General features: G+C 34.4%; 53 protein-coding genes and 1 other annotated feature (1 of these 54 running past the window's edge). Of the genes, 39 read left to right on the top strand and 14 right to left on the bottom strand.

Features of this window, described 5'->3' with window-relative positions:
* The 6 genes from T335_RS0118520 to clpX form a co-directional block, all read left to right on the top strand.
* Nucleotides 1-706, top strand: the 3' portion of a protein-coding gene (locus T335_RS0118520; protein ID WP_026478856.1) for a LacI family DNA-binding transcriptional regulator. 284 nt of this gene lie to the left of the window's left edge; 706 of the gene's 990 nt are visible here — the last part of the coding sequence; its start codon lies off the left edge, out of view; it ends in the stop codon at nt 704-706.
* 56 nt (nt 707-762) lie between these two features.
* On the top strand, nt 763-1,137 hold the full coding sequence (locus tag T335_RS21825; protein ID WP_051569415.1) for a BsuPI-related putative proteinase inhibitor: 375 nt from the start codon (nt 763-765) through the stop codon (nt 1,135-1,137).
* Between the two features lie 156 nt (nt 1,138-1,293).
* Nucleotides 1,294-1,491, top strand: a complete 198-nt coding sequence (locus T335_RS0118510; RefSeq protein ID WP_026478855.1) for a hypothetical protein — start codon at nt 1,294-1,296, stop codon at nt 1,489-1,491.
* A gap of 484 nt (nt 1,492-1,975) precedes the next feature.
* On the top strand, nt 1,976-3,262 hold the full coding sequence (tig, locus tag T335_RS0118505) for a trigger factor (protein WP_026478854.1): 1,287 nt from the start codon (nt 1,976-1,978) through the stop codon (nt 3,260-3,262).
* Between the two features lie 30 nt (nt 3,263-3,292).
* The gene (gene clpP, locus T335_RS0118500) at nt 3,293-3,877 is read left to right on the top strand and encodes an ATP-dependent Clp endopeptidase proteolytic subunit ClpP (RefSeq protein WP_026478853.1); all 585 of its coding nucleotides are present in this window, start codon (nt 3,293-3,295) and stop codon (nt 3,875-3,877) included.
* 21 nt (nt 3,878-3,898) lie between these two features.
* Nucleotides 3,899-5,161 carry an ATP-dependent Clp protease ATP-binding subunit ClpX gene (gene clpX / locus T335_RS0118495; RefSeq protein WP_026478852.1) on the top strand — a complete coding sequence of 421 codons (1,263 nt, stop codon included), beginning with the start codon at nt 3,899-3,901 and terminating at the stop codon, nt 5,159-5,161.
* 135 nt (nt 5,162-5,296) lie between these two features.
* Here the strand turns inward: clpX and T335_RS0118490 are convergent, their stop codons facing one another.
* Both T335_RS0118490 and T335_RS0118485 read right to left on the bottom strand, forming a co-directional pair.
* Nucleotides 5,297-5,821 carry a chromate transporter gene (locus T335_RS0118490; protein ID WP_026478851.1) on the bottom strand — a complete coding sequence of 175 codons (525 nt, stop codon included), beginning with the start codon at nt 5,819-5,821 and terminating at the stop codon, nt 5,297-5,299.
* Nucleotides 5,808-6,359 carry a chromate transporter gene (locus T335_RS0118485; RefSeq protein WP_034328919.1) on the bottom strand — a complete coding sequence of 184 codons (552 nt, stop codon included), beginning with the start codon at nt 6,357-6,359 and terminating at the stop codon, nt 5,808-5,810. Before T335_RS0118485 ends, T335_RS0118490 begins: the two co-directional genes overlap by 14 nt.
* Nucleotides 6,360-6,565: 206 nt before the next feature.
* Between T335_RS0118485 and lonB the strand changes: the two genes are divergently transcribed.
* The 4 genes from lonB to T335_RS0118465 all read left to right on the top strand — a co-directional run bounded on the left by lonB (nt 6,566) and on the right by T335_RS0118465 (nt 12,916).
* On the top strand, nt 6,566-8,254 hold the full coding sequence (gene lonB, locus T335_RS0118480) for an ATP-dependent protease LonB (protein ID WP_026478849.1): 1,689 nt from the start codon (nt 6,566-6,568) through the stop codon (nt 8,252-8,254).
* A gap of 344 nt (nt 8,255-8,598) precedes the next feature.
* Nucleotides 8,599-10,953, top strand: coding sequence for an endopeptidase La (gene lon / locus T335_RS0118475; RefSeq protein ID WP_026478848.1), 2,355 nt, complete (start codon nt 8,599-8,601; stop codon nt 10,951-10,953).
* Nucleotides 10,943-11,566 carry a ribosome biogenesis GTP-binding protein YihA/YsxC gene (gene yihA / locus T335_RS0118470; RefSeq protein ID WP_026478847.1) on the top strand — a complete coding sequence of 208 codons (624 nt, stop codon included), beginning with the start codon at nt 10,943-10,945 and terminating at the stop codon, nt 11,564-11,566. The genes lon and yihA overlap by 11 nt, the downstream gene beginning before the upstream one ends.
* 288 nt (nt 11,567-11,854) lie before the next feature.
* Nucleotides 11,855-12,916 (top strand): alpha/beta fold hydrolase, encoded by a 1,062-nt coding sequence (locus tag T335_RS0118465; protein WP_084281500.1) that lies wholly within the window; start codon nt 11,855-11,857, stop codon nt 12,914-12,916.
* Nucleotides 12,917-13,098: 182 nt separating this feature from the next.
* On the opposite strand, the gene rd is transcribed toward T335_RS0118465, so the two are convergent.
* A complete protein-coding gene (gene rd / locus T335_RS22115) occupies nt 13,099-13,257 on the bottom strand; it encodes a rubredoxin (protein ID WP_084281498.1) in 159 nt (52 codons plus the stop codon).
* A 168-nt stretch (nt 13,258-13,425) separates the two neighbouring features.
* Here rd and T335_RS0118455 point away from each other — a divergent pair, with 168 nt between their 5' ends.
* From T335_RS0118455 to T335_RS21330, 5 genes are all read left to right on the top strand, one after another.
* Complete coding sequence (locus tag T335_RS0118455) at nt 13,426-13,740, top strand: hypothetical protein (RefSeq protein ID WP_026478845.1); 315 nt, start codon at nt 13,426-13,428, stop codon at nt 13,738-13,740.
* A 177-nt stretch (nt 13,741-13,917) separates the two neighbouring features.
* Entirely contained in the window at nt 13,918-15,033 is a 1,116-nt protein-coding gene (locus tag T335_RS0118450; RefSeq protein WP_026478844.1) for an aminopeptidase, read from the top strand.
* Between the two features lie 168 nt (nt 15,034-15,201).
* The gene (locus tag T335_RS0118445; RefSeq protein ID WP_242837330.1) at nt 15,202-15,828 is read left to right on the top strand and encodes a DNA-3-methyladenine glycosylase family protein; all 627 of its coding nucleotides are present in this window, start codon (nt 15,202-15,204) and stop codon (nt 15,826-15,828) included.
* 149 nt (nt 15,829-15,977) lie between these two features.
* Entirely contained in the window at nt 15,978-16,676 is a 699-nt protein-coding gene (locus T335_RS0118440) for a YczE/YyaS/YitT family protein (RefSeq protein ID WP_242837329.1), read from the top strand.
* A 122-nt stretch (nt 16,677-16,798) separates the two neighbouring features.
* On the top strand, nt 16,799-18,490 hold the full coding sequence (locus T335_RS21330; RefSeq protein WP_051569413.1) for a glycosyl hydrolase family 18 protein: 1,692 nt from the start codon (nt 16,799-16,801) through the stop codon (nt 18,488-18,490).
* Between the two features lie 263 nt (nt 18,491-18,753).
* Here T335_RS21330 and T335_RS0118430 read toward each other — a convergent pair whose 3' ends face one another.
* On the bottom strand, nt 18,754-19,182 hold the full coding sequence (locus T335_RS0118430) for an aspartate carbamoyltransferase regulatory subunit (protein ID WP_026478841.1): 429 nt from the start codon (nt 19,180-19,182) through the stop codon (nt 18,754-18,756).
* 1 nt (nt 19,183) lies between these two features.
* On the bottom strand, nt 19,184-20,110 hold the full coding sequence (pyrB, locus tag T335_RS0118425; protein ID WP_026478840.1) for an aspartate carbamoyltransferase: 927 nt from the start codon (nt 20,108-20,110) through the stop codon (nt 19,184-19,186).
* 376 nt (nt 20,111-20,486) lie between these two features.
* On the opposite strand from pyrB, the gene T335_RS0118420 reads away from it, so the two are divergent.
* Nucleotides 20,487-22,007, top strand: a complete 1,521-nt coding sequence (locus tag T335_RS0118420; protein WP_026478839.1) for an ADP-ribosylglycohydrolase family protein — start codon at nt 20,487-20,489, stop codon at nt 22,005-22,007.
* Nucleotides 22,008-22,188: 181 nt separating this feature from the next.
* On the opposite strand, the gene T335_RS21325 is transcribed toward T335_RS0118420, so the two are convergent.
* Nucleotides 22,189-23,385, bottom strand: a complete 1,197-nt coding sequence (locus T335_RS21325) for an MFS transporter (RefSeq protein ID WP_051569412.1) — start codon at nt 23,383-23,385, stop codon at nt 22,189-22,191.
* Between the two features lie 241 nt (nt 23,386-23,626).
* On the opposite strand from T335_RS21325, the gene T335_RS21320 reads away from it, so the two are divergent.
* The 7 genes from T335_RS21320 (at nt 23,627) to T335_RS0118380 (ending at nt 32,576) form a co-directional block, all read left to right on the top strand.
* On the top strand, nt 23,627-24,517 hold the full coding sequence (locus tag T335_RS21320) for a GGDEF domain-containing protein (protein WP_034328917.1): 891 nt from the start codon (nt 23,627-23,629) through the stop codon (nt 24,515-24,517).
* A gap of 389 nt (nt 24,518-24,906) precedes the next feature.
* Nucleotides 24,907-26,283, top strand: coding sequence for a TraB/GumN family protein (locus tag T335_RS0118405; protein ID WP_026478838.1), 1,377 nt, complete (start codon nt 24,907-24,909; stop codon nt 26,281-26,283).
* A gap of 410 nt (nt 26,284-26,693) precedes the next feature.
* On the top strand, nt 26,694-27,836 hold the full coding sequence (locus tag T335_RS21820) for a copper amine oxidase N-terminal domain-containing protein (RefSeq protein WP_051569411.1): 1,143 nt from the start codon (nt 26,694-26,696) through the stop codon (nt 27,834-27,836).
* 143 nt (nt 27,837-27,979) lie between these two features.
* Nucleotides 27,980-29,482: a cardiolipin synthase gene (cls, locus tag T335_RS21305; protein ID WP_051569410.1), complete on the top strand. Its 1,503-nt coding sequence runs from the start codon at nt 27,980-27,982 to the stop codon at nt 29,480-29,482.
* 62 nt (nt 29,483-29,544) lie between these two features.
* Nucleotides 29,545-30,537 (top strand): acyl-CoA dehydratase activase-related protein, encoded by a 993-nt coding sequence (locus T335_RS0118390; protein WP_026478837.1) that lies wholly within the window; start codon nt 29,545-29,547, stop codon nt 30,535-30,537.
* Nucleotides 30,509-31,618 (top strand): CoA protein activase, encoded by a 1,110-nt coding sequence (locus T335_RS0118385; protein WP_026478836.1) that lies wholly within the window; start codon nt 30,509-30,511, stop codon nt 31,616-31,618. Before T335_RS0118390 ends, T335_RS0118385 begins: the two co-directional genes overlap by 29 nt.
* A complete protein-coding gene (locus tag T335_RS0118380; RefSeq protein ID WP_026478835.1) occupies nt 31,593-32,576 on the top strand; it encodes an acyl-CoA dehydratase activase in 984 nt (327 codons plus the stop codon). The genes T335_RS0118385 and T335_RS0118380 overlap by 26 nt, the downstream gene beginning before the upstream one ends.
* Nucleotides 32,577-32,790: 214 nt before the next feature.
* On the opposite strand, the gene T335_RS0118375 is transcribed toward T335_RS0118380, so the two are convergent.
* From T335_RS0118375 to cooS, 4 genes are all read right to left on the bottom strand, one after another.
* Nucleotides 32,791-33,555 carry a MerR family transcriptional regulator gene (locus T335_RS0118375; RefSeq protein ID WP_026478834.1) on the bottom strand — a complete coding sequence of 255 codons (765 nt, stop codon included), beginning with the start codon at nt 33,553-33,555 and terminating at the stop codon, nt 32,791-32,793.
* Nucleotides 33,556-33,764: 209 nt separating this feature from the next.
* Nucleotides 33,765-34,775 (bottom strand): YeiH family protein, encoded by a 1,011-nt coding sequence (locus tag T335_RS0118370; protein WP_026478833.1) that lies wholly within the window; start codon nt 34,773-34,775, stop codon nt 33,765-33,767.
* Between the two features lie 159 nt (nt 34,776-34,934).
* Nucleotides 34,935-35,120, bottom strand: coding sequence for a DUF1858 domain-containing protein (locus T335_RS0118365; RefSeq protein WP_026478832.1), 186 nt, complete (start codon nt 35,118-35,120; stop codon nt 34,935-34,937).
* A 361-nt stretch (nt 35,121-35,481) separates the two neighbouring features.
* A complete protein-coding gene (gene cooS, locus T335_RS0118360) occupies nt 35,482-37,608 on the bottom strand; it encodes an anaerobic carbon-monoxide dehydrogenase catalytic subunit (RefSeq protein WP_026478831.1) in 2,127 nt (708 codons plus the stop codon).
* A 242-nt stretch (nt 37,609-37,850) separates the two neighbouring features.
* Here cooS and T335_RS0118355 point away from each other — a divergent pair, with 242 nt between their 5' ends.
* From T335_RS0118355 to T335_RS21290, 14 genes are all read left to right on the top strand, one after another.
* The gene (locus T335_RS0118355) at nt 37,851-38,573 is read left to right on the top strand and encodes a class I SAM-dependent methyltransferase (RefSeq protein WP_026478830.1); all 723 of its coding nucleotides are present in this window, start codon (nt 37,851-37,853) and stop codon (nt 38,571-38,573) included.
* Nucleotides 38,574-38,597: 24 nt separating this feature from the next.
* Nucleotides 38,598-39,284 carry a Crp/Fnr family transcriptional regulator gene (locus T335_RS0118350; protein WP_207640699.1) on the top strand — a complete coding sequence of 229 codons (687 nt, stop codon included), beginning with the start codon at nt 38,598-38,600 and terminating at the stop codon, nt 39,282-39,284.
* Between the two features lie 203 nt (nt 39,285-39,487).
* On the top strand, nt 39,488-39,967 hold the full coding sequence (locus T335_RS0118345) for a 4Fe-4S binding protein (RefSeq protein WP_026478828.1): 480 nt from the start codon (nt 39,488-39,490) through the stop codon (nt 39,965-39,967).
* A 117-nt stretch (nt 39,968-40,084) separates the two neighbouring features.
* Entirely contained in the window at nt 40,085-40,345 is a 261-nt protein-coding gene (locus T335_RS0118340) for a metal-sensitive transcriptional regulator (RefSeq protein WP_026478827.1), read from the top strand.
* Between the two features lie 497 nt (nt 40,346-40,842).
* On the top strand, nt 40,843-41,406 hold the full coding sequence (locus T335_RS0118335; protein WP_026478826.1) for a glycerol-3-phosphate responsive antiterminator: 564 nt from the start codon (nt 40,843-40,845) through the stop codon (nt 41,404-41,406).
* Between the two features lie 195 nt (nt 41,407-41,601).
* Nucleotides 41,602-42,426 (top strand): MIP/aquaporin family protein, encoded by an 825-nt coding sequence (locus T335_RS0118330; protein WP_051569409.1) that lies wholly within the window; start codon nt 41,602-41,604, stop codon nt 42,424-42,426.
* Nucleotides 42,427-42,457: 31 nt separating this feature from the next.
* A complete protein-coding gene (glpK, locus tag T335_RS0118325) occupies nt 42,458-43,957 on the top strand; it encodes a glycerol kinase GlpK (protein ID WP_026478824.1) in 1,500 nt (499 codons plus the stop codon).
* A gap of 188 nt (nt 43,958-44,145) precedes the next feature.
* Nucleotides 44,146-45,636: an NAD(P)/FAD-dependent oxidoreductase gene (locus tag T335_RS21300; RefSeq protein WP_330371292.1), complete on the top strand. Its 1,491-nt coding sequence runs from the start codon at nt 44,146-44,148 to the stop codon at nt 45,634-45,636.
* Between the two features lie 15 nt (nt 45,637-45,651).
* The gene (locus T335_RS0118315; protein ID WP_026478823.1) at nt 45,652-46,917 is read left to right on the top strand and encodes an NAD(P)/FAD-dependent oxidoreductase; all 1,266 of its coding nucleotides are present in this window, start codon (nt 45,652-45,654) and stop codon (nt 46,915-46,917) included.
* 1 nt (nt 46,918) lies between these two features.
* On the top strand, nt 46,919-47,281 hold the full coding sequence (locus T335_RS0118310; RefSeq protein WP_330371291.1) for a DUF1667 domain-containing protein: 363 nt from the start codon (nt 46,919-46,921) through the stop codon (nt 47,279-47,281).
* Between the two features lie 16 nt (nt 47,282-47,297).
* Nucleotides 47,298-48,683, top strand: coding sequence for a sigma-54 interaction domain-containing protein (locus tag T335_RS21295; RefSeq protein WP_051569407.1), 1,386 nt, complete (start codon nt 47,298-47,300; stop codon nt 48,681-48,683).
* A gap of 88 nt (nt 48,684-48,771) precedes the next feature.
* Nucleotides 48,772-48,987, top strand: coding sequence for a hypothetical protein (locus T335_RS0118300; protein WP_242837328.1), 216 nt, complete (start codon nt 48,772-48,774; stop codon nt 48,985-48,987).
* 18 nt (nt 48,988-49,005) lie between these two features.
* Entirely contained in the window at nt 49,006-49,551 is a 546-nt protein-coding gene (locus T335_RS0118295) for a D-glycero-alpha-D-manno-heptose-1,7-bisphosphate 7-phosphatase (RefSeq protein WP_026478820.1), read from the top strand.
* Nucleotides 49,552-49,661: 110 nt separating this feature from the next.
* Nucleotides 49,662-49,892: a glutaredoxin family protein gene (locus tag T335_RS21290; protein ID WP_084281492.1), complete on the top strand. Its 231-nt coding sequence runs from the start codon at nt 49,662-49,664 to the stop codon at nt 49,890-49,892.
* A 37-nt stretch (nt 49,893-49,929) separates the two neighbouring features.
* On the opposite strand, the gene T335_RS21285 is transcribed toward T335_RS21290, so the two are convergent.
* Nucleotides 49,930-50,676, bottom strand: coding sequence for a CAP domain-containing protein (locus tag T335_RS21285; RefSeq protein ID WP_084281490.1), 747 nt, complete (start codon nt 50,674-50,676; stop codon nt 49,930-49,932).
* Nucleotides 50,677-50,861: 185 nt separating this feature from the next.
* Nucleotides 50,862-52,676, bottom strand: coding sequence for a heme NO-binding domain-containing protein (locus tag T335_RS0118280; RefSeq protein ID WP_026478819.1), 1,815 nt, complete (start codon nt 52,674-52,676; stop codon nt 50,862-50,864).
* 274 nt (nt 52,677-52,950) lie between these two features.
* Between T335_RS0118280 and T335_RS0118275 the strand changes: the two genes are divergently transcribed.
* Nucleotides 52,951-53,166, top strand: a complete 216-nt coding sequence (locus tag T335_RS0118275; RefSeq protein WP_026478818.1) for a hypothetical protein — start codon at nt 52,951-52,953, stop codon at nt 53,164-53,166.
* Here the strand turns inward: T335_RS0118275 and T335_RS0118270 are convergent.
* Both T335_RS0118270 and T335_RS0118265 read right to left on the bottom strand, forming a co-directional pair.
* Nucleotides 53,153-54,013 carry a 2-oxoacid:ferredoxin oxidoreductase subunit beta gene (locus T335_RS0118270; RefSeq protein WP_026478817.1) on the bottom strand — a complete coding sequence of 287 codons (861 nt, stop codon included), beginning with the start codon at nt 54,011-54,013 and terminating at the stop codon, nt 53,153-53,155. The genes T335_RS0118275 and T335_RS0118270 overlap by 14 nt on opposite strands.
* Nucleotides 54,013-55,734: a 2-oxoacid:acceptor oxidoreductase subunit alpha gene (locus T335_RS0118265; protein ID WP_026478816.1), complete on the bottom strand. Its 1,722-nt coding sequence runs from the start codon at nt 55,732-55,734 to the stop codon at nt 54,013-54,015. Before T335_RS0118265 ends, T335_RS0118270 begins: the two co-directional genes overlap by 1 nt.
* Before the next feature lie 558 nt (nt 55,735-56,292).
* Nucleotides 56,293-56,519 (top strand) — a binding site (T-box leader).
* 82 nt (nt 56,520-56,601) lie between these two features.
* On the opposite strand from T335_RS0118265, the gene trpS reads away from it, so the two are divergent.
* Nucleotides 56,602-57,603: a tryptophan--tRNA ligase gene (trpS, locus tag T335_RS0118260; RefSeq protein WP_026478815.1), complete on the top strand. Its 1,002-nt coding sequence runs from the start codon at nt 56,602-56,604 to the stop codon at nt 57,601-57,603.
* Nucleotides 57,604-57,671: the final 68 nt, after the last annotated feature.

The raw sequence follows: 57,671 nt of genomic DNA, 5'->3' as shown, positions 1-57,671 counted from the left end.
ATGTAATACAGACTTAGACCCAGAAAAAGAAACTAAGTACTTTGACATACTAGCAGAGAAACAAGTAGATGGAATCATTTTTATTAGTAACATTGTATCTGAAGCCCTTTATAAAAAGTTTAAAGTCTATGATATTCCTGTAGTGCTTATTGGAGCCGATTATGAAGATGTTCCTTCGGTAAGTATTGATAATGTGGGAGCTAGTAAATCTATTGTAAATTACCTTATTAAAAAAGGGCATAAACGAATTGCCACCATTGTTGGTAAAAACTCAGACCCAGTAATGGGGGTCGCCCGTTTAGAAGGGTATAAAACGGCCCTAAGGGAAGCTAATATCTCAATTGATAATGAACTGATCATAGAAGGTGGACATCGTTACAAGAGTGGATACGAGGGGGCAAAACGATTATTAGAGCTAGAAGAACCGCCAACAGCAATATTTGCCACTAATGACGAAATGGCCATTGGCACATTGCGGGCTGCTTTAGAACAGGGGTTAGATATTCCAGAGGACCTAGCTATTGTAGGTTTCGACAATATTGATATGGCAGGAAAGGTGTATCCTGCATTAACAACAGTTGCTCAACCGATGTATGAAATGGGGGCTATCGCAACTAGGGTACTTACAAAGATCTTAAACGAAGAAGAGTTAGAAACTCGTAAAATTGTATTAAACTATAGCTTATTAGAAAGAGAAAGTAGTTAGAAATTAGAGACTGGGGATTAAGACTAGGATGTTAAAAATAGGGAGGGGATAAGGTTATGAAGCTTGTGGGGGGATATGAAAAAGAAAGTAATGGAATTGAAATTAACTTTCAGCTAGAAAACATGCTAAATAACAGTGTATCGTTGACTTTTCCATCGGGTCAACAGTATGAAATCTATATCGTAAATGATGGTGGTGAAGAAGTATATCGGTATTCAGAGGATCGCTTTTTTACAATGGCTATGATGATGAAGCAACTGGAACCAGGTGAAAGACTAAGCTGGAAGGAAGTTTGGAACTATACGAATAAAGCGGGTCAAAAACTTACAAATGGACAATATAAAGTATATGTAGAATTAAAGGCTATGGCAGATGACCCCGGTATAGTATCTCGAAGTAATTTACAACTAACATTAGAATTAAATATTTAATTCGATAGAGCCTGATTAACTTCAGGCTCTATTCATGTCTGTGGGCTTGCCATTTGAATAAATTAAGAAAGTTATGTATAATTAAATATGTGAAATAGCAATTATTCAATTTAAGTAGAGTAGGGTTGTTGACTTAAGATAATAGGAGGTATTGACTTGAAGAATAATAAGGGTGATGACCTAAGCCAATATCTTGTTACTGGAATGATTATAGGTTTATTTGTGGGTAGTGCTTTTTCTATAATTATGAGAAATAACACTTTATTGGCAATAAATGGAACAGGTTTTGGTCTATCTTTTGGATTATTAATTGCAGTGATTGTTTATGGATTAAAGAAGTCAGGAAGTGAATAAGCTTATTTTGTCTATGTTTATCTTAATTTAGAATAGGGCTGATAATAATGAAAAAGTAAAGAAGAGGGTAGCCTTAAAGAATACAGGGGAAATTGATTAAAATATAAAGATTGTGCCCATAATTGAAAAATAGTTAATTAATAAACTCCTATATGTTGACAATAATAGTGAAATTAGATAGTATTAATATGATAAGCATTCATTATGTATGTTAGACATCCAGTAGATCATATGGATGTTTTTTGTAATACATAGGAAATTATAGAATTCAGGGTTAATTTTGATATGATTTCATGTATTTCAAGGAAAGTCTGCCAATTAATCTTCTTAGGAAGGCTTTATTTTATAGATAACTGGGTATATTTAGTAAGAAATATATTACGTTAGAAGACAAATGAGCTTATTAAATATTTTAATATTGTATGCAATTTAATAGTTAAATAAAAAACTAATAAATGGTAAACTAAATAGAGGAGGAACATAAATGAATTCAGAAATCATTAAGCAAGAAGATAATAAAATCACACTAAAGTTGGTTGTTGGGCCAGAAAAGTTTGAAGAAGCCATCAATAAAGCCTACAATAAACTAAAGGTGAGATTTAATATTCCAGGCTTTAGAAAAGGTAAAGCACCAAGAAAGATTATCGAAGCTCAATATGGTAAAGAGGTTTTCTATGAGGAAGCAATTAATATCTGTTTACCAGAGGTTTATGAGGCAGCATTAGAGCTACATAATATTGATCCTGTAGACCGTCCAGAAATCGACGTTGAAGAGATTAAGAAGGGTGAAGATATTGTATTTACTGCAATTGTTGAAGTAATGCCTGATTTTGAGATCGACAACTATAAAGGTATAGAAGTAGAGAAAAAAGAGTATAATGTACAAGAAGAGGATCTACAAAAAGAACTAGATAACATGTTAGAAAAGAATTCAAGAATGATTGCTATTGAAGATCGTCCAATTAAGGATCAAGATATGGTAATTATTGATTACAAAGGATTTGCTGATGGGGTAGCTTTTGAAGGTGGAACAGCTGAAAAACAATCCCTTCTAATTGGTTCTGGTCGTTTTATTCCAGGATTCGAAGAGCAATTAATTGGTGCTAATATCGGTGATGAAGTAAAGGTACAAGTAACCTTCCCAGATGAATATCATTCAGAAGATTTAGCAGGTAAAGAGGCTACATTTGAAGTTAAAATCCATGAGATAAAAGAAAAAGAAATGCCTGCTTTAGATGATGAGTTTGCTAAAGATATATCTGAATTTGATACTCTTGATGAATTAAAGGCAGATATTAGAACTAAGTTAGAAGACCAAGCTAAGAATAGAGCTGAAGAAGAAGTAAAAAATGATGTGATAGAATCAATTGTTGATACAGTAAATATCGATATTCCAAACCCTGTTATAGAGAGACAAATTGATAGTATGTTAAGAGACTTCTCTTATCAATTAAGCTATCAAGGGCTAAACTTAGACTATTACTATCAAATGACTGGAACTGATGAAAGTGCATTAAGAGACCAAATGAGATCTGATGCTGAAGCAAGAGTTAAAACACAACTTGTTCTAGAGAAGATTAGTAAATTAGAGGCAATTGAAGCAACTGAAGAAGAACTTCAAGCAGAAATGGAAAAATTAGCAGCTCAATATAAGCAAGACTTAGAGCAGTTTAAATCTAATTTAAGAGATTCAGATTTAGCTTTCTTTAAAGAGAATATCGTAGTTAGAAAAACAATTGATTTCTTAGTAGATCATGCCAAGATATCTTAATAAATAATTGTATTTGGGAGGGAGATAATTATGGCATTGGTACCAGTAGTCGTAGAACAAACAAATAGAGGTGAAAGATCCTACGACATTTATTCAAGATTATTAAAGGAAAGAATCATCTTTCTAAGTGACGAAGTTAATGACGTTACAGCTAGCTTAGTTGTAGCCCAATTAATCTTTCTTGAAGCAGAGGACCCAGACAAAGATATTCAAATTTATATTAATAGTCCTGGTGGTTCTATTACAGCAGGTATGGCTATATACGATACAATGAATTACATTAAGCCAGATGTATCTACTTTATGTATTGGTATGGCAGCAAGTATGGGAGCATTTTTACTGGCTGCTGGAGCCAAGGGTAAGCGTTTTGCTTTACCGAATGCTGAAATTATGATCCATCAACCATTAGGTGGAACAAGAGGGCAAGCAGAAGATATTCGTATTCATGCTGAAAGAATCTTGAAGATGAGAGATACCATTAATAAGATTTTAGCTGAAAGAACAGGTCAACCGTTAGAAAGAATTCAAAAGGATACTGACCGAGATTTCTTTATGGAGGCACAAGACGCAAAGGAATATGGTATCATAGACGAAGTGATTACCTTCAGAAAATAAGCCAGTGAAAGAGGTGTGGAAATGTCTAGATTCGAGGATAAAAAGCAGCTAAAATGCTCCTTCTGCGGTAAATCCCAAGATCAAGTAAGACGATTGATTGCCGGACCAAATGTATATATCTGTGACGAGTGTATTGAGCTTTGTCAAGAAATTATACAGGAAGAATTTGACGAGAATATTGATATTGACTTAACGAATTTACCGAAACCCAAGGAAATAAGAGACATTCTAGACCAGTATGTCATTGGGCAAGAAGAGGCCAAAAAAGCTCTTGCTGTGGCAGTATATAACCACTACAAGAGAATAAATATGGATGTTAAAAGTGATGATGTAGAACTTCAAAAGAGTAACATCATTATGATGGGACCAACTGGTTCTGGTAAAACATTATTAGCACAAACGTTAGCTAAAATTCTAAACGTTCCCTTTGCCATTGCAGATGCAACTTCTTTAACAGAAGCTGGGTATGTTGGTGAGGATGTTGAAAATATTTTATTAAAGTTAATTCAAGCTGCAGATTATGATATAGAAAAGGCTGAAAAAGGAATTATCTATATTGATGAAGTAGATAAAATTGCTAGAAAGTCAGAAAATCCATCCATCACTAGAGATGTTAGTGGAGAAGGGGTACAGCAGGCGTTACTTAAAATTTTAGAAGGAACAGTAGCCAGTGTACCACCGCAAGGAGGAAGAAAACATCCCCATCAAGAATTCATTCAAATTGATACAACAAATGTATTATTTATTTGCGGTGGAGCCTTTGATGGAGTAGAGAAGATTATCCAAAAGAGAATTGGAAAAACCTCTATGGGCTTTGGAGCGGATGTTAAAAGCAAAGAAATTAAAGACTTAGGTCAATTATTAAAAAATATCCAACCAGAAGATTTACTGAAATTTGGTTTGATACCAGAATTTGTTGGTCGTTTACCAGTAATGGTAACCTTAGATCAGCTGGATGAAGCTGCTTTAGTTCAAATTCTATCAGAACCCAAAAATGCTTTAGTGAAACAGTATAATAAGCTATTTGAAATAGACGGTGTAGCCTTAGAATTTGAAGAGGGTGCATTAGAGTTAATTGCTAGAAAAGCAATTGAAAGAAAAACTGGTGCTAGAGGATTAAGAGGAATTACAGAAGGAATCATGTTAGATATCATGTATGACATACCTTCAGATGATAGTATAGAAAAAGTAGTTATCACCAAGGATACAGTAACCAACAGAACAAGACCAACTGTAATCTATAAAGAGACAAAAGATAAAGAACAGAACGAAACTGCATCATAAAATGTGTTTATGATCATCATAAAGGGTAGATATTCGGTGGAATATCTACCCTTTAGTTTTTTGAGGAAATTTAAAAAATATCATAACGATGAATTGTAAACAGGAAAGTTTTCGTTTTCCATTAATGAAGTTTAGCTAAATGGAATAAACAACAATTCCCATGATCCCCGACAATAGAATCACTCCAATAGGATGGAGCTTAGTTTTATATAAAATACCTAAAATAGCTAAACCAATTAACAAACTCTTTACATCAGTTATTGAGGTCTTAAAAAGCGAGACACAAGCGGCAGCAATTAAACCAATTACAGCTGGGCGAATCCCTGCAAATATCCCCTTAACTATGTAAGAATCATAATATTTAATAATAATGCGGGCTAAACCTGTAACCAAAACAAAGGAAGTAAATACAACACCTATGGTAGCAACAATTGAACCCATTACTCCTAGATATCTAAAACCTACAAAGGTGGCAGCATTAATGGCGATGGGACCAGGAGACATTTCAGAGATTGCAATGATATCAATAAACTCGCTATGGGTTAGCCATTGATTAATGTAGACAATTTCTTCTTCTATAAGGGGTAACATTGCATAGCCCCCACCAAAGCTAAAGGCTCCTATTTTTAAAAATGCGATAAATAATCTAAGAAACGCCATTTTCCTTCTCCTTTCTTTTGGTATAAACTAAACCTGCTGTTGCACAAGCTATAATGGTAAAAATGGGATGTACATTAAAGACTGCTATTGCAATAAAAGCAGTAACGGCAATAATCAAATTAAAGGTTTTTCTTTCGATTGCTTTACCTAATTTAAGGGCAGCCATAAAAATAAGGGCTACAATTGCTGGGCGAACGCCATGAAAGAACATTTGAATGCTGGGTATATCTTTAATGAAATTATAAAAAGTTGCTAAAACTAAAATAATTAAAAAAGAAGGTAGAACTGTACCTAGTAAGGCCATTAAGGCTCCTAGGATACCGTATAATTTAAAACCAACAAAAATCGTTGTATTGACAGCAATGGCCCCTGGAAGGCTTTGAGAAACGGCAATAATATCTAGAAACTCCTCGTTTTCAATAAGCTCTGCATTTTCCACAATCTCTTTTTGGATAATTGGAACCATTGCATAGCCGCCTCCAAAGGTAAAGGCGCCAACTTTGAAAAAAATCCAAAAGAGACTTAAATATTTTTTCAAAATAACTCCTCCTAACATTAAGATGAATGAGGAAAAACTGAGAATAGCAGTTTCCTCATATTAAATGATCATATCTATTATATCATAAAAAAAATAAAAAACTTAATCTTCCTATTATTGTAACCATAGATCAGTTTTTTCTAAAGGATAAAAAGAAAACCACCGTACATACTATTTATATAAAGTTATGGAAGGAGGTTTTCTTTTTGCCTAGCGTATTTTTTTTAGTCCAATTCTTTTTTGCTGTTATTATTGGACTGTATTTTTTGAGTCTTCTTAAAAGTCAACAGGGTAGCAAAAGTGCAATTGAAAAGGAATCAAAAAAAGAAATGGATAAGTTAAGGAAGTTGAGGGATCGTTCCCTAACAGTACCTTTATCTGAATTTACCAGACCTTCTACCCTTGAAGATATTATTGGTCAAGAAGAGGGAGTAAAAGCCCTGAGGGCTGCCTTATGTAGTCCTAACCCTCAACATGTTATTATATATGGGACACCTGGTGTTGGTAAAACAGCTGCCGCCAGAGTAATCTTAGAAGAAGCAAAAAAGAGTGCCATATCACCCTTTAATGAAGAATCTAAATTTATAGAAATGGATGCAACAACATTAAGGTTTGACGATAGAGGAATTGCCGATCCCCTTATGGGTTCAGTACATGATCCCATTTATCAAGGAGCTGGGCCCCTAGGGCAAGCAGGCATACCCCAACCAAAGCCTGGTGCAGTGACAAAAGCCCATGGCGGTATTCTCTTTTTAGATGAAATAGGAGAATTACACCCCGTTCAAATGAATAAGCTCTTAAAAGTATTAGAAGATCGTAAGGTATACTTAGAAAGTGCTTATTATAATTCGGAAGATTCTAATGTACCAAGTCATATACATGAGATATTTCAAAATGGTTTACCAGCAGATTTTCGCCTTGTGGCAGCGACTACAAGAACAGCAGCAGAGCTACCATCGGCCCTAAGATCCCGTTGTATAGAAATCTATTTTAGACCCTTGTCCCAAGAAGAGATTGGTATAATAGCAAGAAATGCATGTAAAAAAAGTAAATTTGAAATAGAAGATGGCGCAATTGAAGAAATCAAAAAGTACGCAACTAATGGAAGGGAAGCCGTAAATATCATCCAAATTTCCAGCGGATTAGTGCAAACTCAAAATAGGTTTCAAATAACATTAGCTGATGTACAATGGGTTATTGAAAGTGGTCATTATCAACCAAGACCAGAGAAAAAGATAGAAAATCAACCCTATGCTGGTTTTGTTAATGGATTAGGTGTATTCGGTCCCAACCTAGGTATGATGATAGAAATAGAAGCTTCTGCTATTAGGATACCTGAAAAGGGTAAGGGAAGAATTATTGTAACAGGCATCGTTGAAAGGGAAGAAACAAATGCTTCTGGAAAAACATTAAAAAGAAGAAGTACAGCTTCTGATTCAGTCGACAATGTATTAACTGTAATTAGAAAGTTTCTTAATGTAGATCCTAGAGATTATGATATCCATCTAAATTTTCCAGGTGGTATTCCTATCGATGGACCTTCGGCAGGTATTACGATGGTTACAGCTATTTATTCAGCAATTACCAATCAGCCTATCGACAATCGAGTTGCCATGACCGGAGAAATATCCATTAGAGGTAAGGTAAAGCCAATAGGTGGTGTAGTGGCTAAGATTGAGGCTGCTAAGAAAGCAGGTTGTAGGAGGGTAATTATTCCAAAGGATAATTATCAAGAAAGATTTAAGGAAATGGGTTTAGAAGTTATTCCTGTAGACCACATTGAAGAAGTAATAAAACAAGCCATTTATCAAGAGAATATTAACACAGATAATCCTATATCTGAAACGATTCCTTTAGTGGCTGCATTAGGCAATGATCAGCAAAATATTAAATAAAAATTGAAGCCCTAACAAACGATCCTAATCTTTTAGGTTTTGTTGGGGTTTTTATATTATTTCTTTCATCAATTTTAATCTAGGCAAAGTTCTTGGAATCAAGACAAATTAGTAAAGTTTGTTAAAATGATGGATTATATGATATTATATAATAATAAAAATGAGTATTTTTATCTAGTTACTTTATCTTCTGCTGATATAACCATTAAAAAAAGGGTACAATATTGAAAAAAGAAGGATTAATGATTATAATAAAAGCTGATTGCTAAATAAGCTATTACAGCTATTAGTTGGAAATAACTAAAGCTTAAATGATACAAATTATGAAATAAGGAGTGAGTTGTTTGGAGGAAAATAAAATTCTTCATGAAAATGGTCGAAAGCTTCCTATGATTCCCTTAAGGGGGTTAACGGTTTTTCCATATATGGTGCTTCATTTTGATGTTGGACGGCAGAGGTCAATTAATGCTCTAGAAGAAGCTATGGTAAATGATCAATTGATTTTTCTAGCCACCCAAAAGGAAGCAGAAGTCAATATGCCTACCCCAGATGATTTTTACCAAGTTGGAACCATCTCGAAAATTAAGCAAATGCTTAAATTGCCTGGCGACACCATTCGTGTCCTAATTGAAGGAATTAATAGAGCCAGAATTAAAACCATTACTCAAGAAGAGCCATATATTCTAGTTGAAGTTGAGGAAGAGATTCATCCAACCGAGTTAGAAGGGGATCGAGACATTGAGGCCTTAATGCGAAGTGTACTAGATGCATTTGAACAATACATAGAAGTAAGTAACAAAATCTCACCAGAAATACTTTTGACTGTATCAGAAATTGATATGCCTGGCAGATTAGCCGACACCATAGGGGCGAATATTACCTTAAAACAGTCTCAAAAACAAGAAATTTTAGAGGCTTTTGAACCAAGGGAAAGACTAGAAACCCTTTATAGAATTCTTTTAGAGGAAATTGAAATTCTAGAAATAGAACAAAAGATAAATAGTCGAGTAAAAAAACAAATTAATAAGGTGCAAAAAGAGTACTATTTAAGGGAGCAAATGAAGGCGATTCAAAAGGAATTAGGTGAAGACGAGGGCGTTGTAGAAGAGGTAGATGAGTTCCGACAAAAGTTAGCAAAATTAAAGCTACCAAAGGAAATAAACGAAAAAATTGATCGTGAAATAGAGCGATTATTGAGATTATCTCCTTCTTCGGCAGAAACTGGTGTCATAAGAAATTACGTTGATTGGGTACTTAATCTACCTTGGAATAAGGAGACAAAGGACAAGCTTGATATTAAAGAGTCGGCAGCTATTCTTGATGAAGACCACTATGGATTAGAAAAGGTTAAAGATAGAATATTAGAATACTTAGCAATACGTCAACTTGCAAAAACAATGAAAGGCCCCATTTTATGTTTAGTAGGGCCTCCAGGGGTGGGTAAAACCTCTATAGCAAAGTCTATTGCAAGGGCATTAAATCGTAAATTTGTAAGGATGTCTCTTGGTGGTGTAAGGGATGAGGCAGAGATTAGGGGCCATAGAAGAACCTATGTTGGAGCAATCCCTGGTAGAATTATATCGGCCATTAGACAAGTTGGCTCAAAAAATCCTGTATTATTATTAGATGAAATTGACAAGTTAGCCAGCGATTTTAGGGGAGATCCAGCTTCGGCTTTACTAGAGGTACTAGATCCCGAGCAAAACTCGGATTTTACAGATCATTTCTTAGAAATTCCCTTTAATCTTTCTAAGGTGATGTTTGTAACGACTGCCAATTCTTTAGATACGATCCCAAGGCCTTTACTTGATCGTATGGAGGTAATCCGTATTGCGGGCTATACCGATGAAGAGAAGCTGAACATTGCCACTAAATATCTCCTTCCTAAACAAATTAAAGAACATGGATTAAAACCAGAAAACCTTAAGGTTTCAGAAAATGCCCTGAGGGATATTATCAATAACTATACAAAGGAGTCTGGAGTAAGAAATCTTGAAAGACAAATTGCAAATGTTTGCCGTAAAGCTGCAAAGAAAATGGTTGAAGATAAAGTAAAACTTGTTAGAATAAATCCAACTAATCTTGTTAAGTACCTTGGTCGACCTATTTTCCGATACGACTTAATCAATAAAAAAGATGAAGTAGGGATCGTAAGAGGGCTAGCTTGGACTCCCGTTGGTGGAGATACCTTATCTATTGAAGTAACCCCTATGAAGGGTCAAGGAAAGTTAGTTTTAACTGGACAATTAGGGGATGTAATGAAGGAATCAGCAAGGGCTGGGATTAGTTATATTCGGTCTAGGGTAGATGAATTAAACATTGATCCAGATTTCCATACAAATAAGGATATTCATATTCATATCCCTGAAGGAGCTATTCCAAAGGATGGACCTTCAGCTGGGACAGCAATGGCTACTGCTGTTATTTCGGCATTAACCAATATTCCTGTTTCTAAAGATGTGGCAATGACAGGAGAAATTACATTGCGGGGTAGGGTATTAGCTATTGGTGGTGTAAAGGAAAAAGTATTGGCCGCAAGACGGGCTGGGATCCAAAAAGTTCTTTTACCTAAGGAAAATGAGAAGGACATGGAGGATATCCCCGAAAACGTTAGAAAAAAATTAGACTTTGTTTTTGTAGAACACATGGATGAGGTATTGGAACATGCCTTGAAAAGGGGAGAAAAAGATGAAAATTAAGACTGCTGATATTGTCATCAGTGCAGTTGCACCGAAACAATATCCAGAAGACCTATTACCTGAAATCGCAATGGTTGGTAGATCTAATGTAGGGAAATCCTCTACTATTAATACACTGTTAAACCGTAGAAAATTAGCTAGGGTAAGTCAGAATCCAGGTAAGACAAGAACGATTAACTTTTATATCATCAATAAAGAATTTTATCTTGTAGACCTGCCAGGTTATGGTTATGCTAAGGTATCAAAAACTGAGAGGGCTTCTTGGGGGAAGATTATGGAAACCTATCTTTCAACAAGAACAAATCTACAAGAAGTAATTCTGTTGGTAGATATTCGTCATGAACCAACTGAAGACGACAAGCTAATGTATGATTGGATTAAACACTTTGGATATGGAACAATTGTTGTAGCAACAAAATCAGATAAAATTTCAAGATCTCAACAACAAAAACATTTTAAAATAATTAGAGAAGCCTTGCAGATGGCTCCAGAGGACAAAATTGTTCCAATTTCTTCTTTGAAAAAGGAAGGAATTGATAAATTATGGGGAGCAATAGAAGACTTATTCTCAAGCAGAAATTTACCAATAACAATGGAAGAAGCTCCAAAGTAGGTTACCTACTTTGGAGTTTTTTGTTGTTAGAAATTTTCATACTAGCAGTTTAGTTTTCAACAATGGAGAGAATGAAAGCCATTATTATCATCCTTTTATAGTATGGTATAGGATGTAGCCTGTAGGTTAGTACATTGGCTATGAAATCCTACTTGATAAGGTTAAGGACTTATGTTAGTATAAGAAAGTAAATTAATGGTAAAATTTTCTACATTTCTTTATGTTTGATTTGTATAATCATTATGGAGTAGAAGGCCCTTAAGACCTTCAGAAATTTAGGGGGTAAACATGAAAATTTCCTTAGCACCATTTTTTAAGATTAGCATAATGATTATTAGTTTCGGTATTTTGCTAATTCTATTTCTACCTGCTAGAACACCAAAGTATAAGGGATTAGAGAAATATGCCAATAGTGTAGCTAAGCTGGAAATGGTAGAAATAGGAGGAATAAAACAATCGTTGCTAGTTAGAGGAACTGACATAGAAAACCCCATAATCTTAAATTTGCATGGAGGCCCCAGCTATGCTCAAATTGGTTTTGCTAGAAAGTATCAGAAGAAGCTAGAAGAAGAATTCATTGTTGTTAATTGGGATCAGAGGGGATCAGGTAAATCCTACTCTTTTGGTACTGAAAAAACAACCATGACTAGGGAACAGTTTATTGCAGATACGGTAGAAATAATTGACTACCTATGTCGAGAATATAATAAAGAAAAGGTATATTTAGTTGGACATTCATGGGGTAGTGACTTAGGACTGCATGTAGTGTCCCAATATCCAGAAAGAATATTAGCATATATCGGTGTTGGGCAAGTAATAGATTGGAAAAGAGGAGAAGAAATATCCTATCATTATGCTTATGGAGTAGCTAAAGAAAATGAAGACCATAAGGCCTTAAAGGTTCTTGATGAAATCGGACCACCTCCCTATGGGAATATGGTTAAGGATATCTCAAAACAGAGAAAAATACTAAATCGGTATAATGGGACAGAGCTACAAATTAACACGCTAAAGGATACCATCTATGGTTTTTTATTTTCACCTGAATATACAGGAATAGATGGAATTAGATATGTAATAGGAAGTCTTTTTACAGCCAATTTAATGTTTGAAAAAGTAATGGATATAAATTTGATTGAAGCAATTCCAATTGTCGAAGTACCAGTATATTTTGCAGTTGGAAGGCAGGATCATTTAACTACACCTCAATTAGTGGAAGAGTATGTTGAGGCACTACAAGCTCCCTATAAGGAAGTTATATGGTTTGAGAACTCAGCCCACTTTCCTCATTTTGAGGAAGTTGAAAAGTTTTATGACCTAATGCTTTCAATCAAAGAAAAGAGCCATTAATTGTTTTTTAGTAACCTAAGCATATAGAATTAAGGCATAAGTTTAAACTATCTGCTTATGTTGAAGCTTATTACAGTTCTCTTAATTTAATAATTTAAGTCGAACTTTGCTGTTGGTTATAAAAAAGGCTAAGTCCATTAGTTTCTGGGCTTAGCCTTTAGATATTTAATTTATTATATGTACTATTCAGCTGGTTCAAACATGTCCTTACCAACACCACAAACTGGACAAACCCAATCATCTGGAATATCTTCAAAAGCTGTTCCTGGCTCGATTCCGCTATCTGGATCTCCTAATTCTGGATCATAAACCCATCCACATGGTATACATAGATATTTCATATTGCATTACTCCTTTCAATTTTAATATAGGCAAAATCCGTCTGTATAGTTATATGAAGGATTTCACTTAATTATACAATAAAGTTATACCCTATAATCGAAAACTTAAACACTGAATTAGAACTTCTATTTTAATTTTTGAATAAAATAAAATAAGGAGGGGTTGTCATGGCTATTAAAGAATTTTTAAATAGAATTGGAATAGGAAAGAAAAAACAAGTAGATTGTATTCAGGTAACTTTATTTGGATTAGACATTAAAGTAACCAGGGTTACAGACCCAGAAATCCCTCATGAAGTAACGGTGGTAACCCCACGGGCAGAATATAGAGAAAGATATAACGGAGAAAATCAATTGGTGGAAAAGGAAATCATACTCAATAGTATAACAGTTGTTCATGCACCGAGACACCCCTTAGCGGGTCCCCCTTCACCGCCACCAGAAATTCCTGTTAGAAGCATTAATTTTATTCCAAAAGAGTAGCTTGGTGTTAGGAAAGATGAATTGAAGAAGTAATTTTAAATGGGGGAATTGCAGTAAAAAATAGCAATGGGATGGTACTTTGCAATTTCCTCAAATATCAATATATTTTACCATATTATTTTATTCTTATGATATAATAAATTCAGAGGATATAAAAAATTATAAGGAGTGGATATTGTGAAGGACCCTAGAATACAACAATTAGCAGAAAACCTTATAAAATATTCAGTAAACCTACAGCCAGGAGAAAAAGTTTTAATTGAAGCTATCGGAGTGGAATACCCGCTAGTACAAGCTTTAATTAAAGAAACCTATAAGGCTGAAGGTATTCCCTTTGTTACAGTGAAGAGTCATCTATTTACAAGAGAATTATTATTAGGCACTTCTGAAGAACAATTAAAATTAATGGCAAAGTATGAATTAGATAGAATGAAGGATATGGATGCTTATATTGGCTTAAGGGCAGGAGAAAACAGTAACGAATTAAGCGATGTACCATCAGAAAAAATTAAGCTCTATACAGAATTATTTGTTTCGCCAGTACATATTCAAGAACGAGTTAAAAACACTAAGTGGGTCGTTTTAAGATATCCTAATTTTTCTATGGCCCAGTCTGCTAATATGAGTACAGAGGCCTTTGAAGACTTCTACTTTAATGTGTGTAACCTAGATTATGCTAAAATGGATGAAGCGATGAATCCATTAGTAGAATTAATGAAGAAAACCGATAAAGTAAGAATTACAGGCAAGGACACTAATCTAGAATTCTCCATTAAAGATATCGGAGTTGTTAAGTGTGCAGGCAGAAGAAACATACCTGATGGCGAGGTTTATACGGCACCAATAATTGATTCTGTTAATGGTTATATCACCTATAATACACCATCCATGTATCAAGGATTTACCTATGAAAATGTTAAATTAGAGTTTAAAGACGGAAAAATTATCAATGCTACTGCCAATGATACAGAAAGAATCAATGGTGTTTTTGATACCGACGAAGGGGCAAGGTATATCGGAGAATTTGCAATTGGAGTTAATCCATATATTTTAGACCCAATGAAGGATACATTATTTGATGAAAAAATTATGGGAAGTTTCCATTTCACACCTGGAGCTGCCTATAAAGAAGCTGACAATGGAAATCGTTCTGCTGTCCATTGGGATTTAGTATTTATCCAAAGGCCAGAATTTGGTGGAGGAGAAATCTATTTCGATGATCTTCTAATCCGAAAAGATGGAATATTTGTTATTGATGAATTAAAGGGGTTAAACCCAGAGAATCTTAAATAAAATAATTAATTAAGAGATTATTGAGAGCGTGGAGAGATCCACGCTCTTATCATGGGGATATTTATAATGGTTTGCTATTTTTATGATAGAATACTATTATTTAAATAAGATCAGTGAATTGCTTATTAAGTATTCCATAGGATTAAGATAGGATTTAGGAGGTTAATGATGAACTATTTATTTGATTTTAGAATAGACTCTAAAGAAGTACAGGAAATTATGAAAAAAGATTTAAGGCTTGCTAAGTTAATCAATATGATTGGAGACTTGAAGATTCAGTTACCATCCGACCATTTTAGAAGTTTATGTAGAAATATTGTGGGGCAACAATTATCAGTAAAGGCCGCAGCCACCATTTGGAAACGATTCCAAGAAGGTTGTGGAGAACTGTCACCAGAAGGAATCTTAGCAATGAAAGAGGAAGCCCTTAGGGCCTTTGGACTATCACGATCGAAGGTAGTTTATATTAAGGATTTATGTCATAAAATAATAGACCAAGAAATTATTCTTACAGAATTTAATCAGCTAACGGACCAAGAGGTAATTTCTAATTTAACTAAGGTGAAGGGCATTGGAAAATGGACAGCAGAAATGTTTTTAATTTTCTCGTTGGGAAGGCTAGATGTCTTTGCTATGGAAGATCTGGGACTAAAAAGAGCTGTAAAATGGATTTATGATTTGGAGGAGCTTCCTAAAAAGAAAGCGTTAGAAGAGTACAGTCAGATATGGATGCCCCATCGCACAATTGCATCCCTTTATCTATGGGAAGGAATTAATCAAAAAATTATTCCTTAAACTGCCCTATTCATTAAATATATCTCTAAATATATCTCTAAATATATCATTAAATATCTTTAAATATCTTTAAATATACCTGGTTAAGGGTTATAATATTATTAATGGAATATTTCGAGACTAAAAATAATTATGAAAGAAGGATGACAGTGAATAGTTGGCAAAAAAAAGAATGGATGTTACTTAGTAAAAAGCTACCCACTTTATTCTTTGGGTTAGCAATTTACTCGTTTGCAATTATATTAATGAGGGATGCTGGTTTAGGAATGAACCCCTGGGGTGTGTTTCATATGGGGATCAGTAATCGGACGCCCTTAACCTTAGGGCAGGCTACGCAATTACTAGGTTTAGTAATTTTAGGATTGACGGTTTTCCTAAGGGTTGTACCAGGTTTAGCAAGTCTTTGCAATATGATCTTTATTGGAATGATGGTAGACATGATTGATGCCATAGGGATCATTAAAACCCCTAATACTTTTGTTGGTCAAGTTTTAATGCTATTGACTGGCGTTATTCTTACTGGATGGGGCTCATATTTTTATCTTAGGGTTCGTTTAGGTGCAGGCCCTAGAGATGGTTTAATGGAGGGTTTAGTTAAAATTACCCAAAAACCTGTGTGGATGATTAGGAGCATTTTAGAAATTTCGGTGTTGATCATAGGCTATCTTTTAGGTGGACCAGTAGGAATTGGGACCCTTATTACTGCCACTACCATAGGCTTTTCTGTACAAATGGCCTTTAAAATAGGAAAATACGATGCAAAGGGTGGAAAACATATTAATTGTATTGAATTATATCATAAACTTTCAGGTATACAAGAACCCAAAAGGGCAACTTTTAGCAAATAAAACATGTGGATATTATTAACATATACTAAAGCCTTTAGAAACTGAATTGACTCCTATATAATATTAAATAGGAGTCAATTTTTTTGATGTTTGCGGAAACAAACCAATAAGGGGGAGGACAGATGAAGAAGATCTTACTAATTTCATTTTTGATGGTAGTAATGGTGGCAAGTGGGTTAATGGTCTTTACTAGGATGGCAGAAGGTAGCAACTTCAATAGCAATGGGGAGGAATGGAAGGGTAAACCAGTATTGGAGGGTCAACCGATTTGGACAGAGGTTAGGGTTCTAAATGGGGAAATTTATATGCCCTTTGATGCAGTAAGAGAATTCCTATATTCTGATATGGAAATGAATGAAGAAAAAAATAAAGCTCTAATTAAAGTTAATTCAGAGTTATTTCAATTTGAAAATGAAGAACTTACTGACTATGTTGCTGGTAATGAAGTGGTCCTAAGATTTAACCTTGTGTCAATTGAAGGACAGTCCTATTTACCAATTAACGCTTTACAAGATGTATTAGGTTATCATATAAACTTTAGTCAAGAATCTGAAAGGGTTATTATTGACAAAAAAGAAAGTAACATCCCTGAAGGAACTTTAAACAAAAAAGCTTATTTAATTGATCAACCTAAAACTTTTGCGAAAAGAATTGTTGGGCTAGAAGTTGGTGAAACAGTAAAAATTTTTGATGAAATAGATCACTTTTATTTTGTTAGAACTGAATCAGGTGAATTGGGCTACCTTAGAAAGAACAATATTGTAGAAGAAAATATTAAATTAACAGTTGCTGAAACTAGGGTATTTAAGAATAAAGAACGATGGGAGCCTGTTGGTAAAATCGGTTTGGTTTGGGATTATGTTTATCTTAATACAAAGGATCGAAGTAACGAGGAAAAAATAGCTGCAGTGGATATTTTTTCTCCAACTTGGTTTGATTTACTCGATGAAGAAGGAAATATTGATAATAAAGGAAACTTTCAATATGCTAAAGATATGAAGGAAAAAGGGTATGAAATATGGGGGCTTGTGACTAATAGTTTTGATCCAGATCTCACCAGCAGTTTTTTAGCTAGTGAAGAAGCACAGGATCATTTTATTAGGCAAATCTTAATTTATAGTGGACTCTATCAACTGGATGGTATTAATATAGATTTTGAGAATATTCACTATCGAGATCAAGCTGCTTTTACAAGTTTTGTTGAGAGACTAATCAAAAGACTTCATCAAATGAATTTAGTTGTCTCAATTGATGTTACCATACCATCTACCAGCCCCAATTGGTCTATGGTATATGATCGGATAAAACTAGGGGAAATTGTAGACTATGTAGCTGTAATGACCTATGATGAACATTGGGCTTCAAGCCCCAAAAGTGGTTCTGTGGCTTCTATAGGTTGGGTAGAAAGGGGCATACAACAGACCCTTCAAATGGTACCAGAAGAAAAGGTTTTACTGGGGCTTCCTTTTTATACAAGATTATGGGAAGAGGAAGTACAATCTAATGGAAAACTGCGTGTATCCTCAAAGGCCTATGGGATGAAGCAAATTAGAGAAATTTTAGAAGAGAATGATGCAGAAATTGAGTGGGATGAAAAAACAGGTCAATATTATGCTGAATATCTAAAGGATGGTAAAACCTACAAAGTATGGTTAGAGGATGGGCGTTCTTTAGCATTGAAGGCAACTTTAGTGGAGAAATATAACTTAGCGGGATTCGCTGCTTGGCGAAAGGATTTTGAGATCCAAGAGGTATGGGGCCCTTTAAATGAGATAATTAAAAGAGGGAAAAGCTATGAAGAGATTATAAGATAACTTTGGGGATAAAGATAAAATCTGTTGATAGTTTCTAGACTTTGAAGAAACTTATCAACAGATTTTTTTATAACAAATAGGAAAGTTCGACTTTAATTATTATTAAAATAAGAGAACTTTACGTAATGAGTTTCAACATAAGCAGATAACCAATTTAATGGATTAAATTGTGTAAGTCGCTTAGTTTCTTCACCTAAAGTCATCATATAAATCTTCCGAAGGAAGACTTTGTTCTAATTTGCTATGCGGTAATTTCTTCAGTTTTATAATTTATACTCCGTTAGCTCTTCACAATAATTGCATCGATATTGTATTTTGCCATTCTTAACTAGTGTGAACTCCGCCACTGCATATTGATCCTCCGTTGTAATGCAACGGGGGTTTTTACATTCAAAGAGGCCTTTTACTTTTTCAGGAATAGACAATTGCATCTTTCTTTGAATTTTTTCTCCCTCAATATAGTTAACAGTAATATTAGGATCAATTAATCCTAAAATTTTTAAGTCGATATCTAAATCATCTTGAATCTTAATGATATCTTTGTTGCGTAGCTGTTGGCTGGGAACATTCATTAATAATACCGCTTGAGTATTATTTTTATCCAGTTTAAGCTTTTGGAATATTTTTAATCCCTTACCAGCAGTAATATGGTCAATTACGATACCCTTTTCTATACCTGTTACCTTTAACATATTAAGCCACCCCCAATAATAATGCCATTAGAGCCATTCTTACATAGATTCCTAATTTAGCTTGATCAAAGTATTTTGCCCGTGGGTCATCATCTACATCATAGCTAATTTCATTTACCCTTGGTAGGGGATGTAGAATTAAAAGATCTTCTTTAGCCTTCTTTAACTTATCCTTATTGAGAATGTAGCTATCCTTTAGCTTAATGTAGTCCTCTTCATTAAAGAATCTTTCCTTCTGAATTCGGGTCATATACAGGATATCAATTTCAGGTAAATATTCATCTAAAGATGAAGTCTCGATAATTTCTACCTTGTATTCCTGTAAAAGTTCGTCTCTTAGGTGATATGGGATTTTTAATTCTGGTGGAGAAACCAGTACAAAGCTTATGTTTGGGAATCGGCTTAAGGTTTTTAATAGGGAATGGACAGTTCTACCGAAAAGTAGATCACCACAGAAGGCTACCTTTAGGTTTTCTATGGAGCCTCTATATTTTTGAATCGTAATTAAATCTGTTAGGGTTTGAGTAGGGTGTTGATGACCACCATCACCACCATTAATGATTGGAACAGTAGAAAATTCTGAGGCAAGCCTTGGGGCTCCCTCTCTGGGGTGTCTCATAACTAAAATATCGGCATAGTCATCTAAGACACGGATGGTATCTGCAATACTTTCACCTTTTTTTGCAGAGCTGGTATTGGCGTCAGAGAAGCCTAATACGGTTCCTCCAAGTCTTAACATTGCAGATTCAAAGCTTAAACGAGTTCGAGTGCTAGGTTCATAAAATAAAGTACCCAATATTTTGCCTTTGCAAATTTCCCTATAGGCCTTTGGGTTTTCATACATTTTTAAACCTAAGTCAATAATCTGATGTAACTCATCCAGTGTTAAATCATTTGGGTCCACTAAGTGTCTGTTATTTAGCGTCATAAAAAAACCTCCCTTGTTTTTTGTGGGAGTCTATGCTCCCTTTTTAGCCTCTCTGGACTAAATTAAAGGTAAATCTGATCATTAATTTAGCATAAATAAACCCCTTTGGTAGTGGACCAAAAGGGGTATAAAGACACAAGAAAGAAATAGTAAAAAAAATTACCTATTTCTAAGCACCCTTTTTAGCCTCACGGGACCAATTTAAAGGTATATTTATCTTATCAAAATATAACATGTATCAAAACCCTTGTCAATAGCTATACTTGAGATAAGATAAACTTAAGAGAATATAGGCTTTTTAGGGAACTGTTGCAGGAAATCAAATTGATTTTGTAGAATATATTATGAAAATAGTGAGAGTGAAGAGGTGCATACCATGTACACGATGTCATTAGAAAATGCATATAATTTTTTTGTTGAAAACGGTGGAATGCCCGACTATATGAAATTCTGTGAGTATATTAATTTAGTTCCATTGCCTCAAATCGAATATATTAACAAGATTAGAGGTGCTATGGTAAGTATTGCTATTGGAGATGCCTTTGGAAGCTATTTAGATGTTAGACATATTAGAGAAATAGATTATATTAATGATGTATTAAAAGGGGAAAAGAGAAGTATTTCCTTAAGCATAACCGATGATACTGAGTTATCTATTTTGTTTGCAGAATCATTAATTATCAACCAAGGATTTCAACCAGAAGACCTAGCGAATCGTTTTATAAGGTACCCTATTACTGCAATGGGAAAAACGATGAAGGAATTTATCATAAATTATCACGATAGAAGGGTTGAATGGTATAAAAGTGGCATTGAGTCTGCTGGTAATGGTGCAGTGATTAGATGTGCTCCCGCTGCCCTAATTAACTATGGAGATTTTACTAGTTTAAAGTTGATGGCGGGTATGCAGGCTGCAATTACCCATATGGATCAGATGGCCATTGCCTCAAGCATTCTTCAGGCTACAGCTATAGCCTATTTAACTAATTTACCTCCCTTTACAATTAAAGATAAAAAGGATATCTTAAATTTAATTGATTTATGTGGGAAAAGTATAAAAGGGATCGAAACAAAGGTTTATCGGACAAGAAAAAGCAATGAAATTGTCAACTTATATAGTCGCATTATTAGAGATTTAAAAGAGGCAATTGAAGAAGATATAGACATTAAACAGTTACAAGAAGAATGGGGAAGCGGCTCTTATGTACTAGAATCTCTTCCATTAGCCCTTTACATTTTCTGCAGAAATCCTAATGATTATGAGAAAATTTTAAAGGACTGCTTAATGACAGAGGATGCTGAAACCATAACCAGTATTGCCCTCACCCTAGCAGGTGCATACATAGGTTATAATAATATCCCTAAGGGTTATGTTAATAAAATAAGAAATTTAGAGGAACTTTTAACTTTATCAGATCGATTGTTTGAACTTTCTTTGAAAAACAAACAAAACAATCCCTATAGAAGAATGAGGGAAACCATAAGCGAAGAAAAAAATCAAGATGAAATTCATCAACTGCTTTGGAAGGGGATCAACTATAATAAAGACGAAGATTATAGAAATGCAGTAAAATATTTTGAAGACTTGATTAGTAAAAGTCCTGATCTAAAGAAAAATGAGAAGATAAAGCTACATATTATTGAAGCATATGAAGGATTAGGAACAATTCAATTGGAAAAGGAAGATTATGAGGGAGCATTAAAGAGTTTCAAAAAGGCCTTAGCCTATGACTTGAATCATCCCATTATTCTATGTGATTTAGCGGTAACTTATCTTAATTTAGACGATTTAGATAAGGCCGAGAAATATGCAAGACGTTCTGTAGAAATCGCGCCAGAATACCAGATTGGTAGGGAAGTATTAGAGGCAATAAAGAGTTTAAAGAAAAAAAATTAATAATAAGAATTTAGATTTTAATACTTAAACCAATAAAGGCTTAAAACAAAAGACTTAAAACAAAAGACTTAAATAAAAAGACTTAAATAAAAAGACTTAAAATAAAATGATTTAAAACAAAACGACTTAAACGAATAAAACCAACAGGTGTTATAGATTTAATAACACCTGTTGGTTTTATTTATGGAGAAATCGTATTTTTTCTGATGGTCTCTTTCCTAATTAACACTTTTAAAACAACAAGTAGTGTTAGTGTAAAGCCACCATAAATGATCCAAGGAACCAAAGAATTGGTTATGGTATATCTTTGAATAATTCTTCCACTGGCGAAGGTACCAAGGGCACCGCCTATACCCGTCGCAAAGCTTGCGATGGCAAAATAAGCTCCAATGTATTTTGGGTCTGCAAAAATACCAATAACACTATCTATAGTAGGCATTGCAAACATTTCTCCTATAATAAAGATGACAGAGCAGAAGACTAAAAAGGGGAAGGTATTTGCTAAACCAATTAAAGAAACTCCTATCCCTATTAAAATGACTCCAACAAAAATTGAGGTTACATGGGAGCGTTTCTCAAGAAATAATCTAGAGACAGATGATTGAGAAAGTATAACAATGACACTAGTTGATGTCCAGATAACCCCGATGACCCCCGAGCTTTTTAACACAGCATCAGCCCTTAAGGGAAGTAAAAATGCAAGTTGGGTATGGAGGGCCCATATTAACGTTGAGACAACAATAAAAAGCATAAAACTTCTATCCTTTAGAATTTCAAGATAACTACTTATTTTTATTGCGGGGCAAGGATGAACGCCACAATCATCTGGTAATGCCAATAAAGCAAAAATAAAGAGTATAATGTAGATCCCACCTCCATAATAGAAGTTAAAATTAGAGGAAGAAATTAATATAATTAAACCAGCGATACTAATTCCCATGTGGGATGCGATATTTCTTAGAGAAAAAGCTGTTGTTAATCGGTCTTCTGATGCGATATGGGATATGGCTGCTTTAGTGGAGGGAATATAGATACCAGTTCCCATACCATTAAGGGCAGAAAAGGATGATAACAAAATAAAAGAACTGGAAAAACCCAGACCTAGAAGACTTATTGCTTGTAAGCTATTGCTAATTAAAATACTATATCTATTACCAATCCGATCTGAAATCATACCAGCAATTAAACTTCCTACTTGCATAAACAATGCGTTAAAACCTATTACTAACCCGATTTGTGAAGGTCCTAAATTCTTAACATTTTTTAATAATACAGGGAAAATAGGTACCACCAAGTAAGCCGCTACGTGAACTAAAAAGATAGAAAATAAAAAGTACCAAATTTCCTTCTTAAATTTTATTTTAGGTAAACCAAACATAGCACAACCCCTTTTTTGTAATTTCCTACGTATTTATTATGGAGTTGTATCTCTGTTGGTATACATCAATAGGGTTATGGTAAATAAAGGAACTGACTAATGGTTTCATTTTATGATATTGTTGGATAAAGAGAGGTATTTAAAGGTGAGGACAGACATATTTATAGAAGAAGAAAAGATTGATTTGGCCTATGATATAATCATATGTTTATGTTAGAAATATGAAGGAAGGAGAATCCCAGTGTGTTCAAATACTGAAGCCCATAAAATATTGGACCTATTAAAGGGAAAGTTTATTGCCATTTTACGTTTAATTTATAAAATAAGAAACTTAGAAGAATTTGATATTTATATCAATATAAATCATTTAAAATATGTATCCTTATTGGCAGATTCAACAGAAGAAATAGAAGAAATAGATGAAGCTCAATTGCTAACCTATATAGAGTCCAATCCCTTTTGCTTCAAAAAAACGGAGGGAAACTTTCAAATTGTTATTACCTATAGGGGAGATGACGAAATTATTTCTAATGATGAGATGATCACCATTAAAGAGATTAGCTTAGAACTTTTAGATTTAGTTTCTCAAGAAGCAATTGACTTGCAAAAAAGAGTGATGGAGGAAAGTAAAGTCGAAGCCCTTAGAATTAAATCCCAGCATGATGGGTTAACAGGCTTGTATAATCGAGAAACCTTTGATCAACTTTATAATAAGATTTATAAGAAAACCCAAGAAGAAAAGAGTGATTTCTCCATATTGATGATTGATATTGATAATTTCAAACAAATTAATGATTGCTATGGTCATCAATTTGGTGATAGGGTTTTAAAAAATGTAGCTGATAAGATAAAGCAAAATGTTAGAAAAGATGATGTTGTAGCCCGCTATGGTGGGGAAGAAATGATTATTATTTTGATTAATATAGACCAAGCAGAGGCAAAGGTAATTGCTGAAAGGATTCGGACATCTATTGCCAACCTTAAGACAGAAGGAGTTACAGTAACAATATCCATTGGAGCCTCCAATTTTAAAAAGGATATACCTACAGATCAAGATCGTCTAATTTATGTGGCAGATAAATGTTTATATGAAGCTAAAACTTTAGGGAAGAATAGGGTTATGTGTAAATAATAAAGGGATAGTCCTATAAAAAATAGACCTTTACAGAAAATAAATTTATAGATAGTATCTAAGGTGTAGTATGACCCCTTAACTTTTATAAATACCATCAGATATCCAGGTTGGTATTTTTCTTTTTATAAGGGAATAAGAAAGTCTACTTTAAAAAATTAACAAAAAAGAATTATGCTTAAATGACAGTTTCAAGATAATCAGATGGCCAATAGATTTGATTAAAACGTGTTAAGATTAGTTTCTTAACCTAAAGTCATCTTTTAATGCTAGAAGGAAGACTTTGCTCTATTTAGAAAAAATGCCGTTTAATTCCTTAAAATAAAGGGAAGGAATAGAGTAGATGTTATAATTATAATAAATATTTAAAGTAAGGAAGGAGAAAAGGGATGAAGAAGATGGAACACAGCAATAAGAAAAGCTTTATAACAGGTATGTTAGTAGTGATGATGTTTTTAAGTACATTTATGCCAGTATGGGCCGTTCAAACCCAAATGCCTGATATTAGTCAGTGGGCAGTTTTTACCTTAAATGAAGGGGAAAAGTATGGAATCTATCCAATTGAATGGTATTATCAAGACTTTCGTTCGGAAATTTCACTGGACCGTTTAGAAGTTTTACTGAAGGAAACTGAGAAGAAAATAGCTGCTACAGGAGCAGAGGTTAATTCAGCATTTGCACCCCTATCATATAAGGGGGATACCACTAGAGGAGATCTAGTAATCAGACTATATAACATATTAGGTAGATATGGACTTCCAGTGGGGGACTCACCTGTAGAATATATGCAAGCAAGAGGGATTCTACAAGGGACTTCTAATGGATTAGCGCTTGATCAGATTTCAACTACAGAACAGGCGGTAGTATTAGCAACAAGATTAATTGAAGACACCTATGGGCTTTTAGATGCAGGTGCAAAGGGATTAATCTGGAAGGTAGAGCATAATAATAAGGTTGTTTACTTACTAGGTTCTATTCATATAGGTAAAACTGATCTATATCCTCTAAATCAGAAAGTAAAAGAGGCATTCTTTAAATCGGATGTTCTTCTTGTAGAAGCTAACGTGTTAAACCAAGAAGCTGGTGTAGAGTATTTTCTCCAAAAAGCTACATATCAAGATGGAACCCGCTTAAGCGATGAGGTTAGTGAAGAGACCTTCGAAAGACTTACCTTAGTGCTTAACAAATATGGTATACCAACAGAACTAGTAGAAACATTTAAGCCGTGGAGCATTGCTAATGAATTAAATATACTTTCTATGAGTAGTTCTGAAAACCCAGAAGATGCTAGTCAATTAGCTGGCTTAGGAATTGATATGTACTTCCTACTAAATGCATTGCTAACTCAAAAGCCCATCTATGAGCTAGAAGGAATTGAATATCAAGCAGACTTATTTGATAATCTAACCTTAGAGACTCAAGAAGCATATTTAAATGGTATTATCGACAGTATTTTAGAGCCTCAAGAAGATGGAGCAACAACACCACAAACAATAGTAGACCAATGGTTTGATCTTTGGGTTGCAGGTGATATCGAAGGATTTAGCACAAGCTTTGGTAGCTCATTAGAAGATACTTCAAACGAGTTGTCTGATATGTTATTAGGACAAAGGGATATTGATATGGCTGCTAAGATTATGGAGATTTTAAACTCTGAAGAAGAAGGCACATACTTTGTAGTGGTTGGGGCTGGTCATCTAGTAACTGAAGAGACAATTTTATATCAACTTGAAAAGCATGGTTTTGAGGTTGAGTTATTTTATTAATTGATCCTAACCTACACTTAAAATAAGAAATAGACTGATGCTTAATATGAGTATTGGATAATTAGAAAGAAGATTGATCCTTAAAAAGGATTAGTCTTCTTTTTTTTGCTCTATGTCAATTAAAATTAAAACTAGAATGGGAACAAATTATTAAATAATTACGTCTTATAAGTAAAGTACAGAAGGGAGGGTTACAAGCAAAATATTCTCATCTATAATAGTTAAATCTTACAAAAAAGAGGCTAAAGTATGCCACTATATAAACTATACCACTATAAAAGCTAGTGAAATTACATAATACCTTAACAATGAATTTATCAAATTAATTATGGAATTTCCACAATAAAATATGAAAAATAGAATGTAAAAAATAAAAAATTTAAGCAAGTAAAGTTTAGGAGGATGATCTTATGAATAAATTTAAAAAGGCTGCAGTATTAGGTCTTTGTTGTGGAATTTTATCTACAGGAGCAGTTTCAGCCATGACAAAGGATATTCTAATTAATGAACTAAGACCAAATATTGAGATAGGAATTGATTATGAATTAATGCCTCAACACAGGGAAATTGATAATGTGTTATTTAACACCCATGTAAAAGAAATAGAGAAGTTAGGCTTTACCATTACCCATACAGGCCCCCATGAAGATTATATTGAAATAGGGATACTTCCTTACAATGAGGCAAATGCTGACTATCTATACGGATTATTTGGAAGAGAAGGGATTAAGGTTGTTGAAGGGGTTCAAGCAATTACATTACCAATAAATGACCCTAATGGACTGCCCTACGAGAATAGAATAATTTCTGATGATAATGGGATAGGAGTACAAGTTAACGGGCAAAGGTTACCCTTAGATGTAGAACCCTTTATAGAAAATAGCAGAACATTAATACCATTAAGAGGTGTAATGGAGGAACTGGGGGCAACGGTCTTTTGGAATCACGATTTGAGGGCTGTTGAAATTAAAAAAGATGATATTTATATCCAGTTGGAAATTGGTAAAGAAACAGCTAAGGTAGTTAGAAGTCATGGGGGTACATCTCAGGAGGAATTACTACCATTAGATGTACCGGCAGTAATTAAAGAAGGTAGAACCTTCATTCCTGGTAGATTCGTTTCAGAGACTTTAGCGGCTAAGGTAGAATGGAATGATTCTTTGAAACTTATGACAATTAATACGGATGATTTAGACATAATCGAGGAAATCGGTGATTCTATTGAAGAGATGGGGAAAGCTATTTCTGTAGATTCAATTAAAGAAATGAAAATGTTTAGTTTAATGGGAGAAGAAATAAAGACCTTTACATCTGATGAAGTAAAAGAAATTATTGGTCACCTAAATACAGGGTCTACCTATAATGGTGCTTATATTACACTTTTGACAGGTAACAGTATAAAAATTTATTTTGAAAACAATGATACCCTTCAATTAACCAGCTATGGATTTGAAGACCATGTAATTTTATCAGGTGAAATTAACAAAGAATTTATGTCCTACTGTATTGTTAGTCCAGAGGTCGGTATGATTCTCCTAAGTCAAAATAAATAGGGAGATTTCCTATATAAATAACTGAAAGTCCGATTGTAGAAATAGTAAACTACAATTGGACTTCTATTTTTTTGCATACAAAGTGGATTTATGGAAATGATGATAATAGTCTATTAACTATCTTTTATGTTGGAGGTACATTTGTGATTACATTTTATACAATAACGACACTAATTTTGTTTTTTTTGATTATGGCATTTAATTTATTCATATTAATTCCCCACGGATTTTGGTTAGGGATTTATCCTTATATTGGAGGCATTACTGCAATATTTGCTCTAATACTGTTATTGATTCGTTTGATTGAAGTACCCCTATCTATCAAAATATTTAAAGGGCTACTAATCCTCTTAACAATTTTTATATTTTTTACCTTTATTCAAATATGGCGTAATACAAGATTAATCAATCAATATCAGGAGCAAAGAAGTAAATATATGGATGAATTGATGAAAATAACAACACAAAAAAATGAAAATAAATATCCAATGGGAAGGATGGAAGAGGGAATTGTTAATTTAATTGAGGCTAATACAGGTATACCTGTTACTCAATACAATACTGGTACTTTGATGAATGGGGGAAAGATGACAATAGATGCAATGATCGAGGATATTGCAAAAGCCCAAGAGCATATCCATATTCTCTTTTTTATTATCAGAGAAGATGCTATTGGTAATAAATTTAAAGATACATTAATTAAAAAGGCAAAAGAAGGTGTAGAAGTTCGGGTAATTTATGATGGGTTAGGAAGCCGTGGCCTAAGTAATAAGTATTTGAAAGAGTTGCGTGAAGCAGGGGCTGAAATGATAGGGCATGATGGGTATATTAATTCAATTCTAAAGGGGAAGCTCAACCATCGTAACCATAGAAAAATTATTATAGTAGATGGAAAAATAGGTTATGTTGGTGGCTTAAACATTGGAGATGAATATCTAGGAAGAGACAAGAATATTGGAAATTGGAAGGACCTACAGATTAGAATAGAAGGAGAAGCAGTAAATTGGATGCAAAAAATATTTTTAGGAGATTGGTATTATGTTTCAGGGAAAAGACTTTTAGATGCAAAATATTTTCCCCGTCATAATGAAACTAATTTGATGCCAGTTCAATTGATCACTAGTGGGTTTGATACCCATTGGAACGAAATCAGTCAATTGTATTTCTCAATGATCACTTCTGCCCAAGATAAGTTATATATTGGCACACCCTATTTAGTATTAAATGATAGTATGGTTAAGGCTTTGCAGACAGCTGCCCTAAGGGGAGTAGATGTAAGGATTATTATCCCTAAAAAGCCTGACTTTTTTATTGTAGGATGGGCAAATGAGTCTTTTTTTGAAATTCTTTTAAAGGCAAATGTGAAAATCTATCAATATGATGCAGGCTTTCTGCATGCAAAAGTTTTTTTAGTAGATGATCGAATTGTATCTGTTGGTTCAGCTAATTTTAATACAAGAAGCCTATTTCTTGACTATGAAATAAATGCGGTAGTTTATGATGAAAAAATAGTAAAGGAGATGAATCAAGAATTTCAAGTTTATTTAGAAAGAAGTATAGAGATTACCTATGAAGACGAAGTAAATAAGTCTAAGCTTCAGAAATTTAAGCAATTACTGGGTAAATTAATTATCCCCTTATCATAAAAACTGTATATTTTTAAAGTAATTAGACCATAATTATTAAATGTTGAAGGGAGGAATATGATATGGCAATTAAAATAGGAATACCACGGGGATTATGGTTTTACGACTACTATCCTCTATGGAAAACCTTTTATGAAGAGCTTGGGGCAGAAGTAATCCTTTCTAATCCCACAAATAAGAAGTTATTAGATCAAGGTGTTAAAAATACCGTAGATGAAGCGTGCTTACCAGTGAAAATTTTTAATGGACATGTTATGGATTTAAAGGATCGTGTAGATTATATTTTTGTACCTAAAATGATGAGTGTTTATAAAAAAGAGTATATTTGCCCTAAGTTTTGTGGTCTACCGGAAATGGTTAAGCATTCTGTTAGTGGCCTACCACCTTTAATTGACACGGAAATTAACTTTAATAAATCTAGAAGACACATAATGAATACTGTATACCAATTCGGAAGTTACGTTACAAAAAATCCTTTAAAAATTAGAAATGCCTATAAAAAGGCTTTAACAGCCTATCACGATTATAAAAATCAAATTAGTCAGGGAAGGCTTCCTATTGATGGAAAGCTAAGTCATGATCATAATCAAATAAAATCTAATCCTGCAAATAAACGAATAGCATTGCTGGGGCATACCTATCATCTTTATGATAGTTTTGGCTCCATGAATATCATTGAGAAATTAAAGGAATATGGCGTTGAAATATTAGTTCCTGAAATGATTAACATGAAGGTAATTAATGAAAGAGCAGCAACCCTCGAGAAAAAAATGTTTTGGAGCTATGGAAGGAAGGTGCTGGGGACAGCCCTTTACCTGCAAGACCAACAGCAAATTGATGGAGCTATCTATGTGTCGGCTTTTGGATGTGGAATTGATTCGATTGTGGGCGATCTTTTTGAAAGATGGACTAGAAAAAATGCGGATATCCCCTTTCTATTGATTACAATAGATGAGCATACAGGAGAAGCTGGAGTAAACACAAGGCTAGAGGCATTTATAGATATGATTGATTGGAGGAAACGAGATGAAGGTAACCTTTCCGCACATGGGTAATCAATATATGGCAACTAAAGTTTTATTAGATGAACTGAACGTAGAGAATATTCTACCACCAGAATGTAGTAAAGATACTTTAGAAATTGGAACAAAGTATTCACCAGAATCAATTTGCCTACCCCTAAAAATAAATATAGGAAACTATATCGAAAGTATTCGTCAAGGGGCAGATACAATATTAATATCAGGAAGCTGTGGTCCTTGTCGCTTTGGATATTACTCAATCCAACAAAAAGAAATTTTGAGTGAACTAGGTCATGATCTTAACTTTATTTTATTTGATCCACCCCAGGGAGACTACAAAACTTTTTTAGGAAGAATCTTTCAGCTAACAGGTACTAAAAATCCTTATAAAATCATAAGAGCTTTAGCAAAGGGAACAAAAATATTGTACCAAATCGATGCATTAGATGACTTAGCCTACTATAAACGCCCTAGGCAAAAGCAAATAGGTGAAGTAGATTTCTATTTAGAAAAACTACATAAAGAAATTAGAAATGCTAAAGGCTATCATGAAGTTTCTCAGCTAATTCAGAAAACTAGAGATCAAGTTATGACTATAGAGGAAGACCCCAATAAAGAAATAATTAAAGTGGGGATTGTTGGAGAGATTTATACCATTATTGAGCCCTTTGTTAATTTAAATGTAGAAAGAAAGCTTGGAGAAATGGGAGTAGAAATAGAGAAATCATTGAAGGTAAGCAGATGGTTAACAGAGCATCTATATCTTCATCCATTAGGAATCACATTAGAAAAAGAAATAACAGAGGCAGCAAAGCCCTACATGAAAACCATGATCGGAGGCCACGCAAGAGAAACTATAGGATACTCTGTTAAGTTTGCTAAAGAGGGTTTTGATGGAATAATACAAATCTATCCTTTTACTTGTATGCCAGAAATAGTAGCCCAAAGCATAATGCCAACTATAGAGAAGGATTTTGATATTCCATATCTATGCTTTATTGTTGACGAATTGACAGGAGATGCCGGTTACACGACTAGATTAGAGGCCTTTGTAGACCTACTGAAAAGAAGAAGGGAGATGAAGCGTGATGAAAAACTGCTATCTGGGTATTGATGTTGGCTCTGTTAGTACAAATGTTGTATTAATGGATGAAAATAAAGAAATTTTAGGGAAGGTTTATACTAAAACCCAAGGAAAACCTATAGATGCTGTTAAGAGAGGCTTACAGGAGATTCAAACTCAAATAACTGAAGAAATAAAGGTTAAAGGAGTAGGAACAACCGGCAGTGGTAGACATTTAGCTTCAATGATTGTAGGGGCAGATGTGATTAAAAATGAAATTACAGCCCATGGAATAGCTGCTTTAAATTTTGTTGATGGGGTGCGTACCATCTTTGAGATTGGTGGACAAGATTCTAAAATTATCCTATTGAAAAACGGCATTATTAGTGATTTTGCAATGAATACCGTATGTGCTGCAGGTACAGGTTCTTTTCTAGATCGACAAGCAGCTCGGTTAGATATACCTATTCATGAATTTGGTCAAAAGGCCCTATCTTCAAAAAATCCTGTTAGAATAGCTGGCAGATGCGCTGTATTTGCAGAATCAGATATGATCCATAAGCAACAATTGGGGCATAACCAAGAGGATATCATTAAAGGTTTATGTGACGCACTAGTAAGAAATTTCCTAAACAACTTAGGAAAAGGTAAAGATCTAGTAGGCCCCGTAGTATTCCAGGGAGGGGTAGCTGCAAATGTAGGAATTAAGAAATCCTTTGAAGAAGCCCTAGGCTGTGAAGTTTTAGTTCCTCCCCATCATGAGGTTATGGGGGCTATTGGTTGTTGTTTATTAGCCCAAGAACATGCAGCCAAGAATAAATCAACAGTCTTTAAAGGTTTTGATATAGTTCATTCAGGCTATCAAGTAAAGGGTTTTGAATGTGAAGACTGCTCTAATGTGTGTGAAGTTATTGAAATTATGAAGGACGGGCAACTAACTGCCCGTTGGGGAGATAAATGTGGTAAGTGGAGTAACAACATAGAAAAGGATAAAGAGAAGTTAGCATAGAAAAAAGCCCAACACTATCCTATAGGTGGTTATACTAGTGTTGGGCTTTTCTAATACTCTAATCTACACTACTGAATGATTAAGCAGTAAAATTCACTATGGGGCAATACCACCATGGGGAGAATTACCTTTTCATTATCGTAACATAAAGTGAGATAATAATATGTTATCAAAATATGCTATCTTGGAAAAGTGTAATGTTCTAGTGTTCTTTTTACTCTAGATTATCACAATAAATATCCATGGCTTCCTTTAAAAATTGAGCTAAACCTTCTTTAATTTTATCAATGTTTTTAGTAAATCTCTCATCTGTAACATACAAGTCACCTAAACCCCTAAAAATTTCTGGGGTGCAGTCATAGAAATAGTCAGTAATATGTTGTCGCCATTCCCCTACAGCTTCCTGAACCTGTTGGTTAGCAGGGTTTTCATCCATTAGATTTGCAATCTTTAGGTAGATCTCATTAGCATTTCCCATGATATTAGCCCAGTCATCTTTAGAATATTTTGATGTTCTTCTCATACTTTCTTTGTAGGCATCGGAGTCACCATATTTTTGCTTAGTTTCTTCTGCATATTTTTCCTTATGCTTTTCAATCTCAGTCATGTCAAAACTATTAAACATTTCATTTCTACTCATTTCTTTTCCTCCTTCAATAGACTCAATGGTTTTTTCAACAGAGTCAATAATATTTTCTAGCCTCTTTTTCTTTTTAACCAGCAATTCCTTATGAAGCTCTAATGTCTTTACTCTGTCAAAGGATGGGTTATCAAGAAAGGCTTTAATCTCCTGCAAGGAAAAATCTAATTCCCTAAAAAACAAAATTTGCTGTAGTCTTTCCAGGTCATTTTTTGTATAAATTCTATATCCGTTAGATGGGACAGTCTGGGGCTTTAATAGGCCAATTTCGTCATAGTGATGAAGTGTCCGAACGCTAATCCCCACTAAATCTGCCACTTCCTTAATCTTATACTTCATAACCATCTCTCCTTAACTTTGTTCTTAATATGTTGTAGTTTATCCTTGCAATTATATATTAATCTATTACGTTACGTTAGGGTCAATAGGTAAATAAAAAAAACATAAAACTCCCTCTAATACAGGTTTATTAAACATCATTGTATTATAAGGGAGTTAAGATTACATAGTAAATTATAAAAGATAAAAATTTAATTTAGAACTTAGGGCTATAATCGAAAAATCTTTAATAAGCCAAGGCTGATCATAATAATTGATATAAACACCATGCTACAGGTAAGTAGAGCTTGTAAGGCTGTGTTTTTAAAGGCTTTAATATCTGTTTGCAAACCAATCGCTACGATTGCCATTAATATAAACCATTTACTTAGAAGGGAAAATTGGGCTAAAAGATTAACTTCAATCTCTCCAAAATGAAGGGCTACTGGTATAAATTGGTAAAGGCTGTTTAGAGAAGCAATAACCCCAACAAAGATGAAAATTAGCACATATCTAGGAAACTTAAACTGATAACCACTCCCTTGATGTTCTCCCTTAAAGTGAAAACTATAAAAAAGAGCTATAGGTGCTAATAGCGTTACTCTAGCCATCTTTACTAATGTTCCGATTTCACCAGCTATTGGGCTTCTAGCATAGGCAGCAGCCATGGCATGGGCAACGCCTTGAAGGGTTGTTCCTGTCCATATACCAAAGGCAGTATCCGATAAAGGTGCAATAAAGGCAAAAAAAGTAAACATAATTACTCCAATTGATTCTAACAAGCTAATTACTGCTATCGAAAGGGTAGTATCCCTTTCTTCAGACTTCATAATTGGTGCAATAGCAGCAATGGCCGATGCTCCACATACCGTAGAACCTACACCCATCAGAAGGGATAACTTTTTATTTACACCAAAACCCTTACCTATAAAGAAGGCTAAGAGTTGACCAGAAATAACAATAAAAACAATCATAAATAAAACGGGTAGGCCCAATTGGGATAGGGTGATATAATTTAAGCGAAAACCTAAGAGAATAATACCCCATTTTAAAATTTCCTTAGCTGTAAAAGTAACCCCTGGGATAAAAAGATCCTTTACTCCTACCGTATTTCTTATAATAATAGCTATCATAATTCCGATAGTTAAAGTCTCTATGAAAGATAGAACATGGGCATTAAGAAAGGATGAGATTAGTGCCAATATAAAAGAAAGTAAAATACCATAGATATACTTTTTCAATGTTATTCCTCCTGTTGTACATAGTTCCTACCACCTTATTTATATTAACTCTTTTAGAGAAGAGAATCAAGTTTTAGGCATAACTAAGCCCAGTAGCTTAGAATGATTATGTATTCAAGCATACTGGGCTTAGCAAAACATATTGAATGGTGGGTGGGCTTATTGATTTAATTTATCTAATATAGCATCTACATCAATACCATGTACCATTGCCGCTTGTTCTAAAGTTTCCATTTGAGAAGATGGACAACCAAGGCATCCCATTCCAAAGGACATTAAAATGGAAGCAGCATTTGGGTTAGCTCTAAGAATCTCGCTAATTAATGTATTTCTAGTAATTGTCATAATTAAAACCTCCTAGTTAGTAAGATATATATTTAAAATTTGTATGTCTTTCTTTAATAATAGTATACAGGTAAATAAGATGAAACCCTATAATTTATATCACAAACTGAAGTGATGAATATCACAAATTAATTTTTAAAATTCTCCAATGTAAGACTAATTTGTAGAACTTTGCAATAGCCATAAAGTATCAAGTCAAGTACAGTAAAAAGTATTTTAAAATTAAATCAGTTAAGAAGTAAAGAGAGGACTGTCTTTATGATTTAAACAATCATATAAGACAGCCCCTTAAATCAATCTACATTTTAATTACTCTAATTCCTTTAATTTTTGTTATTTAGATTTTATAAAATGATCAGATTTAGTTTAACCCTAATTCTTTTCTCTTCTTTTCAATATGTTCCACATAAATCTGAATGGTTTTTTCTGCATCTAATTCCACCATTAGTTTACCTAAACCAAGGGTTTCGGTAGTTTCTGTTAAGGTTTTTACCACTACATCACTTCCAGTAACAGAAGGAACTGGGGCGACATGAACTAACCAACCTAAAGCAACAGCTGTACAGGCATCGGCTACAGCTTTTTGCTCTAGATATTCAGGAGCGCCAATGACAAGGGGAAGTTTATCAGTATCGACATTTAAGGCATCGGCTAATTCCATTGCAGTATGGGTCATTTTTCCAATATCTACACAGGCACCATAGGATAGTACTGGTGGAATACCTAATTGCTTACAAACAGCCTTTAATCCTTCACCCGCTTCATCTGCGGCAGATGGATGGGCTAGACCCGTGTATTCCATTACAGCTGATGTACAGCCACCAGAAAGTACTAGAATATTATTTTCTATTAATCCTTTAGTAATTTTAAAGATATTACTTCCACCTTGACCATAACGGGCTGTTGTACAGCCAACAATTGTTGCAATACCTCTAATGTTACCATTGGCAATTTGTTCAATTAGAGGATCAAAAGAGCCACCAAGGGCATCTCTTATTGATTCAGTACTGAAGCCCACCATGCACTCAGTTGTGTAAGGTGGAACATAAACTTCCCTATTTTCAGAACGACGCTTTTGGAAGGCATCTAAAGCCATATTCAAGACTTTTTCTGCCTGTTCATTCATTTTTTCAGGAACAAAATCAATTGTTTCAGTCCCTTGAAGCTTAATGACAGGGTGAGTACTTACAAGTTTTGTTCCAAAACGTTTAGCATAAACAGGTAGGGTTGGAACAGTACAGTTATAGTCAAACATAAACAAATCAACTACACCAGTTGCCAGTAGATACTCTTCAGATAACCATTCTCCTTCTTGTCCCCCATAGGCCCTCATCTTTTGAGTACCTTCATAGTTAAGAAGTTGTTGACCTTCACATACATGTCCAAAAATTTGAATGCCATTAGCACCTATTTGACGAGCCTTTTCCTGCCATTCGTCCGATGAAGCCATTTCAATAGCAACATGGGCTAAAAGGGGCATATGGCCATTTGTAATGATATTAACCATATCTGGGCTCAATAACCCCATGTTTTGCTTTTGCATTGCAATCTTTTGGGTGCCTATTAAGATTTCTTGTAAAATGCATAGGGCAAATAAACCTTGATACTCATTGGCAACCCCTAAACGGACAGAATTAAGTAAAAAGTCTATAGGATCAGATGTAAAGTTTGTCATACATTTAGTCTGGCTATAGGCAATCTCACTATAACCACCGCCTGGAAATAAACCCAACTTATTCCAAAGTTCTTTTCTTTTAGTGGGAGCAAAGGCTTCCACAAGTTTAGAAGGGTCATGGCTTGGTCTATGGATGTCATCAATTACAAATTGGGCGAAATCAACGGCTAACCGATTAACATCAACATTTGTGTCCAGACCCACCATACCGGCGTAATGCTTTAACTTTTCTACATCACGGATCTTTAGTCCACTTTCAGGGTGTTCGCCTGCAGCTTTAAGGGTTCTAGCAGCTTGATGGGCATGAAAAATGTTGGCTGATGTTCCAATGGTGACATGACGATAGACAAAGTTTCTAGATACCATGGTGTGGGCGTCAACACCACAGACTCCCCTTGGGGCTTTAGGGCTGATTCTACAAGGTCCATTAGCACAAAGTTGACAGGAAAGTCCTTCTACACAAAAGCGACACTGGGGCTGTTGTTCAGAAAAACGATCAAATACATTGGTTAAAGAGGCATTATGTACTACTTGGTACATTTCCCTCATGGCTGGGTCTACGATGACATTCATAGGGTAACCCTGTGGTGTTTGGTCATCTACCTTAATATGATCCCTTTGCCATTGAAACACATCATTGGGATGGGGTGACTTTTTAATGTTTTCGTAATTAATTTGAATCTTGTCATGTAAATCGTGGTGATGCTCTGGGTCATTTGTACCACTAATTCCTTGTACTTCAGCGTTTAAGCTTACTTTACCGGGACTAATGGTATTAGTGCTATTTTGCAAGTTTTCTTGATCCTTCGACATAAAAATATTACCTCCCTTATCATTAATCCATTATATTTTCTCTTATAAAAAGGTATCTTATGTATATAGTCTAAATGATTTTATCACTATAAATAGTTTTACTTTAATATGAAGATAGAAAAATTGAATTAGCAAGAATTCCATAAAAATGTTAAAATAGGGTTATATGGGTACTAATAAGGATAAGTATTTGAATTTTATATAAGATCATTTATACTAAGTTGAGAGGAGTAATGGTTAATATGGGATTTTATGAAGAGTTTAACAAATATTATGATTCAATTTTCCCAACAGGTAAACCTCAATTAGAATTTATCTCTAGACGAATTAATGGTAAAAATGTATTAGATATAGCTTGTGGTACAGGAAACTATTCGATTCCTTTAGCAGAAGGGGGCTTCAATGTTTCGGCAATAGACTTAGATGAAGGAATGATAGAAGCCCTAAATTTAAAAGCTAAGAAGCTAGGGGTGGAAGTGAAGGCAATAGCTGGTGATATGAAAAACCTTAAGGGGAATTTTGAAAATAGTTCTTTTGAAACAGCCTTCTGTATAGGCAATTCACTTGTACATTTAACGACAAAGGAAGAGATTCTTCAAGTGATAAGGGAAGTTTTTAGCCTATTAAAGAAATCAGGAAAACTGATTTTACAAATTATTAATTATGATCGAATCTTAAAATATGACGTTAAAAATTTACCTACCATTGAGAATAAAGAAGAGGAAATCAGTTTAGTAAGAAATTATGAATATAGGGATGGTCTTATTTATTTTAATACAGAATTAATTATTCAGAAGGAAGAAAAAATATATCAAAGTTCCGTAGCATTATATCCATTAAAAAGTGATGAACTAATAGAAATGCTAGAGGATGTCGGTTTTAAGGTAGAAGAATTATATGGAAGTTTTAAAGAAGAACCCTATAGTGATCAATCCTATGGAACCATTATCGTAGCTAGAATATAAGAATGTATGAAAGAGGGACATTGAATGATCAATAATACAAAGGATATTTTAAGAAAAATACCCGCTTTTTCAACTTTAAATGATGAAGATTTAGAGACTGTTCGAGAAATGACTATTGATAGAAAGATGAGAAAAGGGACAATTATTTTTATGGAGGGAGATCCTGGAGAGGCCTTCTATTTTATCAAGTCTGGAAAGGTTAAGATTTTTAAAACCACCCCCGATGGAAGGGAACTAATTTTTGCAATTCTTAAAGAAGGGGATGTATTTGCAGAAGTAACTTTGTTTAATGATATGGATTATCCTGCTTCATCAGAAGTATTGGAGGATGCTGTAGTAGGAATGATTAGAAACAGAGACTTAGAAAATCTTATAAGTAATAATTCGGAAATTGCCCTTAGAGTTATAAAGGTATTAAGTAAAAAACTATTTTCGTCTCAACAAAAAGTAAAGGAACTAGCTTTAGGAGATACCTACATGAGAACAGCTCAAGTAATTATTAAGTTGGCAAATGAACATGGGGTAGAGGGCAGAGAAGGTATAGAAGTGAAGTTAAATCTTTCAAGACAAGAGCTGGCTAATATGATTGGTACTGCTAGAGAGACAGTTAGCAGAGCTATGAGCCAGTTCAAAAAGGAAGGGTCAATTGATATTAGCGGTAAAAAAATTATTGTAAGGGATTTAGAAAAATTAAAAGCTTGGATTCAGTAGGACAATTCAATCAGTTAAGTTAGTTAAGAAAGGGTGAAGAGATTCATCCTTTTTATATTGTGTAAAATGATGGCAGAAACAATAACGAAGTCAATTTTCATTTCGCTATATAAAAAAACCTTTGACAATTTTTATAGAATATCTTATTATAATTACATAACCACCCCCTATGGGGGAGGGTATTTAAATGGGAGGTAATAATAATGAAAAAATCAATTATGTCTTGGTCTTGGATTTTTATTGTTTTATTTTTTACTTTAGGGATTGTTGATATACGCTTTGGAATTTTAGGACTAATTTGTATGTTTGTCCCTATTTATTTAGCCCTAAGAGGGGGTGGAAAGGTTCATTGTGCTAAATATTGCCCTAGGGGTTCTATGCTTGGAAATTTCCTAAAAAAACTTAGCTTTAATAATAGCCTACCCAAGTTGATCAATAATAAATTGGTAAAAAATTTAATGCTTTTATGGATGTTAGGAATGTTCTCGATCTCACTCATTATGGCTAAAGGAGATTTTACTAAAACGGCCTTTGCAATTTTTAGAATGATGGCCATGTCTACCTCTGTAGGAATCTTAATGGGAATCCTATTTAAGCCCCGCAGCTGGTGTCAAATCTGCCCTATGGGTTATGCCACAGGGTTAATTGATAAGCGTCAAAAGGCAAAGAAAACTTCAGCGTAATTAGCATCACTTTAATTCAGTCTCAGTCTTTCATCAAAAATTCTTTGTTATTTATATTAATTTATGGGAAAATAATATAAAATAATAACAAAGAAACTGGAAAAGGAAGTGAAGTTGATGGGGGAACAGGACGTAAGAAAAGATGTTATAAACCGATTAAAAACAATAAAGGGTCATATTCAAGGAATTGAAAAGATGGTGGAGGAAGGGAAGGAATGCAAAGATGTATTAATGCAAATTACTGCCATAAAATCTTCTATTGAGAAGGTTGGGTTATTGATTATAGAAGACCACGCCAAGGCTTGCTTAGTAAAGGATAACATTACCAGCGAAGAAGCTCAAAAAGTAATCGCTGAAATTATTAAATTTATGAAGTAGCAATGAATAAAATACAAGTCAAAATACAAATAAATAATGTTTTTAAAGAAAATCATGGGTCAAGTATATTTAATTACTTGACCTTTAATTTTGGGGAATCGATAAATTTAAACACTCATCATCATATCGTTTTCCACTTAGTTTCATAGGGACCTTTGCTTTCAGATCTCGTTATAATATCCTACTCTTCATGTCATCCTTTTATACTAACACCACATAAATTCGAAAGTATATGATGTAACTAATAATTTGTTAAAAAATATATAATCTGAATATTTATGCTTTATTACTAAAACTGCAAGAGATATAATATAGATATCTTAAGTTAATTTAATTTATTGTACCATTTTACCAACAATCAAATGCTAGGGTACCTTTCCATTGGTAAAAAGGTACAAGCTGAAGAAAGAAATATTATCTAAAAGTAGTTATTTAAGTATTTTAAAAATTGGCATAATAGTTGCATTATATTTTTGTGATCATAGGAGGAGATAAAGTTGAACCAATTTAATGAAAAAACACAGGATGCTCCAATCATTGCAGCCGTTAGTGATCTGAATAAGTTGGAGGCTGCGATACAGTCTCCAAGTCAAATTATTTTTCTTTTAACTGGTAATATCAATAACCTTGGAGGGATAGTAAGGCGTGTAAAGGAGGGAGGAATGGATATATATGTTCATTTAGACCTACTAGAAGGCTTTGCAAGGGATGCCATGGCTTTAAAGTATATTCATAATAACATTAGGCCAGACGGAATCATTACAACTAAGAGCAACTTAATTAAACATGCCAAGGATCTAGGCATCTTCACAATTCAAAGACTTTTTATTATTGACACCCTATCTTTGGAGACTGGAATTAAATCGATTAAATCAACAAGACCAGATGCTATTGAAATTTTACCAGGTATTATGCCAAAGGTAATTAGAAAGATAAATCAAGAAACGAAAACACCTGTTATTGCAGGGGGACTAATTATTGATAAAGAGGATGTAATCGAAAGTCTTAAGGCGGGTGCCATCGCTGTATCCACCAGTAAAGAAGAAGTATGGAGCCTGTAGTAGATATTTTTATTGTTTAGGAAAACGTTTTAATTATGAGATATTTATTTTACAGTTTTAATGATACACCATTTATAAGATGGGAGGTGGCTTCAAGGGAAACGTGGGTTATTTGGCGACTATTATAAGGGAGGAGTTGATGGCCAGCGAAAATTAGGTATAGGGTAGGAAAAAATTAAAAATGGGGGAATAAAAATGATTAAGAAGGATACTTTGTTAGGAGAATTATTTGCAGAGTTTATAGGGGCATTTATCTTAATCGCCGTTGGGGCAGGGTCTGTAGCGGCACTAGTACTGATGGGAGAGTCTTATAATTTATGGGATATCAGTTTAATTTGGGGAATTGCTGTTACTATGGCAATATATATTACAGGCGCTGTATCGGGCACTCATATAAATCCTGCTGTAACCATTACTTTAGCAGTATTTAGAGGTTTTTCATGGAAAAAAGTTGGACCTTACATAGTAGCACAAATTGCTGGATGTTTCAGCGGTGCAGCATTGGTATTTGGCTTATATAATAAATCTTTTGCGGCCTACGAACAAGCAAATGGCATTGTTAGAGGAAGTATTGAAAGTGTTTCTACAGCTGGTATTTTTTCAACCTATCCTCAAGCATTATTAAGCAATTTTCATGCAATGTTTGTAGAAATATTTATTACAGCACTACTACTAATTGCCATATTAGCAGTTACAGATGATCGAAATGGTAATGCACCTAAAGGTAAATACGCACCCTTTGCAGGAATATTAATCGGGCTTACAATAGCCATTATCGGTGGTTCCTTTGGTGCATTAACAGGATTTGCAATGAACCCAGCAAGGGATTTCGGACCTAAGCTATTTGCTTCTTTGGCTGGATGGGGTAGAATTGGTTTACCAGCTCCTAATAATTATTTCTGGGTACCTATAGTGGGACCAATTTTGGGTGCATTAGCAGGTGGTTTTATTTATGATAACTTTGTTAGAAAATATATGCCTAGTAATCAAGAAGAAACTGCAGAATCAAAAACTGCTTAATTTCATAGAATTTAAATAGGGGGAATATTGAATGCGTAAGTATATTATGGCACTAGATCAAGGGACAACAAGTTCAAGAGCAATTATATTTGACCATGATGGAAAGGTTGTAGCAACAGCGCAAAAGGAGTTTACACAAATTTACCCAAAGGCTGGGTGGGTAGAGCATGATCCAATGGAAATTTGGGGAACCCAAAGTGGTGTAGCTAGAGAGGTTTTGGAGAGATCGGGAATCAAACCTAGTGAAATTGCAGGAATTGGTATTACTAATCAAAGAGAAACGACTGTTGTATGGGAAAAATCAACTGGTAAGCCAATCTACAATGCCATTGTATGGCAGTGTAGAAGAACAGCTACTATTTGTGATGATTTAAAAAGAAGAGGGTTAGAAGATTATATTCGTAACAATACTGGATTAGTAGTCGATGCATATTTTTCAGGGACTAAGGTGAAATGGATTCTTGACCAAGTTGAGGGTGCCAGAGATAGGGCAGAAAAAGGTGAACTATTATTTGGTAATATTGATACTTGGCTCATCTGGAATTTAACGAGAGGTAAAGTTCATGTGACAGATTACTCTAATGCATCTAGAACAATGTTATATAATATAAAAGAGTTAAAGTGGGATGAAAAAATTCTTAAGGAATTAGACATTCCAGCAGCGATGTTGCCAGAAGTAAAACCATCTAGTTATGTTTATGGCTATACCGACCATGAAACCTTTGGTGGAGCAGATATTCCAATTTCAGGAGCAGCAGGAGATCAGCAGGCAGCTTTATTTGGTCAGGCATGTTTTGAACCAGGTATGGCTAAAAATACCTATGGAACAGGATGCTTTATGTTAATGAATACTGGAGATAAATTTGTACCATCTAAAAATGGATTGCTAACAACCTTGGCATGGGGAGTAGATGGAAAGGTTGAGTATGCTTTAGAAGGTAGTATATTTGTTGCTGGAGCATCAGTACAATGGCTAAGGGACGAATTAAAAATTATTCGAGATGCTGCAGATACAGAATATCTTGCATCAAAGGTTCCAGATTCCAATGGTGTATATGTGGTTCCTGCCTTTGTTGGAATGGGAGCCCCCTACTGGGATATGTATGCAAGGGGTACGATAGTGGGTTTAACTAGAGGGGCAAAGGCAGAGCATCTAATTCGAGCCACCCTCGAGTCTATTGCATTCCAAACTAGAGATGTACTTGAAGCCATGCAGGAGGATTCTGGAATTAATCTTCAAGCCTTAAAGGTAGATGGTGGTGCAGTAGCAAATAATTTCTTAATGCAATTCCAATCGGATATCCTTAATGTAACGGTGGATCGCCCAGAAATTACAGAAACCACAGCTTTAGGAGCTGCCTATTTAGCAGGGTTGGCCGTAGGATATTGGACAGATAAATCTGAAATTGCCAACAAGTGGAGTGTAGATAGAACCTTTACTTCCGCAATGGAGGAAGATCAAAGAGCAAAGCTTTATAAAGGTTGGAAAAAAGCAGTTGAACGTTCTTTAAAATGGGAAGAGGAAGAGTAGGAGTAAGGATTTATTTAAATCAACTCTTTACCCTATAACAGTTAAATGTTATAATTGACATAATAAAATAATTAATGGCTGAGACTTGGAGAGCCACATAAAGCACCTATTAAAATAAATAGGTTGTTTTGTGTGGCTTTTTTATTTGCCGCTGTATATTAATAAAGTAAATGATAAGTTAGGAGTGGATGACTGTGTATGATGTGACCATAATTGGTGGGGGAATAATAGGAACCGCCATTGCAAGAGAGTTGTCTAGATATAAATTAAATACAATTTTAGTAGATAAGGAAAATGATGTCGCTAATGGTACGACAAAGGCTAACAGTGCTATAGTTCATGCTGGTTACGACGCAAAAGTGGGAACTTTAAAAGCAAAAACTAATGTAGCAGGAAATGCCATGTTCGATACATTGTGTAAGGAGTTAGGTGTACCCTTTAAAAGAATTGGATCTCTAGTGGTGGCCTTTAGTGAAGAAGAGATGGTTACTTTAAAGGAATTGTATGAACAAGGCAAAATTAACGGTGTTCCAAATTTAGAAATTATCCAGCAAGAAGATGTAAGGAAAATAGAACCTAATTTAAGTAAAGAGATTATAGGGGCACTCTATGCTCCTTCAGCTGGTATTGTTGGTCCATGGGAACTAGCAATTGCTCTAGCAGAAAATGCTGTAGAAAATGGCGTTGAAATCAGACTAAATACTGAGGTTACTGCCATTGAAAAGAATCAAGAGGGTTTTTTAGTAACTACTGATGAAGGGCACTTTCAAACAAAATACATCATTAACTGCGGAGGACTTTTTGCAGACAGAATAAATAACATGGTAAATACACCCAGTTTTAAGATATTACCTAATAGAGGGGAATATAACCTATTTGATAAAAGTGTAGGAAACTATGTAAATAGCGTTGTTTTCCAAACACCTACCAAACATGGAAAGGGCGTATTAGTATTACCGACAGTCCATGGCAATCTATTAATTGGGCCTACAGCTGAAGCCGTTGATGAGCCTCGGGCAGTGGAGACAACAATAGGTGGACTGAAATATTTAAAAGAAAAGGCCCAAAAGGTCGTGCCAAACTTTCCTTTTTCAACAGTGATTACATCCTTCGCAGGATTAAGGGCAAAGGTTGCGACAAATGATTTTATCATAGAAGAGTCCAAAGAATCAAAAGGATTTATAAATGTTGCTGCAATAGATTCACCAGGACTATCAGCGGCACCTGCCATTGGAAAAATGGTGGTGGAAATGTTGAAGGAGATTGCAGGGAATTTCCAAGGGAAGGAAGACTTTAATCCTAATAGAAGACCTGTTATTAATTTTATGGAATTATCTAATGAAGAAAAAGCCGCTATGATAGAAAAAGATCCCCGCTATGGTCGAATCATATGTCGCTGTGAAGAGATTACAGAAGGAGAAATTGTTGATATTATCAATAGAAAAGCAGGAGCAACCAATTTAGATGCCGTAAAACGAAGGGCACGGGCAGGGGCAGGAAGGTGTCAAGGGGGCTTTTGTGGCCCAAGGGTAATGGAAATATTAGCTAGGGAGTTAAATGTCGATATTACAGAAGTTGTAAAGGATAGTAAGTCTTCTTATCTACTAACCGGACCTACTAAATCATCAAAACATCAGGAAGATTCTGATCAGCTGGTGGCAGTTTCACAGGACAAATAAAGGGAGGGAATATAGGTGGAAAAATATGATATTGTTGTTATCGGTGGAGGACCTGCTGGGTTGGCCGCTGCCATTGAAGCAAAGGAAAACGGAGCCAGCAACATTTTAATTATAGAAAGAGATCGTGAATTAGGAGGGATATTACAGCAGTGTATCCATAACGGTTTTGGACTGCATGTTTTTAAAGAAGAACTTACAGGACCAGAATATGCAGAGCGATTTATTTGTGAACTCAAAAAACAAGGAATACGATATAAATTAGACACGATGGTATTAGATATTACTGAGGATAAGAAGGTAATGGCCATCAATACTGTAGATGGATTGATAGAAATTGAAGCTAAAGCAATTGTTCTTGCCATGGGTTGTCGTGAAAGGACTAGAGGTGCAATTAATATACCAGGAACACGGGCAGCAGGAATATTTACTGCTGGTACAGCCCAAAGATTTATTAATATGGAAGGATACATGGTTGGTAAAAATGTACTTATTTTGGGGTCAGGAGATATTGGTCTAATTATGGCCAGAAGAATGACATTAGAAGGTGCAAGGGTTCATGGGGTAGTTGAAATAATGCCCTATTCTGGAGGCTTAACAAGAAATATCGTACAATGTCTAGAAGACTACCAAATACCCCTATATTTAAGTCATACGATAATTGATATTAAAGGACGAGATCGCATTGAAGAGGTAATCATTGCACAAGTCGATGAAAATCGTCGACCAATTGATGGAACAGAAGAGAGCTTTAAGTGTGACACCCTATTGCTTTCAGTGGGTTTAATTCCAGAGAACGAATTATCTAAAAGTGCTGGCATAAAGATTGATCCTATTACTGGTGGGCCAATTGTAAATGAGTCTATGGAGACTTCGGTTGAAGGAATTTTTGCTTGTGGAAATGTGGTCCATGTCCACGACTTAGTTGATTGGGTGACAGAAGAAAGTAGAAAAGCAGGTAAAAATGCTTCAGCCTATGTTCAAGATCGATTAATAAGGGAGAAAAAGCCCATCTCTACTAGTGCAGGTAAAGGTGTAAGGTACATTGTACCCCAAAAAATTAGACTAGAAAATGTTGAAAAGAATCTGGACCTAATGCTTAGGGTAGATAACGTTTATCATAGAGCTAAGTTAGTTGTTAAAGATAATGATAAGATCATTAAAGTGATTAAGAAAAATCATTTAGCACCAGGTGAAATGGAATCAATTACATTGAATCTGGAAGATTTAGAAAGAGTTGTTGGAAAAGAAATTACTGTGGCGCTACAGCAAGAGGAGGTATAAAATGATGAAAACTTCAATGGTGTGTATTGCCTGCCCATTAGGATGTAAAATGGAAGTGGAGACCATAACAAATGGAAATACTCGATATATTGTAACGGGAAATAAATGTCCTAGAGGGGAGAAATATGGCGTTAAAGAGATGACTAATCCCACTAGAATGGTGACATCAACTGTGAAAATTAAAAATGCCCACTTAAGTCGATTGCCTGTAAGAACCAGTGATGCAATCCCAAAGGATAAAATTTTTGAATGTATGAAAGAATTAGAAGCTGTTCAACTGGATGGGCCAATCAAGGTTGGAGATGTAATTATTAAAAACCTATTGGGGTTAGAAATAGATGTTATAGCTACAAGAAGTATGTAGAAGGTAGGGGAAGAAGATGAAAAAAGTAAATGTTACCCACTTAAATTACTCAAATATTACCGAACTTAAACCAACTCTACAGTATGAGGAACTATTTCACCATGCTCTAGAGGGAATTTTAATCGTTAATGAAGGTGGAAAAATTGAATATATGAATCCCGCTTATGAAAAACTATTTGGGGTCAGCAGACATACATTTACTGGAAAGGGAATTCATCAAGTCCCCAATGATGATTTATTATTAGCCTCATTAAAAACCATGAAAAAGTTACAGGGTTTTATTAATACCCCTTTTATTAATAGATCAATTAGTGCATCAGCATCACCAATATGGAAGGGTGATGAATACAAGGGTGTCATGGCCATTTATCGGGAAGAAGCGTCGACTAAGAATTTCACTTTTAAACCTCAAGAGGAGTTTGTAGAATTGAAAAAAGCCTTTAATAATATTATAGGTAATAATCCTAAGCTTAAGAAAGAGTTGAAAATTGCTGAAAGGGCTTCCAACACCCGCTCTACAATATTAATTAATGGTGAAAGTGGCACTGGAAAAGAATTAGTAGCTAGTGCCATACATGAATCAAGTCCCTATAGTGGAAAACCCTTTGTAAAGGTAAATTGCGGTGCCATTCCTGCTAATTTATTAGAGTCAGAGCTGTTTGGACACGAGCAAGGAGCCTTTACAGGAGCTATTAAAAGAAGAATAGGAAAATTTGAACAAGCAAATGAAGGAACGATTTTTTTAGACGAAATTGGAGATATGCCATTAGAAATGCAGGTTAAGTTACTAAGGGTAATACAGGACAAGAAATTTGAGAGAGTTGGAGGAAGTGAAACACTTCAGTGTAATTTAAGAATTATCGCTGCCACCCATCGGGATCTTAAGGGATTAGTGGAAACAGGGAAGTTTAGGGAGGACCTATATTATCGTTTAAATGTTATTCCAATTCAATTGCCACCATTAAGAGAACGGAAAGAAGATATTTTAGAATTAAGTGACTATTTTGTTGTTAAAATAAGTAAAAGGTTTAATGTTAGAGGGAAAAAAATATCCCAAGGGGTAAAAGATGCCTTTCTGTTATATGATTGGTCGGGGAACATTAGAGAAATGGAAAATTTAATGGAACGATTAATGGTTTTGGTAGAGGGAGATGAAATTACGTTAGAGGATATTCCAGACTATATTTCCCATGTGTATAATCGAAATGTAGATGGTGTAGCTGAAAATGGACTAATTAATCTAAAACCAGAAGGTGAAATGGCATTAATGGAGGAATATGAAAGGGAAATGATAGCGTTGGCCCTTAAACGTTATGGAAGTTTTAACGCTGCAGGTAAGGTTTTGGGAATATCTCATAAAACTGTAGCCTTTAAGGCTAGAAAGTATCAATTGCTAGACTAAAATTATCTTAAGGCAATTAATTAAGATGAAGTATACATTTCCATCTTCCGTACAACAATATAATAAGAGTAAAAGGAGGAAGATGGAAATGGAAAAAGAAAAAGATATTTTTAAACATCTAGAGCTATTAGAAAAAGAAAGAAATTTTTTTGAGGGTGTTGGTGAAATTAATAAATTTAATATGGATGCTATTATAGAATTAATTCAGTATAATAACATAAAAGAATATGGGGACCCAATTTATTCTAGAAGGGAAATTAGGAAGGGGTTAAGGGAGTATTTTAGTGATCGAGTAACCTGCTAAATTCTGGAGGGAAAGAATATGAAAAAAACAGCAATTTTTTTTGATAGAGATGGTGTATTGAATGATAATTATAACAAGCACGTCAATAAGCCAGAAGAATTAGTTCTGTATGAAGGAGTACCAGAAGCCTTGAAAAAGGCCCAAGAAGCAGGCTTTGAGTTGTTTGTCGTAACGAATCAAGGGGGAATCGAACTAGGGCACTTAACCCATGAACAATTAAAAAAAATACATGACCGTTTAGAAGAGCTATTAGAAGGGTATTGTAAGTTTAGGGACATTGTTTATTGTCCCGATTTTAAGAAGTTTAGTGATTGTAGAAAACCTAAACCAGGCATGATCCTACAACTGGCTGAAAAGTATGATATTGATCTAATGAACAGCTGGATGGTTGGTGATCGTGATACTGATATTACAGCAGGAATTCAAGTCGGTTGTTTCACCGCAAAAATAGGAGAAATTGATTCAAGGGCAGATATAAACGAAGGAGAACTCAGTCATCGAAGGGTTGATCGAAGGGTTGATTTGGAGGCGGTAATTGAAGCCATCATTGCCGAAACTGAATAACTTTGTTTTAACATGTAAATTATGCTAAAATATATAGGGATAGACTACATACACTAACAAAGAGAAGTTTTATTAAAACGACTACTATATAATTTTAAGGAGGAACTAAAATGGATAAGGAAATCATCGTATTTACAAGTAATACATGACCTCACTGTGTAACGGTGAAAGAGTTTCTTTCAGAAAAAGGTGTAAGTTATGTTGAAAAAAATGTACAAACAGACCCAGCTGCTAGAAAAGAATTAATGAAGGCAGGTATCATGGCAGTACCTGTTGTGAAGATTAATGATGAAATGGTAGTTGGTTTTGATAAAGAAAAATTAGAAGATTTATTAGGATAATCTTAAAAAAAAGAGGTGTTAAATTAAACACCTCTTTTTATCTGCCGATAAACATTTGTGTAAAAACCTTTCCATAGGGACCTCCCTTTTCCATTCCAATGCCAATGTGGGTAAAGGTAGGATTAAGTATGTTTTGACGATGGGTAGTAGAATTCATTAATGAATGATGGGCCCCAATTACACTATTATGGCCTGCTAGGTTTTCGCCTGCAAAGAGATAGTCTATTTTGTATTTTTCCATCATTTCGAAGGGGCTTCCATAGGTAGGAGAATAATGATTAAAATAATTTTCTTCAATTAAATCCTTAGATTTTAGCCGAGCTATTTTAGTAAGGGTTAAATCAATTATTAAAGGTTCTAAGCCAACCTCAATTCGTTCTTTGTTGATTAAATCAACCATTTCTTTTTCCTCGGCAAGTAGATGATCGTCTAAAATGACATTATCCTTAGTATCTCTTCCCTCCACATAGGGTACTGCCTTGCTCTTTTCAACACAGCCTACCTGTTGATCTTCTAAAAGGACCACATACCAATCATCCGTTACACCAATTACCTTCAAAAGATCACCATTGTTATAGGTTGCAACAACCGATAAATTAGGATTTTTACCAGAATAGACTTCTGTCATATCTTCCTTTATAAGAATTTCTTTAACTTCACCTTCTTTATAAATAGAAGAATTTTTAATGGCAACTTTTGGTGGCAGATGATCTCTACAAGAAACGATCATAAAAGAGATTAGTAAAAAAGCCACTAGTAGATAAATTTTTTTCGTTTTTATCAATACCTCACCCCCAAAAAATATTATTTGCAAAAAAAATATAAATTATAAAATATAAAAAAATCAGTATTTAACACAGAAAAAATTTCCAAAAAAAGCAAAACCCTTATTTTAAAAGTGAAATAGTCAACTTGAAAAATAAGGGTTTATATTTGATATTTTAATTCTTTATATCTTAATATTGTATTTTAAATCTTGTATTTTTGTAACTCTGATCTAAAGTTGGAAATTAGAACTTCAAATTGCTTAATATGATCGGTTAAATCCTTTACTTGTTCAGAGTATTGAGTTACACTTGAACTCATTTCCTGAGAAGATGCTGAGTTTTCTTCTGCTATTGCTGCTAGTGCATGGACATTTTCAACTACCCCTGATAATCTTTCAGTTTCGGTGGATAGTTGTGTAATTAATTTTACAATGACATTAGAAACCTCTACAATTTCAGAGGTAGAAGCTTGATTATCAATGGTAACTTGGTCTAATGTTGCATTACTAGCCTCTAATTGATGATGTTGTTCTGCGATTTCCTTAACAAACTTATTGATCATTTCAATAAAATATTCTAGGTTTTCATTAATGTCATGAACAGATGTTTTAGAGTTTTCGGCTAGTTTTCTAATCTCTTCTGCAACAACAGTAAAACCTCTTCCAGCTTCTCCGGCTCGGGCAGCTTCAATTGCTGCATTTAAGGCTAGTAGATTGGTTTGATCTGCAATTTGCTCTACAGTAGAGCTGATTTCCATAATCTTTGTAGCCTGTGATGCAAGATCTTGACCCTGTTGATTAACATTATCGAAATTTGACTTAACAGAGTTGATCATGGTATTAACCTTATGAATAGACTCATAGGATTTTTTCAGTTGTTCTACAGAAGATTCTAGACGGTTTTTACCATCTGTTTCTTCATCAACGATCTCGCTAAGGGTGGTAATATATTGATCTAAGATGGAGACAGCATGTTCCGTTTCATCGGCCTGACTAGAGGCACTTAGAGCAACTTCGTGAACAACAGATGAAATTGTGTCGGATAAATCCTTCATATTGGCAGTAATTAGAGAAAATTCCCGTAAATAGTTGTCCATATCATCTGTACCACCTTTAAGGAATAAAAAGTCTGACTTAACAGCTTCCTTAGCAGCGTTTAGATGATTCATAATTTCTTCTGTTGTATCATTACTTCTTAGTATAGACTTGCTGGCAAAATCTAAATCTTTAAGTTTTTTTATGTCTTCCTCTATATAATTGAGGGGTTTCATGACAATATGGGCCACTAAGATAATACTAATAAAGGTTGCTAAAGAAAGTAGTCCATTAATCATTAAACCAGCATCTTGATTAAATAAATTTAATAAACCAAACAAAACCAATGATGGGAGGATACTAACCTTAAGAGGTAATTTATTAAAAATAAAAAAGCCCATTAATTTAGATGTGGTTGGCTTAATAATCCGGTCAGGGGATTTTTCTAAATATAGATGCACCTTCATAAAATGTTTCTGATCTTCTGTTTTACCAGATTCTAAAATCTTATACTCTAATTTTTCATTAAAATAAGCAGAACTTCCTTCTAGTAAGCCTAAGAAGTAGTCGAATAAGCCCCGCTTAGAGATATAAGTAATTTGTATCTCTCTTTCATTAATCTCATTAGGAATTAGACGAGGAGGATTAGCGCCTTTAATCATTTTGGTTAATTGTGCATGAACGCTATCCATCATAAGTAAGAAACCCTTTAGACTATATCTTTCAAAGTATGAAGGGAACCATTTTTGAAAGCTGTAGATGTTTTGTTGTCCAACTTTTCGCCATATATCGCCTACTGCTTGGTCCGTTTCCTTAGCGATAAAGCTGAAGACTGAAAAGATTTCTTCATCAGATATGTCCTCCAATGGACTAATAATTCGATCCTTATTCCATTGAATAGACTGGGTAGCCCTATTGACAAGATCTTCGCCGAATAGGTTTTTTAAGCTGTTTAACCATGTGGAAACAACTGTACCCTTCATTTAATCACGCTCCTTAGTTTTTAATTGCAATAAATAATCTATACCCAAATTATAGTGGTTAAAACCTATAATTGCAAATATTTTAAATAAAAAAAGCCCAAATACTTGGGCTATACTGTAAGAAATAGGAAAGCTCTCTTTTAGTTATTTAAATATAAAAGAACTTTACGTGATCAGTTTCAACGAAGTCATCCAATAAATCTTCTGAAGAAAGACTTTGTTAAGGGTAATCTATGCTATAATATTTTTATATAATCTTTAAGGAGGAGCCCGAATGAAATTTAGTATTTTTCAAATTATTAATTTGATTGTTGTGCTGGTTTTATTAGGAGTACCAGTTGTTGTAACCATATTAATACTAAAGTATTTTAAAGATAAAAAAGATGACGTAGATGTAAACTCGGTTGAATATTTAATCAATAAAATTAATGACCTAGAGGAACGGGTTCAAGAGCTAGAAGCTCAAATGGATTTAACTAATATAGATTAATTAGATTATTGAAGTCTTCCTCTGGAATTTTTAAGTTAAGATGGCTGAGGGGCTTTTTTTCAGGTTGTAGTTTATCAAGGTAAGAGTGAGAAGTTGGATCTTGATATATTACACCTGTACAAAGGCCTTCAGTTTCGATTAGTCTATTCATGGCCTCTTGATAGTTAAGGGGCTTTTTATTTTCCTCTTCATCTAGGTTAATTAAGTGTTCTCTAAACCATTGATAGGTATTAATTTTATTATAGGTAATACAAGGGCTGAAGACATTAACCATAGAGAATCCCTCATGCTGAATTGCTTTTATAATAATGTCCACCAATTGCTCTTGGTAACCAGAAAACCCTTGACCAAGGAAGGTAATTCCATTTGCTAATGCAACAATGCCTGGGCGTATGGGGGTTTCAATTGATCCAGTAGGAGTACTTTTTGTTTCAAAACCTACTTCACTTAATGGAGAAGTGTGGCCCTTTGTTAGGCCGTAAATTTGGTTATTTAAGACAATATAGGTCATATTAATATTTCTTCTAATGGCGTGCAGGGTATGGCTTAGACCAATAGCAAAACCATCTCCATCCCCACCAGCAGCAATGACTGTCAAGTCTCGATTTGACGCCTTTATCCCTTGGGCAATTGGCAGGGATCGGCCATGTATTCCATGGAAACTATAGGAATTCATATAGCCAGAGATTCTACCTGAACAACCGATTCCCGAGACAATTGCTAATTTTTCATTGGGTATTTCTAGTTTTGAAGCTGCCACCTGTAATGCCCTTTGAATCGAGAAATGACCACAACCAGGGCACCAATTAGGAATAATATTGTTGCTATAATCCTTCATGTTAGCCATTATACCCACCTTCCAATCTCAGTTATAATCTCACCTAATGTAAAGGTGGTTCCGTCATATTTTGTAACACTATGAATCTTATCATGGTAACCTACTTCACTTCTAATAATTGTGGCTAATTGTTGTGAATAGTTGTTTTCCACAACAATAATATGATCATATTTAGCGAATAAATTTTCTAGCTGTTTTATCGGGAGGGGTTTAATCATTTGAAAGTAACCAAAGTCTACAGGAATATTATTCTTTTCAATAGCCCCTTTAATGATGCCATAGGTACTTCCAAAGGTAAGTACCAGTACATTATTGTTACTTGTAGGTTTGTTTTCTTTAATAATGATCTCATTACTAGATTGAAGGATATATGTTTTTTCCATTCTTTTCTCCATCATTTTTTTTCTATTTAAAGGTGTATCCATTGGAAGTCCAATTTCACTATGTTCTAAGCCAGTAGTATGGTGAATTCCCCCTTTTGTCCCAGGAATCGCCCTTGTAGAAACATGATCTTCTGTAAATTGAAAACGTTTGTAGCCTTGCTGTATTTCACTGGCTCCAAAGATTTTTCCTCTATCAATTTCAATCTTGCTATAGTCTAACTGATCAATAGTTTGATTTGAAAGGGATAAAGTTAAGTCCAATAAGATTATTACAGGACATTGATATTTATCGGCTAGATTAAAGGCTCTAATGGTTGAATAAAAACATTCCTCCACAGTAGAAGGCGTTAAGATAATGGTTGGATATTCTCCATGGCCACCAAAATAGAGACCTATCAAATCACTTTGTTCATGTTTTGTAGGCATACCAGTACTGGGGCCCACCCTTTGGGAATTTACAATAACAATGGGGGTTTCTGTCATGCCTGCTAAACCAATCCCCTCCATCATTAAAGAGATACCAGGGCCAGAAGTTGCAGTCATACTTCTAACGCCACCATAGGCAGCTCCAATAATCATATTAACTGCAGCAATTTCATCTTCAACCTGAAGCATAATTCCTTTATATTTAGGTAGTAAAACACCTAATGTCTCCATAATTTCTGAAGCAGGAGTAATAGGATAGGAGGCAACAAAACGGCACCCTGCCATTAATGCACCTAAGCTAACACCATGATTTCCTAGCATTAGGGGGCGTTTGTTTTTCTGAATAGAATTCAATATAAAATTTGAATATTCATTTAGGTTTTCATTAGCATGTTGGAAAACATGGTCTAAAACTTTAATGTTCTTCTCAATAATATCTTGACCTTTTTTCTTGAATTTTTTGGTGATGACTTCTATTAAGTTCCCTTCAGAAATCCCTAACAAAACGCCAATAAAACCCATAGCAGAAGTATTTTTCATAATCAGAGAACCGTTCTTTTTAGCAATTTCACTGATGGGAAGGGCATGGAGTTTTAAGCCTTTCTTTAATAGAGTTGGGTCAGGTGTGATTGTTGAATCATAAAAAATGATACCATTTTCTTCGAGTAGAGGATGATAAAGATCTATTGTCTCTTGGTCTAAAGCCACAATAAATGATACTTCATCCTCAACCCACAACTTTTTCTCTAGGCCTATGTTTATTACGATACTACTGTTGCCTCCTTTAATTCTAGAGGAGAAATTTCTTTTTTCAAAACAGTAGTATCCAAGGGAAGATAGGGTCTTCATTAAATTTTCTGCTGTACTGATGACGCCTTCACCCTGTACACCACCTATTAAGAGGGACATACTATTATTCAATTTATTCACTCCCTATTACATAATATTAAGGTAATTACACTTAGAAGATTATTTTATGTTATTTATATAGGTTTATTTATTACCTTTTAAGGTTATTTTATATAATACATAGGAGATTATGGGTTTTTAAGTTTTGAGACTAAATCATAATTGTCCTAATGTATTTCAACAAAAGATTTCCAATAAATTTTACTAGATGGAAGCCATTGTTTCATAAAGGTAGTTCTTTTTCTCTGTTATAATGTCCTAAGCAAAACTCTTCTTAAAAAAATCTTCTTTAAATGTAACTTCCTATATTAATGACTATACTTTTATATTACTACCAAAAGTTTTAAGTTATTAATCATATATTAATACAATTTAATATTATATTCATTGAAGCGTAAGTAGTAACCTTTTATTCTCTTTAATTTTAAACTAGTACAATTTAAAATAGATAGTGTAATTTCATCAGTTTCTAAAAATATCTTTTCTAAAACATAATTTACAATGGAAAAGGAGATAATTAAGTTGACAGAATTAAACATTTCATTATATAATTCATTTTAATATAATATGGAATAAGCGATGAGTAAGGAGAGTAAAAATAGTTATTTGCATAAGCGAGTCGATGATGGTGGAAGTTCGACGCAAAGGCTGTTTTGAATGGGCTTACGAGTGCCAGTTGAATTATAGTAGGCTGCGACGGTTTTCCTCCGTTATTGGGAAGGGTTGATAGTTCAACCGCAAAGGGGTGCATTAGCACAATTAGAGTGGTACCACGGAGATAACTCTTCGTCTCTATATTTTATAGAGATGGGGAGTTTTTTGTTTTATATTTCTATTATTAAAATCAAATAAAAAATTAAGTAAAGGAAGGTGAAGGAGATGGCGAATAACCATCAGAAAATTATTTTTAGTGGAGCACAACCAACGGGGAGCTTAACCTTGGGGAACTATATTGGGGCGATTCAAAACTGGAAGGCTTTAGAGCAAGATTATCAATGTTTATATTCTATCGTCGATCTTCACTCATTAACTGTTAGACAAAATCCAAAGGAATTTAGAGAAACATGTACCTCTTTTTTAATTCAATATTTAGCTTGTGGATTAGATCCAGAAAAAAATATTATCTTTTTTCAGTCCCATGTGCCACAGCATACTGAATTAGCATGGATATTAAATTGTCATACCTATATGGGTGAACTAAATCGAATGACTCAATTTAAAGAGAAGTCTCAAAGACATAAGGATAATATTAATGCGGGGTTATATACCTATCCGGCACTACAAGCAGCTGATATTTTACTTTATCAGACAAACACCGTACCAGTAGGGGAAGACCAAAAGCAACACCTAGAACTTTGTAGAGATATCGCCATGAGATTTAACCAAGCCCATGGAGAAACCTTTGTTGTACCAGAACATCACATACCAAAGGTCGGAGCAAGAATAATGAGTCTTCAAGAGCCTGATAAAAAGATGTCTAAGTCAGATGAAAATCTAAACGGAACAATCTTTTTAATGGACTCAGAGGATGTAATTCTAAAGAAAATGAAACGAGCTGTAACCGATAGTGAAAATAGAGTAGTTTATTCTGACGAACAACCAGGCATAAAGAATCTAATTACAATCTATTCGACAGTAGCTAATATATCGATAGACGAAGTTGTTGCAAGATATGATGGAAAAGGATATGGCGCCTTCAAAAAAGAACTAGCCGAAGTAATTATTGAAGCTTTAAGACCCTTTAAAGAAAAATATGATAACTACAAAAATAATATGGACTATGTAGAGACTGTCTATAAACGAGGGGCAGAAAGAGCAAGGGAAATTGCTGAGGGGACGATGAAGGATGTGAGGAGTAAAGTCGGTTTATTACCCCGTTAGCCTGTTGAAAAGCCCCCATCTTCATCGTCACTGCAAAAACCTAGCACCCTTACGTATTAAAACATACG

The organism is Alkaliphilus transvaalensis ATCC 700919 (assembly GCF_000621485.1).
Taxonomy (GTDB): Bacteria; Bacillota; Clostridia; order Peptostreptococcales; family Natronincolaceae; genus Alkaliphilus; species Alkaliphilus transvaalensis.
The sequence above is the reverse complement of the archived record's forward strand: the minus strand, read 5'-3'. Positions and strand labels throughout refer to the sequence as shown.

Bases quoted from the DNA above. Each gene is read 5' to 3' on its own strand.
- T335_RS21330 (WP_051569413.1), top strand. From the start codon at position 16,799: ATGAAGAAGATCTTACTAATTTCATTTTTGATGGTAGTAATGGTGGCA.
- tig (WP_026478854.1), top strand. From the start codon at position 1,976: ATGAATTCAGAAATCATTAAGCAAGAAGATAATAAAATCACACTAAAG.
- T335_RS0118390 (WP_026478837.1), top strand. From the start codon at position 29,545: ATGGCAATTAAAATAGGAATACCACGGGGATTATGGTTTTACGACTAC.
- glpK (WP_026478824.1), top strand. From the start codon at position 42,458: ATGCGTAAGTATATTATGGCACTAGATCAAGGGACAACAAGTTCAAGA.
- clpP (WP_026478853.1), top strand. From the start codon at position 3,293: ATGGCATTGGTACCAGTAGTCGTAGAACAAACAAATAGAGGTGAAAGA.
- T335_RS0118340 (WP_026478827.1), top strand. From the start codon at position 40,085: ATGGGGGAACAGGACGTAAGAAAAGATGTTATAAACCGATTAAAAACA.
- T335_RS0118490 (WP_026478851.1), bottom strand. From the start codon at position 5,821: ATGGCGTTTCTTAGATTATTTATCGCATTTTTAAAAATAGGAGCCTTT.
- T335_RS0118380 (WP_026478835.1), top strand. From the start codon at position 31,593: ATGAAAAACTGCTATCTGGGTATTGATGTTGGCTCTGTTAGTACAAAT.
- T335_RS0118310 (WP_330371291.1), top strand. From the start codon at position 46,919: ATGATGAAAACTTCAATGGTGTGTATTGCCTGCCCATTAGGATGTAAA.
- T335_RS0118270 (WP_026478817.1), bottom strand. From the start codon at position 54,013: ATGGCTAACATGAAGGATTATAGCAACAATATTATTCCTAATTGGTGC.
- T335_RS0118300 (WP_242837328.1), top strand. From the start codon at position 48,772: ATGGAAAAAGAAAAAGATATTTTTAAACATCTAGAGCTATTAGAAAAA.
- T335_RS0118365 (WP_026478832.1), bottom strand. From the start codon at position 35,120: ATGACAATTACTAGAAATACATTAATTAGCGAGATTCTTAGAGCTAAC.
- T335_RS21295 (WP_051569407.1), top strand. From the start codon at position 47,298: ATGAAAAAAGTAAATGTTACCCACTTAAATTACTCAAATATTACCGAA.
- T335_RS0118280 (WP_026478819.1), bottom strand. From the start codon at position 52,676: ATGAAGGGTACAGTTGTTTCCACATGGTTAAACAGCTTAAAAAACCTA.
- T335_RS0118345 (WP_026478828.1), top strand. From the start codon at position 39,488: ATGAAAAAATCAATTATGTCTTGGTCTTGGATTTTTATTGTTTTATTT.
- T335_RS0118295 (WP_026478820.1), top strand. From the start codon at position 49,006: ATGAAAAAAACAGCAATTTTTTTTGATAGAGATGGTGTATTGAATGAT.
- T335_RS0118445 (WP_242837330.1), top strand. From the start codon at position 15,202: ATGAACTATTTATTTGATTTTAGAATAGACTCTAAAGAAGTACAGGAA.
- T335_RS21325 (WP_051569412.1), bottom strand. From the start codon at position 23,385: ATGTTTGGTTTACCTAAAATAAAATTTAAGAAGGAAATTTGGTACTTT.
- T335_RS0118455 (WP_026478845.1), top strand. From the start codon at position 13,426: ATGGCTATTAAAGAATTTTTAAATAGAATTGGAATAGGAAAGAAAAAA.
- T335_RS0118420 (WP_026478839.1), top strand. From the start codon at position 20,487: ATGTACACGATGTCATTAGAAAATGCATATAATTTTTTTGTTGAAAAC.
- T335_RS0118350 (WP_207640699.1), top strand. From the start codon at position 38,598: ATGATCAATAATACAAAGGATATTTTAAGAAAAATACCCGCTTTTTCA.
- T335_RS21300 (WP_330371292.1), top strand. From the start codon at position 44,146: ATGACTGTGTATGATGTGACCATAATTGGTGGGGGAATAATAGGAACC.
- T335_RS21820 (WP_051569411.1), top strand. From the start codon at position 26,694: ATGAATAAATTTAAAAAGGCTGCAGTATTAGGTCTTTGTTGTGGAATT.
- trpS (WP_026478815.1), top strand. From the start codon at position 56,602: ATGGCGAATAACCATCAGAAAATTATTTTTAGTGGAGCACAACCAACG.
- T335_RS0118275 (WP_026478818.1), top strand. From the start codon at position 52,951: ATGAAATTTAGTATTTTTCAAATTATTAATTTGATTGTTGTGCTGGTT.
- T335_RS21825 (WP_051569415.1), top strand. From the start codon at position 763: ATGAAGCTTGTGGGGGGATATGAAAAAGAAAGTAATGGAATTGAAATT.
- T335_RS0118355 (WP_026478830.1), top strand. From the start codon at position 37,851: ATGGGATTTTATGAAGAGTTTAACAAATATTATGATTCAATTTTCCCA.
- T335_RS0118330 (WP_051569409.1), top strand. From the start codon at position 41,602: ATGATTAAGAAGGATACTTTGTTAGGAGAATTATTTGCAGAGTTTATA.
- T335_RS0118375 (WP_026478834.1), bottom strand. From the start codon at position 33,555: ATGAAGTATAAGATTAAGGAAGTGGCAGATTTAGTGGGGATTAGCGTT.
- T335_RS0118385 (WP_026478836.1), top strand. From the start codon at position 30,509: ATGAAGGTAACCTTTCCGCACATGGGTAATCAATATATGGCAACTAAA.
- pyrB (WP_026478840.1), bottom strand. From the start codon at position 20,110: ATGACGCTAAATAACAGACACTTAGTGGACCCAAATGATTTAACACTG.
- T335_RS0118430 (WP_026478841.1), bottom strand. From the start codon at position 19,182: ATGTTAAAGGTAACAGGTATAGAAAAGGGTATCGTAATTGACCATATT.
- cooS (WP_026478831.1), bottom strand. From the start codon at position 37,608: ATGTCGAAGGATCAAGAAAACTTGCAAAATAGCACTAATACCATTAGT.
- clpX (WP_026478852.1), top strand. From the start codon at position 3,899: ATGTCTAGATTCGAGGATAAAAAGCAGCTAAAATGCTCCTTCTGCGGT.
- T335_RS0118465 (WP_084281500.1), top strand. From the start codon at position 11,855: ATGAAAATTTCCTTAGCACCATTTTTTAAGATTAGCATAATGATTATT.
- rd (WP_084281498.1), bottom strand. From the start codon at position 13,257: ATGAAATATCTATGTATACCATGTGGATGGGTTTATGATCCAGAATTA.
- T335_RS0118405 (WP_026478838.1), top strand. From the start codon at position 24,907: ATGAAGAAGATGGAACACAGCAATAAGAAAAGCTTTATAACAGGTATG.
- yihA (WP_026478847.1), top strand. From the start codon at position 10,943: ATGAAAATTAAGACTGCTGATATTGTCATCAGTGCAGTTGCACCGAAA.